41 protein-coding genes and 2 pseudogenes are annotated in these 45,625 nt (G+C 44.2%); 24 read left to right on the forward strand and 19 right to left on the reverse strand.

The annotated features are described in order from the left end of the window. Positions 1-263 precede the first annotated feature (263 nt). The 5 genes from torE (at position 264) to L4B77_RS09170 (ending at position 5,828) form a co-directional block, all read left to right on the forward strand. The gene (torE, locus tag L4B77_RS09150; RefSeq protein ID WP_261839368.1) at positions 264-446 is read left to right on the forward strand and encodes a trimethylamine N-oxide reductase system protein TorE; all 183 of its coding nucleotides are present in this window, start codon (positions 264-266) and stop codon (positions 444-446) included. Between the two features lie 52 nt (positions 447-498). Continuing rightward, positions 499-1,680: a pentaheme c-type cytochrome TorC gene (gene torC, locus L4B77_RS09155; RefSeq protein WP_429749947.1), complete on the forward strand. Its 1,182-nt coding sequence runs from the start codon at positions 499-501 to the stop codon at positions 1,678-1,680. 24 nt (positions 1,681-1,704) lie between these two features. Beyond that, a complete protein-coding gene (torA, locus tag L4B77_RS09160) occupies positions 1,705-4,167 on the forward strand; it encodes a trimethylamine-N-oxide reductase TorA (protein ID WP_429749949.1) in 2,463 nt (820 codons plus the stop codon). Positions 4,168-4,383: 216 nt separating this feature from the next. Continuing rightward, the gene (locus L4B77_RS09165; RefSeq protein WP_429749951.1) at positions 4,384-5,289 is read left to right on the forward strand and encodes a manganese-dependent inorganic pyrophosphatase; all 906 of its coding nucleotides are present in this window, start codon (positions 4,384-4,386) and stop codon (positions 5,287-5,289) included. Between the two features lie 149 nt (positions 5,290-5,438). Further along, positions 5,439-5,828: a DUF2750 domain-containing protein gene (locus L4B77_RS09170; protein ID WP_004734596.1), complete on the forward strand. Its 390-nt coding sequence runs from the start codon at positions 5,439-5,441 to the stop codon at positions 5,826-5,828. Between the two features lie 155 nt (positions 5,829-5,983). Here L4B77_RS09170 and L4B77_RS09175 read toward each other — a convergent pair whose 3' ends face one another. From L4B77_RS09175 to pspF, 6 genes are all read right to left on the reverse strand, one after another. Continuing rightward, the gene (locus tag L4B77_RS09175; protein WP_429749960.1) at positions 5,984-6,772 is read right to left on the reverse strand and encodes a peptide ABC transporter ATP-binding protein; all 789 of its coding nucleotides are present in this window, start codon (positions 6,770-6,772) and stop codon (positions 5,984-5,986) included. Continuing rightward, positions 6,772-7,770 (reverse strand): peptide ABC transporter ATP-binding protein, encoded by a 999-nt coding sequence (locus tag L4B77_RS09180; RefSeq protein WP_261839372.1) that lies wholly within the window; start codon positions 7,768-7,770, stop codon positions 6,772-6,774. The genes L4B77_RS09175 and L4B77_RS09180 overlap by 1 nt, the downstream gene beginning before the upstream one ends. Then, a complete protein-coding gene (sapC, locus tag L4B77_RS09185; protein ID WP_429749963.1) occupies positions 7,770-8,657 on the reverse strand; it encodes a putrescine export ABC transporter permease SapC in 888 nt (295 codons plus the stop codon). The genes L4B77_RS09180 and sapC overlap by 1 nt, the downstream gene beginning before the upstream one ends. Further along, positions 8,644-9,606, reverse strand: coding sequence for an ABC transporter permease (locus tag L4B77_RS09190; protein ID WP_429749965.1), 963 nt, complete (start codon positions 9,604-9,606; stop codon positions 8,644-8,646). Before L4B77_RS09190 ends, sapC begins: the two co-directional genes overlap by 14 nt. Further along, positions 9,606-11,228, reverse strand: a complete 1,623-nt coding sequence (gene sapA, locus L4B77_RS09195; protein ID WP_429749967.1) for an ABC transporter substrate-binding protein SapA — start codon at positions 11,226-11,228, stop codon at positions 9,606-9,608. Before sapA ends, L4B77_RS09190 begins: the two co-directional genes overlap by 1 nt. Before the next feature lie 102 nt (positions 11,229-11,330). Continuing rightward, positions 11,331-12,353 (reverse strand): phage shock protein operon transcriptional activator, encoded by a 1,023-nt coding sequence (gene pspF, locus L4B77_RS09200; protein WP_429749969.1) that lies wholly within the window; start codon positions 12,351-12,353, stop codon positions 11,331-11,333. A 297-nt stretch (positions 12,354-12,650) separates the two neighbouring features. On the opposite strand from pspF, the gene pspA reads away from it, so the two are divergent. The 7 genes from pspA to L4B77_RS09235 all read left to right on the forward strand — a co-directional run bounded on the left by pspA (position 12,651) and on the right by L4B77_RS09235 (position 19,964). Beyond that, positions 12,651-13,322: a phage shock protein PspA gene (gene pspA, locus L4B77_RS09205; protein WP_429749971.1), complete on the forward strand. Its 672-nt coding sequence runs from the start codon at positions 12,651-12,653 to the stop codon at positions 13,320-13,322. A 14-nt stretch (positions 13,323-13,336) separates the two neighbouring features. Then, positions 13,337-13,570 carry an envelope stress response membrane protein PspB gene (gene pspB / locus L4B77_RS09210; RefSeq protein WP_261839378.1) on the forward strand — a complete coding sequence of 78 codons (234 nt, stop codon included), beginning with the start codon at positions 13,337-13,339 and terminating at the stop codon, positions 13,568-13,570. Then, a complete protein-coding gene (pspC, locus tag L4B77_RS09215; protein WP_261839379.1) occupies positions 13,563-13,949 on the forward strand; it encodes an envelope stress response membrane protein PspC in 387 nt (128 codons plus the stop codon). The genes pspB and pspC overlap by 8 nt, the downstream gene beginning before the upstream one ends. 157 nt (positions 13,950-14,106) lie before the next feature. Further along, positions 14,107-15,141, forward strand: a complete 1,035-nt coding sequence (locus L4B77_RS09220) for an efflux RND transporter periplasmic adaptor subunit (protein ID WP_429749974.1) — start codon at positions 14,107-14,109, stop codon at positions 15,139-15,141. A gap of 1 nt (position 15,142) precedes the next feature. Further along, positions 15,143-16,228 (forward strand): efflux RND transporter periplasmic adaptor subunit, encoded by a 1,086-nt coding sequence (locus L4B77_RS09225; protein WP_261839381.1) that lies wholly within the window; start codon positions 15,143-15,145, stop codon positions 16,226-16,228. Continuing rightward, positions 16,221-19,331 carry an efflux RND transporter permease subunit gene (locus L4B77_RS09230; RefSeq protein WP_429749976.1) on the forward strand — a complete coding sequence of 1,037 codons (3,111 nt, stop codon included), beginning with the start codon at positions 16,221-16,223 and terminating at the stop codon, positions 19,329-19,331. The genes L4B77_RS09225 and L4B77_RS09230 overlap by 8 nt, the downstream gene beginning before the upstream one ends. Before the next feature lie 66 nt (positions 19,332-19,397). Further along, on the forward strand, positions 19,398-19,964 hold the full coding sequence (locus tag L4B77_RS09235; RefSeq protein WP_261839383.1) for a DNA-3-methyladenine glycosylase I: 567 nt from the start codon (positions 19,398-19,400) through the stop codon (positions 19,962-19,964). Positions 19,965-20,082: 118 nt separating this feature from the next. Here the strand turns inward: L4B77_RS09235 and L4B77_RS09240 are convergent, their stop codons facing one another. Together L4B77_RS09240 and cls are read right to left on the reverse strand one after the other, a co-directional pair. Then, complete coding sequence (locus tag L4B77_RS09240) at positions 20,083-21,267, reverse strand: cystathionine beta-lyase (RefSeq protein ID WP_372040628.1); 1,185 nt, start codon at positions 21,265-21,267, stop codon at positions 20,083-20,085. Positions 21,268-21,458: 191 nt separating this feature from the next. Further along, entirely contained in the window at positions 21,459-22,913 is a 1,455-nt protein-coding gene (cls, locus tag L4B77_RS09245; RefSeq protein ID WP_261839385.1) for a cardiolipin synthase, read from the reverse strand. A 365-nt stretch (positions 22,914-23,278) separates the two neighbouring features. Here cls and L4B77_RS09250 point away from each other — a divergent pair, with 365 nt between their 5' ends. The 4 genes and pseudogenes from L4B77_RS09250 to L4B77_RS09265 all read left to right on the forward strand — a co-directional run bounded on the left by L4B77_RS09250 (position 23,279) and on the right by L4B77_RS09265 (position 28,329). After that, a complete protein-coding gene (locus L4B77_RS09250) occupies positions 23,279-24,712 on the forward strand; it encodes a sodium-dependent transporter (protein ID WP_429749979.1) in 1,434 nt (477 codons plus the stop codon). A 178-nt stretch (positions 24,713-24,890) separates the two neighbouring features. Further along, a pseudogene (locus L4B77_RS09255) lies at positions 24,891-26,511 on the forward strand (methyl-accepting chemotaxis protein). A gap of 157 nt (positions 26,512-26,668) precedes the next feature. After that, complete coding sequence (locus tag L4B77_RS09260) at positions 26,669-27,367, forward strand: TIGR01621 family pseudouridine synthase (protein ID WP_261839388.1); 699 nt, start codon at positions 26,669-26,671, stop codon at positions 27,365-27,367. 8 nt (positions 27,368-27,375) lie between these two features. Next, positions 27,376-28,329, forward strand: coding sequence for a class I SAM-dependent methyltransferase (locus tag L4B77_RS09265; protein WP_429749982.1), 954 nt, complete (start codon positions 27,376-27,378; stop codon positions 28,327-28,329). An 82-nt stretch (positions 28,330-28,411) separates the two neighbouring features. Here the strand turns inward: L4B77_RS09265 and L4B77_RS09270 are convergent, their stop codons facing one another. The 5 genes from L4B77_RS09270 to L4B77_RS09290 form a co-directional block, all read right to left on the reverse strand. After that, positions 28,412-29,029, reverse strand: coding sequence for a CDP-alcohol phosphatidyltransferase family protein (locus L4B77_RS09270; protein WP_261839390.1), 618 nt, complete (start codon positions 29,027-29,029; stop codon positions 28,412-28,414). Then, positions 29,019-29,669, reverse strand: coding sequence for an ATP-binding cassette domain-containing protein (locus tag L4B77_RS09275; RefSeq protein WP_429749985.1), 651 nt, complete (start codon positions 29,667-29,669; stop codon positions 29,019-29,021). Before L4B77_RS09275 ends, L4B77_RS09270 begins: the two co-directional genes overlap by 11 nt. Beyond that, positions 29,635-31,335 carry an ABC transporter permease gene (locus L4B77_RS09280; RefSeq protein WP_429749987.1) on the reverse strand — a complete coding sequence of 567 codons (1,701 nt, stop codon included), beginning with the start codon at positions 31,333-31,335 and terminating at the stop codon, positions 29,635-29,637. Before L4B77_RS09280 ends, L4B77_RS09275 begins: the two co-directional genes overlap by 35 nt. Positions 31,336-31,340: 5 nt before the next feature. Then, a complete protein-coding gene (locus L4B77_RS09285) occupies positions 31,341-32,510 on the reverse strand; it encodes an ABC transporter substrate-binding protein (RefSeq protein ID WP_261839393.1) in 1,170 nt (389 codons plus the stop codon). Positions 32,511-32,826: 316 nt separating this feature from the next. After that, positions 32,827-33,273: an META domain-containing protein gene (locus L4B77_RS09290; RefSeq protein WP_372041721.1), complete on the reverse strand. Its 447-nt coding sequence runs from the start codon at positions 33,271-33,273 to the stop codon at positions 32,827-32,829. A 186-nt stretch (positions 33,274-33,459) separates the two neighbouring features. Here L4B77_RS09290 and L4B77_RS09295 point away from each other — a divergent pair, with 186 nt between their 5' ends. Both L4B77_RS09295 and L4B77_RS09300 read left to right on the forward strand, forming a co-directional pair. Further along, positions 33,460-33,723, forward strand: a complete 264-nt coding sequence (locus L4B77_RS09295) for a DUF1289 domain-containing protein (RefSeq protein ID WP_429749990.1) — start codon at positions 33,460-33,462, stop codon at positions 33,721-33,723. A gap of 109 nt (positions 33,724-33,832) precedes the next feature. Beyond that, entirely contained in the window at positions 33,833-34,000 is a 168-nt protein-coding gene (locus L4B77_RS09300) for a hypothetical protein (RefSeq protein WP_261839396.1), read from the forward strand. A 57-nt stretch (positions 34,001-34,057) separates the two neighbouring features. Here the strand turns inward: L4B77_RS09300 and L4B77_RS09305 are convergent, their stop codons facing one another. The 3 genes from L4B77_RS09305 to L4B77_RS09315 all read right to left on the reverse strand — a co-directional run bounded on the left by L4B77_RS09305 (position 34,058) and on the right by L4B77_RS09315 (position 36,190). Beyond that, positions 34,058-34,360, reverse strand: a complete 303-nt coding sequence (locus L4B77_RS09305) for a thiamine-binding protein (protein ID WP_261839689.1) — start codon at positions 34,358-34,360, stop codon at positions 34,058-34,060. Between the two features lie 137 nt (positions 34,361-34,497). Continuing rightward, entirely contained in the window at positions 34,498-34,719 is a 222-nt protein-coding gene (locus tag L4B77_RS09310; RefSeq protein ID WP_429749992.1) for a hypothetical protein, read from the reverse strand. Between the two features lie 232 nt (positions 34,720-34,951). Beyond that, positions 34,952-36,190, reverse strand: coding sequence for a DEAD/DEAH box helicase (locus tag L4B77_RS09315; RefSeq protein WP_429749994.1), 1,239 nt, complete (start codon positions 36,188-36,190; stop codon positions 34,952-34,954). 373 nt (positions 36,191-36,563) lie between these two features. Between L4B77_RS09315 and L4B77_RS09320 the strand changes: the two genes are divergently transcribed. Next, the gene (locus L4B77_RS09320) at positions 36,564-36,920 is read left to right on the forward strand and encodes a PilZ domain-containing protein (protein ID WP_261839399.1); all 357 of its coding nucleotides are present in this window, start codon (positions 36,564-36,566) and stop codon (positions 36,918-36,920) included. 139 nt (positions 36,921-37,059) lie between these two features. Here L4B77_RS09320 and L4B77_RS09325 read toward each other — a convergent pair whose 3' ends face one another. Next, entirely contained in the window at positions 37,060-38,184 is a 1,125-nt protein-coding gene (locus L4B77_RS09325) for a M14 family metallopeptidase (protein WP_429749996.1), read from the reverse strand. A 163-nt stretch (positions 38,185-38,347) separates the two neighbouring features. Between L4B77_RS09325 and L4B77_RS09330 the strand changes: the two genes are divergently transcribed. Then, complete coding sequence (locus L4B77_RS09330) at positions 38,348-38,560, forward strand: TIGR02450 family Trp-rich protein (protein ID WP_429749998.1); 213 nt, start codon at positions 38,348-38,350, stop codon at positions 38,558-38,560. 48 nt (positions 38,561-38,608) lie between these two features. On the opposite strand, the gene L4B77_RS09335 is transcribed toward L4B77_RS09330, so the two are convergent. Next, positions 38,609-39,346, reverse strand: coding sequence for an HAD-IIB family hydrolase (locus L4B77_RS09335; protein ID WP_429750000.1), 738 nt, complete (start codon positions 39,344-39,346; stop codon positions 38,609-38,611). Positions 39,347-39,999: 653 nt separating this feature from the next. On the opposite strand from L4B77_RS09335, the gene proV reads away from it, so the two are divergent. From proV to proX, 3 genes are read left to right on the forward strand one after another with little or no spacing between them, the layout of a single operon-like run. Further along, positions 40,000-41,187, forward strand: coding sequence for a glycine betaine/L-proline ABC transporter ATP-binding protein ProV (gene proV, locus L4B77_RS09340; protein WP_261839403.1), 1,188 nt, complete (start codon positions 40,000-40,002; stop codon positions 41,185-41,187). Between the two features lie 3 nt (positions 41,188-41,190). Beyond that, entirely contained in the window at positions 41,191-42,285 is a 1,095-nt protein-coding gene (proW, locus tag L4B77_RS09345; protein WP_261839404.1) for a glycine betaine/L-proline ABC transporter permease ProW, read from the forward strand. Next, complete coding sequence (proX, locus tag L4B77_RS09350) at positions 42,278-43,285, forward strand: glycine betaine/L-proline ABC transporter substrate-binding protein ProX (RefSeq protein WP_429750003.1); 1,008 nt, start codon at positions 42,278-42,280, stop codon at positions 43,283-43,285. Before proW ends, proX begins: the two co-directional genes overlap by 8 nt. A gap of 370 nt (positions 43,286-43,655) precedes the next feature. Here proX and L4B77_RS09355 read toward each other — a convergent pair whose 3' ends face one another. Next, positions 43,656-44,597, reverse strand: a complete 942-nt coding sequence (locus L4B77_RS09355; RefSeq protein WP_429750005.1) for a nuclease-related domain-containing protein — start codon at positions 44,595-44,597, stop codon at positions 43,656-43,658. 137 nt (positions 44,598-44,734) lie between these two features. On the opposite strand from L4B77_RS09355, the pseudogene L4B77_RS09360 reads away from it, so the two are divergent. Further along, a pseudogene (locus L4B77_RS09360) lies at positions 44,735-45,286 on the forward strand (phage integrase N-terminal domain-containing protein); the annotation flags it as partial. Positions 45,287-45,625 lie beyond the last annotated feature (339 nt).

Genomic DNA, 45,625 nt, shown 5'->3' on the forward strand with positions numbered 1-45,625 from the left:
CATCAATGTAGTCTCTTTGTTGTTTTTTAACAAATGTAAAGAACACTTAATTCTTCATATTTATTAATACTTTTTAATAAGTTTGTTTAACTGAAAACAACTCTGGATGACCTCAAAAAAGTGTTGATTAGCAAGGGCTATAAAGGGACATTTGATTGAACCCTTCTTTGAGTATGGTCTAAAATTCACTGTTAGATACTCAAGAACTTTAGCCCCTTAGAATGGGTTACTCGAAATTACTAAATACAAAATAGGCAAAATGTATGAGTGATGTTAATAAAATTGAAACTGGCGAAAAGTGTTCGTTGGAATGGAAGTCTTTCCTTTTCATTGCGGTGGTTCTCTTTCCAATCTTAAGTGTGGCTTTTGTTGGAGGTTACGGCTTCATTGTTTGGGCTCTACAAGTGTTTGTATTCGGTCCTCCAGGTGCACATGGTGGCATGTAGTGCCCTCTTGCTATCCCATTTTTAATAGAACTATTTTTTAAGAGAGCTAAACATGAAATCATTTTTAGTTAAATTATGGCGCACAATGACTCGCCCAGCGGTACACATCAGTCTTGGTGTACTCACTATGGGTGGCTTTATTGCCGGTGTTATTTTTTGGGGCGGTTTTAACACAGCTCTGGAACACACAAATACAGAAGAGTTCTGTGTAAGCTGTCACACCATGCGTGACAATGTATACGTAGAACTGCAAGAAACGGTTCACTGGAAAAACACTTCTGGTGTACGTGCTACTTGTCCGGACTGTCACGTTCCACACGAATGGACAGCAAAAATCGCTCGTAAGATGCAAGCATCTAAAGAAGTCTTCGCTCAAGTCTTTGGTGACCTAGATACACCTGAGAAATTTGAAGCTCGTCGTATCGAATTGGCTAAGCACGAATGGGATCGTTTCTCTTCGAACAAATCTCTAGAGTGTAAAAACTGCCACAACTACGATTCAATGGATTTCGACAACATGCGCCCAACAGCGCGTATCCAGATGAAGAATGCGGCAGAGCGTGACCAAAGCTGTGTTGATTGTCACAAAGGTATAGCACACAACCTTCCATTAGATATGGCAGCAGCAAGCGGTATTGTTGGTGAGCTAGAAAATGTAGCAAGTCACACATCTTACGCAAATGGTTCTGATGTGATCTCAATTCGTCACCTACCAATGTATACAGATGAGACGGCTGAAGTTGAAGCGGGTCTACTAAGCCCTGCAAGTAAAGTTGCGGTGATCGACGAAAAAGGCGACATGATCAAGGTTCAGATCGACGGTTGGCGTAAAGCGAAAGGCTTTGGTCGTGTAATCCAAGAAGACTTTGGTATGAACATCTCGACGGCAATCTTGACGAAAGAAGTCTCTCAAAGTGACGTCATCACTGTTGGTGAGAAGAAAGAAGATAAACTTACTGGCCTGCCATGGGAAGAAGTTAACCTAGCACTTTGGATGAAGAAAGAGTCTATGGTTGATAACTTCGATCCAATCTGGAACGCAGCGGGTCAAGCGTACCAATCTAACTGTTCAACGTGTCACTCACAGCCAGATGAAGCGCACTTCAGCGCTAACGGTTGGGTAGGCATGCTTGATGGTATGATTGTGTTCGTTAACTTCGATACAGATACAGAAGCTCTGGTTCTTAAGTATCTACAGAAGCACTCATCGGATTTTTCTGAAGGCCATCACTAATAAGACGTCAATTGGAGTAACACAATGGCAATTACAAGAAGAAGTTTTCTGAAAGGTGTCGCGACAACCAGTGCGGCATCGGTTATCGGTCCTAGCTTATTGGCGTCAGCATCGGCTTCAGCAGCAGAAACAGACGGCGTGTGGAAAGTCTCTGGTTCTCACTGGGGTGCATTCCGAGCTCGCGTTTATGCGGGTAAAGTACAAGAAATTAAACCGCTAGAAATCGATCAGCACCCAACAGAGATGCTGAAAGGTATTAAAGGTATTATCTACAGCCCATCACGTGTGCGTTACCCAATGGTTCGCCTCGATTGGTTGAAGAAGCATAAGTACAGCGCAGACACGCGTGGTAACAACCGCTTTATTCGTGTGACTTGGGATGAAGCGCTAGATCTTGTTTACCGCGAGTTAGAGCGCGTACAGAAAGATTACGGTCCATGGGCGCTTCACACCGGTCAAACAGGTTGGAGACAAACCGGTCAGTTCCACAGCTGTACGAACCACATGCAACGTGCAATGGCACTTCACGGTTACTCTGTGAAGAAAATCGGTGACTACTCAACCGGTGCCGGTCAAACGATCATGCCTTACGTGCTAGGTTCGACTGAAGTTTATGCACAAGGTACATCTTGGGAACTTATCCTCGAAAACAGTGACAACATTGTGCTTTGGGGTAACGATCCAGTTAAGAACCTGCAAGTAGGTTGGACATGTGAGACTCATGAGTCGTTCGCATACCTAGAACAGCTGAAAGAAAAAGTTGCTAACAAAGAGATCAACGTTGTTTCTGTTGACCCTGTTTATAACAAAACAGGCCGTTATTTAGAAAACGAGCAAATGTACATCAACCCACAAACTGATGTGGCGTTTATGCTGGGTGTTGCTCACGTTCTTTACAACGAAGGCCTATACGACAAGAAGTTCATCGAAACTTACTGTCTCGGTTTTGAAGATTTCATTAAGTACGTTCAAGGTGAAACGAAAGACAAAGTTGAGAAGACTCCAGAATGGGCTTCTGCTATCTGTGGCGCAAGCGCGGACTCTATCCGTGACTTCGCTAAGATGCTGGTTAATGGTCGTACGCAGATTCTTGTTGGTTGGAGTATCCAGCGTCAAGAGCACGGTGAACAGCCTTACTGGATGTGTGCAGTTATCGCAGCAATGGTTGGCCAAATTGGTCTACCTGGCGGTGGTATCTCTTACGGTCACCACTACTCTGGTATCGGTGTCTCTTCAACTGGCTTCGCTGCTCCGGGTTCATTCCCACTGAATATCGACCAAGGTCAATCGCCTAAGTATACCAACACAGATTATAACGGTTACAGCCGCGTAATCCCAGTTGCTCGTTGGGTTGATAGCTTGCTAGAGCCAGGTAAGAAGATCAAAGCAAACGGCGCAACAGTGACACTGCCTGACATCAAGATGATGGTCTTCAGTGGTAACAACCCGTGGCACCACCACCAAGATCGCAACAAGATGCGTAAAGCATTCAAGAGCCTACAAACGGTAGTGGCTGTTGATTTCGCTTGGACTGCAACTTGTCGTCACTCTGACATCGTGCTGCCAGCATGTACTCAGTGGGAACGTAACGATATTGATGGTTACGGCGCATACTCTGGCCGTGGTTTGATCGCAATGCACAAGCTAGTCGATCCTCTGTTCCAGTCTAAGACTGACTTCGAGATCATGTCTAGCCTGACTAAGCGTTGGGGTCGTTACGACGATTACACGCGTGGTATGGACGAAATGCAGTGGGTTAAATCTCTGTATGATGAATGTCGTGCGGAAAACCAAGGCAAGTTCGAAATGCCAGAGTTTGCTGAGTTCTGGGAGAAAGGTTTCCTAGATTTCGGTAAAGGTAAGCCATGGACTCGTCACGCTTCATTCCGTGAAGACCCAGAGATCAACGCACTAGGTACGCCTTCTGGTTTCATCGAAATCACAAGCCGTACTGTTGGCAATATGGGTTACGAGCACTGTCAAGAACACCCAATGTGGTTCGAGAAATCTGAACGTTCCCACGGTGGTCCAGGCTCTGATAAACACCCGTACTGGCTACAATCTTGTCACCCAGACAAGCGTCTTCATTCTCAGATGTGTGAATCTGAAGAGTGGCGAGCGACTTACGCGGTACAAGGCCGTGAGCCAATCTACATCAACCCAGTAGATGCCAAGAAGAAAGGCATCAAAGACGGCGACGTAGTACGTGTATTCAACGACCGAGGTCAACTACTAGCAGGTGCTGTTCTAATGGATAGCTACGCTCCTGGTGTTGTTCGTATCGAAGAAGGTGCTTGGTACGGCCCGATCAACGAGAAAGTGGGGGCGCTAGATACATACGGCGATCCAAACACACTGACTCAAGATATCGGTACGTCTGAACTGGCTCAAGCAACGTCAGCAAACACATGTTTGGTAGACTTCGAGAAGTTCCAAGGCAAACTGCCTCCAGTCACTTCATTCGGTGGTCCAATCGAAGTTTCTTAAGTCTTGCACCTAAGAACCAAGATTAGCGCTTGAATTAAAGCCCCTGTAAGTATCTTTACAGGGGCTTTTTGTTTTTGTGGTCCCGGCCTTTTTATCGATTGTTACTATTTGGGAAACTTACGAAACATGACCAATCTAAAAAAATAGGGTAAAATGTGGCTAATAAAGAGAGGCTCTATAGGTAGAGTCATAATTGTTAGTGTAATAGGAAGAAACATGATTTTAGTTGTTGGTCACAAAAACCCTGATAGTGACAGTATTTGTAGTGCGTTAGTTGCAACAGAGCTTCTTAAAGCTCGTGGCGAGGAAGCGACACCAATTCGCCAAGGCGAGATCAACCGCGAAACTCAACACATTCTAGAAGTCGCTGGTGCTGAAAAGCCAGAGCTTCGTACTTCTGTTGTTGGTGAGAAAATCTGGCTAGTAGACTACTCAGACCTAGCACAAGCACCCGATGATGTTGCTGATGCAGAGATCGTAGGTATTGTCGATCACCACCGTCTAGGCGACGTGATGACAGTCAACCCAATGGAAGCTTGGATCTGGCCTGTGGGTTGTACAAACACTGTACTTTTCAACATGTTCAAGATTGAAGGTCACGCAATCTCTCAACAAATCGCTAAACTAATGATGTCTGCAATTCTTTCAGACACTGTTGGCTTCGCTTCTCCAACTTGTACTCAAAAAGACAAAGACGCCGTTGCTGAGCTTGCTGAAATCGCTGGCGTAACTGACGTTGATGCATTCATTAAAGCGCTTCTAATCGCTAAGACAAACATCGAAGGTCTATCGGCTGCACAGCTAGTAGAAAAAGACCTGAAAGGCTACCCATTCAACGGTCGCGATGTTGTTGTTGGTCAAGTTGAACTTGCGACTCTTGAGCAAGTAGATGGCATGATCGAAGCGCTAGAAGCGGATCTTGAAGAGCGTTGTGAGAAAGATGGTCTAGCGTTCGCTGCGGTAATGTTAACAGACATCACGACTGCTCAAACTCGTCTTCTATACAAAGGTGAGTGGGCTGAGAAATTGGTTAAGCATGAGAAAGACGGCGTATTGATGATGGAAAATACATTAAGTCGTAAGAAGCAAGGCTGGCCTTGGCTACAAGGTGAGCTTGTTTAATCAAGTCGCTTAATAATAAACGCCTGCTACTTTAGCAGGCGTTTTTCTTTGAAGTAGACTTTCTTCTTCATCGATAGTGTTTGAAGTTAAAAACACTCGGCATAAAATAGCTTTAAGAACAAAGTTACTGACTAAAGTAGGAAATGAAGATGACTACACAGCTAGACGATAAAAAAATCGCTGAAATCAACAAGTATACCGGCGAGCAACGCCTGAAATACTGTGTGAAAGAGATCGTAGCAAACCGTGAAGTATGGATCTTAACCGATGAACACGGTTGTGTAATGCTGAATACAGAAGATGAAGATTGTGTACCAGTATGGCCAAATCAAGAGTTCGCAGAATCATGGGCAACGGGTGATTGGTCTGAGTGTAAAGCTGAGTCTATTTCGTTGAACAAATGGCACAGTCGCTGGACCAACGGTCTAGAAGACGACGAGCTTGCTGTTGTTGTATTCCCGAACGAGCAAGAAGAAGGCGTTATCTTATTCCCGGATGAGTTCGACTTCGAATTGAAAAAGCAGGCTGCTAAGCGTTAATACAGTCACATCGTGAGCCAGCGTTGCCTTTGTTAGGCAGCGCTATCTTTCCGTTATCTCATCTCGGTTGTTTCCAACGTATTTTCGTTAATACCCAATCCATTGATACAGTATAGATTCTTCCCCAAACTTTAATTGTTATGGTGATGGAGGGGCTATAGGTTATGGTTCGGTGCTTTGAAGAAATGGCTTTCCACTAGTCTTTGTGTGATCTGATGGTTCGGTTGAGACAACACCTGTTGAGTTTCACCTGCTTCCACGACGTGACCTTCGTGCATAACGATGATTTTATCGGTGATATGTTTAATAATCCCAATATGTTGAGATACATACACGAATGATACGCCCATCTCTTCTTGCAGTTCTAAGAAGAGATTGATTATCTGTGAGCGCATCGCCATATCCAACCCATTCAATGCTTCGTCAGCAACAATGATTGAGGGCTGAAGAATCAAAGCTCGCGCCAAACATACCCTTTGTTTCTGGCCTGCAGCAAGCATTTGAGGATAGAAATAAGCGTGTTCAGGTAACAGGCCAACGCGTAATAATGTATCTTTTACACGATGCATTCGGGCTTGCGAAGACATATTGGTGTTTCGCTTTAAGGGGCCTTCAAGAATGCGGCCAATTTGAATTCGTGGGTTCAATGATGTATTCGGATCCTGGAAGATCATACGAATGAGCTTACAACGAGTCGAGTTATCTTTGTGTTCAAGCTTTTCTCCATTCACGCGGATCTCGCCACCTGTCGGCTCAACCATCCCCGCCAGCATTCTTGCTAATGTTGACTTACCAGAACCATTTTGTCCGATAAAACCAATCGTCTGTCCGGCTTCCAAAGTAAAGCTTACCGGTTTTACTACCTGATGAATCTTTTTACGGAAAAGACCAGAGCGAGTTGTAAAGTTTTTAGATAAGTCACTGACTTCTAATAAGGCACTCATTATTTCTTTTTCTTCTCCATATTCAAAGGGAAGTGACAATTGAACTTATGATTTTTGATTCGTTGAGTATATGGGATCTCTACACACTGTCTCTGTGCGTATGGACAACGGGGTCCCAATCGACAGCCAATCGGCAAATGTTGCAGTGGCGGAATCGACCCTGGCAATGACTGAAGCTTTTCTTTGTGAGGGATCCAGTCATTAAAATCGGGCATCGCTTTTAGTAATGCGACAGTATAAGGGTGCTTTGGTGTCTCTAAGAGTTTCTGAGTATCAGCTGATTCGACCGATTGACCACAGTACATCACGGTAATGCGAGTTGCCCATTGAGTGATAGTCGTTAAATCATGGCCGATCAGTATGATGGTCGTGTTATTGACCTGGTTCATTCGGCTCAATAGACGCAATATTTGAGACTGGGTTATAGGGTCTAAATCGTTGGTAGGCTCATCGGCTATCAGTACTTTCGGTTTTGCGGCAATAGCCATTGCGATCATGACCTTTTGACACTCACCGTCTGTTAACTCATAAGGGTAACTGTCCATTAAACGTGAGTGATGCTTGATACCGACTTTATGCAGTAGCGCGATGGCCTGTTTTTTACGCCATTTAAATCGTTGCCACCAGCGCCCGTCAAACGCGTAAGATGGTATTGCTTCTATCAGTTGATGTCCCACTTTTTCTGAGGGGTCAAGACAAGAGGAAGGCTCTTGGAAGATCATCGCAATATCGCGCGCAATCACTCGACGTCGCTCTTTTGGAGTCAGTTGTAGCAGATCGATATTACCTAAGCGCATTCGGTCAGCAGAGACTTTCCAGCCCTCTTTACAAACCCCAACAATGGCTTTCGCGACCAAACTTTTACCTGAGCCAGATTCACCAACGAGACCGCGAATTTCACCTTCATTCAGAGTAATACTCATTCGGTCGACGGCTCGAACCATCCCCTGAGGGGTTTCAATCTCAATCGTCAGATGTCGAATGTCAAGTAACGGCATTATTCGATTCCTGCATTTAGTGCTTGGCGAACACCTTCACCGACAAGGTTGACCACAATCACTGTAAACATAATAGCGAGGCCAGGCAGAGTCACTGTCCATGGTGCAAGGTAAATCAGCTCCACCGAATCCCCCAAGATCGCTCCCCACTCAGCACTTGGAGCTTGGGCGCCAAGACCTAAGAAGCCTAAAGCCGTGATGTCGAGAATCGCCACTGACAGTGCCAGCGTAATTTCAAGGGCTATGACGGTGAGAATATTAGGAACGATAGAGTTCCATAGCAGATAGAAGTCGTTCGCACCATCGAGGCGAGAGGCCAGAATATAATCTTTCTCGACTTCTGCATGTACGGCAATGTAGACCGAACGAATAAATCGCGGTATCAATGCCAAACATATGGCAAGCAAAATATTAAATTCACCAAGGCCAAGAAACGCGACAAAAATAATCGCGAGTAACAGAGAGGGAATCGACATCACAGTATCAAGCAAGTGGTTGAGCGTGCTTGATACGAGGCCACGTGTCATACCGGCGAGGACACCAATCAAACATCCGATTACAGCTGCAATGAAAGTAATGATAACAGCAGCGCCAAAGGTTAACTGAGAACCGATAATCAACCGAGACAGTATATCTCTGCCCAAATCATCAGTGCCGAGAAAGTATTCAACTGTACCCGTTGGATCCCAAGATGGAGGGGTCAAAAGGTGCCCGGTTTGCTCTTGAGAATCATGGGGGGCTAACCAAGGCGAAGTGACCGTCACTAGGATTATGATGATTAAGCACCACAACCCAAACATGGCGAGATTGTTGGCACGGAAGCTGCGCCAGAAACGTTCAAACTGGGTAGGAACTTGTTCTTCTTGGTAGACGTTATTTGTTAGCATACCATTCCTTCCTTACCAGTGGGTTCACCATTGCGCCTAACAGATCTGAGAGAATGTTTGCAGTCAACACCAGGGTGCCTACCACAATGACACCGGCTTGAATCGAAACGTAATCTTGATTCGATAGCGCATCTAACAACCAGCGTCCAATCCCTGGCCAGTTAAAGATAGACTCGGTGATGATTGCGAGTGTTAACATACTCGATAGCTGAACACCGACCTTCGGAATGATAGGTGGGATCGCATTTCTTAATACGTGCTGCGTGACGATCTCTCTTGTTGAAAGACCTTTAATTCGTGCAGCGCGGATGTAGTTTTGTTTCATTACCTCGGCCACGGATGCACGCATCAGTCGAATAACCTGAGTCGTTGGCGCTAATGCTAACACGAGGCAAGGTAAGGCCATATGTTCGATAACACTTTGCAATGCTTGTGCTCGGTATCGACCCTCTGAGAAAAACGCATCAACAATTGCAAACCCTGTTACGTGTTCAATCTCATAAAGCAGATCGTACCGGCCACCAACGGGAAATATTTTATAATGGAGCGAAAATACCATGATCATTAGCAAGGCGACCCAAAATATAGGCGCAGAGTAGCCTGCCATAGAGGTAAACGAGATGGTTGTATCGACAAATTTTCCTTGTCTCATACCAGCAATAGTACCAAAAGGTATCCCGACGAAGAGTGCGAGCACAAAGGCAAAGAAGCACAGTTCTAGCGTTGCGGGGAAGACGACCGCGAGTTCATCGATAATTGGTACATTATGTTTACTGAGGCCAAAATTCAGTGTCGATAATTCCGTTATATAGCTAATCCAACCAGGCCAGAAATCTTGAATTGCCCAAGGTGATTGTTGGCCTAGTCTTAACAAAGAGAAGCCAACTAAAGTGAGGATCGCAAGAGTAATAATAAATAAATTGACTCGTCTTAATGTATACCAAAACATCAGTTCACCTCTCTTCTGACGTTATCAAAAGGTTGAGCATTGAACGGGCTCTGTTTGAAGCCAGTCAGTGAACTATCGTGTACACGAAATTGCACACCGTGAGCGAGGGGGATCACAGGAACTTCTTCATTCAATATATTTTGGGCTTGATAATATAAGTTTGCACGGTGCCTATGTTGATTGATCTCCAGCGCCAAATCTAGAAGGAAATCAAAGTCAGAATTACACCACATCGAGACATTGAGTCCGGCGCGTTCAGAACTGCATGAGAGCAGAGGGCGCAAGAAATTATCGGGGTCACCGGTATTACCGATCCAACCTGTGAGAAGTAGGTCTGTTGAACCAATAGAGGAAAGCTGGGTGCGATCGAAGCGATCGTCAGTGTAGAGCTTCAAGGTGATACCGATATCTGCCAAGTTCGCTTGGATCAACTCTGCCGTTTTTCTCGGACTAGGGTTGTAAGCTCTAGGCTCTAGAGGCACCCACATTGAAAGTTCTAATCCGGGTTTAACTCCCGCGTCTTTAAGCAGTGCTACTGCGTAGTTTCGGTCATAGCGAACTTGTACGCTGTCTTTTTGATATGCCCAAGAGGTAGGAGGCAGTAATGAATATGCTTTAGTGCCCGTACCGTAGTAAACCGAGTCAAGAATATTTTGACGGTTGATGGCCAAGTTTAGTGCTTTACGGACTCGAGAATCCCGCAGTGCTGGGCGTTCGGTATTAAGCGCAATAAAAGAGACATTAACAGCAGGCGTCACCGATATTTGTAACTCTTTATTCGCTTGAATAATGGGGATCTGGCTAGAAATGGGTGAATTTAATACATCACATTCATGGCGAAGAAGCTTAGCCAGCGTGCCCGTTCCACGTTGTGACGTGTCGAATACAACTTGGTCCATTTTCACGTCACCCTTCCAATAATTCTTGTTCTTTTTCAGGCGCACTAAGTCATTGATTTTGTATTCATCTAAGTAGAAAGGACCGGTGCCGACAGGCTTGGAATCGATCTCATTTTTCTCGTCCGCAACGATCAGTTTATCAGCGTATTCTTTAGAGTGAATGACCGCGTAGCTGGTGGCTATATTGTTGAGAAATGAGTTGTCTGGATGGCTTAGTTGAAATTTTACGGTTAAATCGTCAAGCGCTGTGACATCGACAACTAGATTTTGGAAGTCGATTCCTGCAAACCAAGGGTACAAACCTCCACCCACATAATGGAATGGATTTGAGTTATCAATGATGCGTTTAAAACTAAAAACAACATCTTGAGCGTTCATACTGCGGGTAGGGGTAAACCATTCCGTGGTTTGGAACGCAACATTAGGGCGAAGAGTGAAGGTGTACTCTGTACCTGATTCATCAACAGACCAACGGGTTGCCAAGTTCTCTTTTGGTCGGTAGGTTATCGGGTCAAGGGTGAGCAAGGTATCGAAGATTTGAGGGCTTAATGACTCTGAAGTGATACCACTATCAACCAATTGCGGATTGAAGGTACTAGGATCGCCTTGACCGCAATAAATAAACCCTTTTTCACGAATTTTACCGTGATCCACGCTCTCACCACATCCGGCTAACAAGCTCAGCGTCAAGATACTTAGTGATAGTCTTATTAGTGCTTTCATAAAAAGAAATACTTTTCGAAACGAGGCACAAGAGAAGCCTCAAGATCCGGATAATTTAACATTATATTTATTCGGCTCCAAATAATAATCCCGTGTGGGTTGCTATTTATCGTTTGCTTGTCCAACAATCGCGTATTTCCTCACCATTCCCCTTAATTGGTTGTAGGTTAACCCAAGTAATTCGGCGGCTTGTTTCTGGTTATACTTACTTTGCGCTAAAGCTTGATTGAGCAGTTGGATATCTTGTTGTTCTTGCCAAGCTTTATAGTCGAGAGGCAAAGAAAAAGAGTTCTCTAATGAAGTATGACTGTTGGTTGGCCCATTGCCAATTGTCTGAACGAAATCTTGGTTATGCTTCCATGCTGGCTGAAATGGGTTAAATACCAAGTATTCAATAGGATAGGGGTTCTTACCATGTTGGTAGATAGCTCGCTCTACCACGTTTTTGAGTTCTCGAACGTTTCCGGGCCATGAGTAATCGAGTAGTGCGCTCACTGCCGATGGGGCAAAGCCAACAAAGAGGTCCAGTTCGAGTTCTCTACACATTTTGATGGCGTAATATTCGGCAAGCAAGGTGATATCTTCTTTTCTTTCACGAAGAGGCGGTATGGTAATGACATCAAAAGCAAGCCTGTCTAAAAGGTCAGGCCTAAATTCTCCTTTGAGTGCCATTGCTGGTAAGTCAGCATTGGTGGCACAGACTAGTCTTACATTGGCACTTAACACTTTTTGGCCTCCAACACGCTCGTACTGACCATATTCAATCACGCGCAATAGTTTCTCTTGGACGGCAAGCGGCGTTGTTGCTAATTCATCCAAAAATAGGGTTCCGTTTTCTGCTCTTTCGAAACGCCCCTGATGGCGACCTTTTGAACCCGTAAATGCCCCTGATTCGTGGCCAAACAATTCAGAATCAATCAAGCCTTCGCTAAGCGTTGAACAGTTTAAGGCGATCAAGGGGTGATCCCAGCGCCTCGAAAGGTAATGCAACCTTTGAGCAATCAGCTCTTTACCTGTCCCGCGCTCTCCAATAATCAAAACGGGCCTTTCTATGGGGGCGAGTTGAGACACTTTATCTAAAACAGAGAGAAAGCTAGGGGATTCACCGATAAGATTCTGCTGCATAGTGGGTCCTTGTGAGACTTGAGCGCGAATGAATGTGTTGAGCGTGCTTTATTTGAACCACTTGTATAAGAGAGTAGTGGTGAAAAAAACCAATACTTGGCTAAATTCATCATAGCATGGTTCGAGCTTATTACCATTTGATTGTAACTTTATGATAATACGAGGTTTAAAGTTTGGCGCACTATTTGCTTTACTTAAAGTAGCTTTAAACAACAGCTTAAATTATGGGCGAGTGAGTGGATCTGTTGAATCACGATTTTAAACACATTTGTCATTATGGTCATTAAGGAGTTCCCCATGGGTATTTTTTCTCGCTTTGCAGACATAGTAAATTCAAACATCAGTGCATTATTAGATAAGGCTGAAGATCCTGAAAAGATGATTCGCCTGATTATCCAAGAGATGGAAGACACACTGGTTGAGGTTCGAACGAATTCGGCAAAAGCCATCGCCGATAAGAAAGAGCTTGCGCGCAAAGTCGACGCTATCGAAACTCAGATTCTCGATTGGCAAAACAAAGCGACCCTAGCGCTAACCAAGCAACGTGAAGATCTGGCAAGAGCAGCTTTAATCGAAAAACAGAAACTGGAAGAGATCATCAAAAGCTTTCACACAGAGCAAACTTTGGTTCATGAAACCATCGAAAAGCTCACCAGTGAGATTGGCAAGCTTGAAACAAAAATCGCAGAAACTCGTGCGAAACAGCAAGCATTAATGATCCGTAATCATGCTGCGAGCAATCGTCGTGATGTTCAAAAACATCTGCATTCAAGCAAAACCCAAGAAGCAATGACCAAATTTGAGCAATTCTCGCGTAAAGTGGATGAATTAGAAGCGGAAGCGGACGTTTACGCCAAAACGGGTAATGCCAAATCTTTAGATCAAGAGTTTGCTGAGCTACAAGCTCAAGATGAAATCGAAAAAGAGTTGGCGAAATTGAAGCAACAAGTTGAAAAACGCGATCAATAATTTAGGAGTTTTCTATGTCAACATTTCTAATTGCAGGTCCATTAATAGTCTTCTTGATCTTTGTGGCTCCGCTATGGCTATTCTTACATTACCGCAGCAAGAAAAAATCCAGTAACGGTCTGTCAGAGAAAGATCTTCAGCGCTTGCATAAGCTTTCTGCGCAAGCTGAATCGATGCAAGAACGCGTGAAAACACTAGAAAAAATATTGGATGCGGAGTCGCCTAACTGGAGACGAAACTATGAATAGAGAACTGTATCGGGATCCCATTAACGGCAAATTGTCTGGCGTATGTGCGGGTTTAGCGAACTACTTTGGCCTTGAAGTTTGGTTGGTTCGAATTTTAGTTATTTCAGCCGCGCTCTTGGGCGGCAGTTTCCTTGTCTTGCTCGCGTATTTAGCTTTGACATTGATGATTGAAAAACAGCCTGCTCGTTACGTCGATAAAATGAAAGCGAAACAAGAGCACACGCTCAAGCAAAAACCGTGGGAGAAAGGCCAGACAGCAGAATCATTATTGGATACGTTAGAGAGTGACTTTCAACAGTTAGAGACTCGTACGCGTAATATAGAAGCTTACGTAACCTCAGATACTTTCAACGTTGAACGCGCATTTAAAGACATGTAGCGAAACATCTTAAAATGAATTGATAATGGTTTAGGAAAATTTATCCCAAGCCGTTATTTTTTTTAATAATTTTGTCTAAATAAACATTGTGATAACTGGTAACTTACATTTGATTAATCTATGTTGTAATAATACGTATTAATATGGATCAACATCAATGTATAGAGCCTACGCTGTCCTATTGGCAACCTTATTGGGGTTGTCTGGGTGTGGTAAGAAGCTTCCTCCCGTACCTGACCCCGATTCTAGACCCGCTAAACTTTTCACTGTCTCAGTGGGCAACAATGCCTTTGAGCGTTCCTTTCCTGCGACCACTGAAGCCGGTGATAAGGCAGTGCTTGCATTTCGTGTCCCAGGGTTATTACAAACCATTGACGTCACTTCTGGGCAAAGGGTTAGCAAGGGCGATAGACTTGCAACGCTTAATCCTGATGAATACCAACTATTAGAGAAGCAAGCGAGAGCCAACTTTAAGCTTGCTGATGTTCAATATCAACGTTCCATCAAGTTACGTAAAGATCGTGTGGTGTCGGAGCAAGATTTTGATCAAGCGAAAGCCAATCACAATTCGGCAAGAGCCCTGCTTAACCAAGCAAAAGCCAATGTACGTTATACCACCTTGGTCGCGCCATACGATGGCACCATCTCTATTATTCCAGCTGAAAATCATGAATACATTGCAGCCAAACAAGGTGTAATGAATATTCAAACCAATCAAATACTCAAAGTCGTCTTCTTATTGCCCGACCAACTTATTACACGCTTTTCTTCAGGGTTTGAGACGGATGCTACGATGGTATTTGATGCGTTCCCTGACAATTCTTACGTTCTAACATTCCAAGAAATCGATACTGAAGCTGATCCGAAAACGGGCTCATACAAAGTCACCATGGTCATGGAAAGACCCAATGATGTCGGTATTTTGCCGGGCATGTCTGGCACGGTTAATTTGGTTTCAGCACTAACAGCGGCGACGAAAATTCCAACGTCGGCAATGATGACCAATGGAGATGAGGTGTCAGTATGGCGCGTGAATAGTGACGGCATTGTTGAAAACGTGCCCATTGTGATTGATGACAAGCGTCATATTGTGTCAGGTCTAAACGATGGCGATCGTGTTGTAGTTTCGGGTGTTAATGGTCTTGAAGCGGGTGTCAAAGTTCGTGAGTGGATCAAGGAGAGGGGGCTATAACATGAAAACGCTAAAAGTAGTCGTAGGACTGTCATGCTTGGCTTTAGTGACGGCTTGTGAAGATAAACAAGTGGTGGTCGTCGATAGCACTCCCTTGGTCAAAGCGATTGAGATCTCGGTCATCGATTTTAGCGATAAGCTCTATTTTCCGGCCGTCGCTAATGCCGCAGAGAAAGCGCACCTCAGTTTTCGAGTTGCAGGTGAAATAAATAAGTTGGATGTGAAAGAGGGTGAACGCGTATCTAAAGGAGACATAATTGCAGAGCTAGATCCAACCGATTATCAATTAGATGTGGACAATGCTCAGGCGAGATACACCGTAATAAATAGTCAATACCAACGTTCAAGCCCATTGGTAAAAAAAGGTTTATTAGCCAAGTCTCAGTTTGATGAAATTGCAGCTCAACGTCAAATTGCGTATGCCGAACTTGAATTGGCAACATTGCGTTTGTCGTTCACGAAACTTCGAGCTCCTGTCGATGGGATTATTTCTAGAGTCAGTGTCGATCAGTATGAAAATATTCAGGTTGGCCAACAGGTTGTCAATATCCACAGTGTGGAAGATGTCGAAGTGGTGATACAACTTCCCGATCAAATTTATGTCAATCAACCTAATGAAACACTGCACTCGAATGTTGAAGCCGTGGTGAGAGTGCCAAGCGGTAATGAGTACACCGCGAGTATTAAAGAGTTCACGACCGAGCCAGATCCCAGTACCGGTACCTTTACCGTGACACTTGCGTTACCTATGCCAGCCGATGATTTGATTCTTGACGGTATGGCGGTTGAAGTGACGTCAAGCGGACGCGACATCGGCTTGGATTTGAAAGCAGGAGTATTGGTTCCCATTGAGGCGGTGTTTAATGGCGATGGCGATGAGTTAACGCGCCAGAACTCTTATGTGTGGGTGGTTAATGGCGACAATACCGTCTCGAAGCAGCAAGTGGTGTTAGGAAAAGCAAATCAGAAAACATTGCAGATAATGAAAGGATTAGAAACGGGGCAGCATGTCGTTGTTGCAGGCGTATCGCGATTGCGAGATGGGATGACAGTGGAAGTATTGTCTCAGGAGACGAACAATGAGTGAAGTAAATAACAAGCCTCAAAATGACGATCAACAGGGTGATGATCAGATCACAGGTGTGGCTTCTTACTTTATACGTAACAAAGTCATTAGTTGGATGCTATCTCTGATCTTTCTTATTGGTGGTGTTTCTGCGTTCTTCGGTCTGGGTCGTTTAGAAGATCCTGCCTTTACCATCAAAGATGCAATGGTTGTCACCTCGTATCCCGGAGCAACGCCTCAGCAGGTGGAAGAGGAAGTGACTTACCCACTAGAGAAAGCGATTCAACAGCTTACCTATGTCGACGAAGTGAACTCTATCTCTAGCCGTGGCCTGTCTCAGGTAACGGTGACGATGAAGAATAACTATGGCCCGGATGATCTTCCGCAAATTTGGGATGAACTTCGCCGAAAAGTGAATGATCTTAAGGTTGAACTGCCACCCGGCGTCAATGATCCTCAAGTCATCGATGACTTCGGTGACGTTTACGGGATTTTGCTGGCGGTGACGGGTGATGGTTATAGCTACAAAGAGCTGCTCGATTACATTGATTACCTAAGGCGAGAGCTTGAGTTGGTCGATGGAGTCAGTAAGGTCTCCGTTTCTGGCCAACAGCAAGAGCAAGTGTTCATTGAGATATCGATGAAACGAATAAGCTCTCTAGGTCTCTCTCCAAGCACAGTATTCAACCTTTTATCGACTCAAAACATTGTATCAAGTGCTGGTGCGGTCAGAATTGGCGACGAATACATTCGAATCCATCCAACGGGTGAGTTCCAGAATGTTGAACAGCTTGGAGATTTGATTCTGACAGAAGGTGGCGCTCAAGGTCTCATCTATCTCAAAGATGTGGCAAATGTCACCCGTGGTTATGTTGAAGTTCCCAGTAACATTATCGGCTATAACGGCAAGCTCGCACTCAACCTTGGTGTCTCTTTTGCGCAAGGGGTCAACGTGGTTGCAGTTGGCGAAGCCTTTGATCGAAGACTGGCCGAGCTAAAATATCAACAGCCTGTCGGCATCGACATTTCTGAGGTTTATAACCAGCCCAAAGAGGTGGATAAATCGGTCAGTGGATTTGTGGTGAGTTTAGGACAGGCGGTTGCGATCGTCATCATAGTGTTACTGTTCTTTATGGGGCTAAGATCGGGATTGCTGATCGGATTGATATTGCTGTTGACCGTTTTCGGCACCTTTATTTTCATGCAGTATTTCAAAATCGACCTTCAACGTATTTCACTGGGCGCATTGGTTATTGCCTTGGGGATGCTGGTGGATAACGCCATTGTGGTGGTGGAAGGGATATTGATCGGCACGCAGAAGGGGCGGACCCGAATGCAGGCTGCCACCGATATCGTAACCCAAACTAAATGGCCGCTGTTGGGGGCGACTGTTATTGCGGTAACGGCTTTTGCTCCAATTGGTTTGTCTGAAGATGCAACGGGCGAATACTGTGGCACCTTGTTTACGGTTCTACTTATCTCCTTGATGCTGAGTTGGTTTACTGCCATCTCGCTCACGCCGTTCTTTGCAGACCTCTTCTTCAGAGGCCAGAAGGTTGACCCAGATAGCGAAGGGAAAGATCCATACAACGGGATGGTTTTTGTTATCTACAAAAATTTCCTTGAGTTTTGTATGAAGCGTGCATGGCTCACTATGTTCGTTTTGGTCATTGGTTTAGGTGCAAGTGTTTACGGTTTTGGTTTTGTGAAACAAGCCTTCTTCCCCTCTTCAACAACACCTATGTTCCAAGTGGATGTTTGGATGCCAGAAGGTACCGATATTCGTGCGACCAATACCAAGCTTAAAGTGCTTGAGAGTTGGTTAGCTAAGCAGGGTGAAGTTGAACATATCACGACAACCGCGGGTAAAGGTCTACAACGTTTCATGCTCACTTATGCGCCAGAGAAAAGTTACAGTGCATACGGTGAGATAACGGTTCGAGTGAAAGGTTATGAAGTGCTTGAAGGGTTGATGCGGCGTTTTCGTGAGCATGTAGACGGTCAGTTTCCGGAAATCGATTACAAACTGAAGCAAATCGAATTAGGTCCTGGTGGTGGCGCGAAAATTGAAGCACGAATCGTGGGCTCTGACCCGACAGTATTGCGTTCAATTGCTGCTCAAGTGATGGATATTATGCGAGCCGACGACGGTGCATTTAACGTCCGTCACGATTGGCGTGAAAGAACGAAGGTATTAGCGCCGCAATTCAACGAAAGCCAAGCGCGTCGTTATGGTATTACCAAATCTGACGTTGATGATTTCTTAGCGATGTCTTTTTCGGGTAAGTCGATTGGTGTGTACCGTGATGGTACGACGCTAATGCCTATTGTGGCGCGTTTACCTGAAGATGAACGTGTCGATATCCGTAATATTGAAGGTATGAAGATCTGGAGCCCAGCATTAAATGAATACATTCCCCTGCAACAAGTCACGTTAGGTTATGAGCTAGAATGGGAAGATCCACTGATCATCCGTAAAAACCGTAAGCGTATGCTGACAGTGATGGCGGACCCGGATCTACTGGGTGAAGAAACAGCGTCGACTCTACAGAAACGTTTACAACCCCAAATTGAAGCGATTGAGATGCCACCAGGTTACTCACTGGAATGGGGAGGGGAATATGAGTCGTCAGCCGATGCTCAGGCCTCATTATTTACCACTATGCCTTTGGGTTATTTGTTTATGTTCTTGATTACCGTGTTCTTGTTTAACTCGGTAAAAGAACCACTGATTGTTTGGCTAACGGTGCCATTGGCGTTGATAGGGGTTACAACGGGATTACTGGCCTTAAATACCCCATTTGGTTTCATGGCACTGTTGGGCTTCTTGAGCTTATCTGGCATGCTACTCAAAAATGGTATCGTACTGCTTGATCAAATTGAAATCGAAATGAAATTAGGTAAAGATCCCTATATCGCGATTGTTGATGCTGCGTTAAGCCGTGTTCGTCCAGTGTGCATGGCGGCGATCACCACCATTCTTGGTATGATCCCTTTATTGCCAGATATCTTCTTCAAACCAATGGCGGTTACCATCATGTTTGGTTTGGGGTTTGCAACAGTGTTGACGCTGATCGTAGTACCTGTACTGTATCGCTTATTTCACAAAATCGAAGTCAATTAACCTTTGAAAGAAAGCCCTAATTTAGGGCTTTCTTTTTATCTGTAACGATGGGAAGGGACCATAGATATGGAAACAAGTTCAGCCGATAAAACATGTGCATGGGCGCTTAAACACGAACTTGAAAGGGAGTATCACGATAAGGAGTGGGGCGTACCTGTTTACGATGACCAAATATTGTTTGAGTTCATTACCTTAGAGGGAGCACAAGCGGGTCTTAGCTGGATTACGATCCTCAAAAAGCGTGAAGGCTATCGTGCCGCATTTGATGATTACGACCTCAACAAGTTAGCTGAGTTCAATGAAGACAACGTGCCACACATCATTGAACACTTCGATGTGGTTAAACACAAGGGTAAGATTGCGTCGGTATACAATAATGCACGAGCGACGCTTGAATTACAGAGAGAGTTCGGTTCTCTATCAAATGCCTTATGGCAATTTGTCGACAACAAGGTGGTTGATAATCCGTGGACTGAGATGTCTCAAGTTCCGGCTTCTACTGAGCAATCTAAAGCAATGAGCAAGTTTTTGAAGAAAAGAGGTTTTAAGTTTGTGGGGGAAACCATCTGTTACGCGTTTATGCAAGCAACCGGTATGGTGAATGACCATGTGCAAGGCTGCCCTCGAAAATAAACGTATCGTCCATTTTATGGTGAGAAATGATGCCGTAGGAGCGAAGGTTTTAATGGCTCCGTTTTACAGAAAAGGCAGGATATCCCTGCCTTTTTTAACGATTGATTTTACATTTAGGCTAAATCAAAGCGCTGTAGCGCTCTAAACCGGCTTTGAGATCGGCAATCAGGTCATCGACATCCTCTAAGCCAATATGAACGCGGATTAAGGTACCTTCGAAATTAGGATTGGCTACAGTTCTCAAACTGTCAAAGCTGTTGGGTTCATTAGCGAGGATCAAACTCTCAAACCCCCCCCAAGAATACCCCATGCTAAAATGTGTCATCCCATCAAGCAGTGCCGTGGTAGCTTGAGTATTTGAGCTTTTTAACACAAAAGAGAACAAGCCATTGCCACCCGTGAAATCGCGTTTAAAGAATTCATGACCAGGACAAGATTCAAGAGCTGGGTGACGTACATGGTCGACTTCTGGACGAGTTTCTAACCATTTCGCTACTTTCAAGCTATTCTCTGCGTGTTGGCGTAGTCGAACATCAAGTGTACGAATGCCACGAAGTGCAAGGTAAGCATCATCAGGTGAGACACATTGCCCCATCAAGTAACTCTGCTCTCTTAACTGGTCCCAACATTTCTCATTGGCGACAGCAGTACCTAACATCACATCAGAGTGACCAACAATGTATTTGGTTGCGGCTTGGATTGAAATATCAACGCCAAAATCAAACGCTGAGAAGTTAACACCTGCAGCCCAAGTGTTATCAAGCATAACGATAATCTCATGCTCGTGGGCAATACGTGCGAGAGTTGGAATGTCTTGAACTTCCATAGTGACTGAGCCTGGGGACTCGGTAAACAACACTTTGGTGTTTGGTTGGATGAGGTCTTGAATACCTTCACCAATAGTCGGTGGGTAGTAGGTGGTCTCTACCCCCATCTTCTTCATGATGGTGTCACAAAAATCACGAGTAGGTTCGTAACAAGTGTCGACCATCAAAATATGATCACCGGTTTCTACAAAAGAGAGGAGGGCATTCGAAATAGCAGCGGTCCCACAAGGGTACAGTGCGCACCCTGCCCCGCCCTCTATTTCAACCATTGCATCTTGAAAAGCAAAGTGTGTATTTGTTCCACGACGTCCGTAAAAAAGTGTTTTGTTAGCACGATTTATCGTAGCTTTGCGTTTTTCTTCTACTGAGTTAAACACAACAGTTGAAGCGCGTTGCACTGGTGGGTTAACAACACCATTCGTCCACTTCTTATCACGACCTGCGGTGATGAGCTTAGTGGTTTTGTTCTCGGACATACTGTGAATTCCTTATCAATCGGTTATGCCCTATTTAAAACATGCGAGTAGCCATTAAAGCAAGAGGATAACGTGAGTTTTTACTGTTTTTATTCCGCATTTTAATATTTTCCGCCTTTGAGAGGGAAACGTTAAAAAGCGAACGGTAGGAGGGGAGCCGGAATCATCGTCAGTCGGCGAACTTACGAATTTTAAAGCAATGGGTTAAATAAATAGAACAATCTTTCAAAAAAGCGATTGCGTAAGTTTCGTTGCTCCCAAATATCTAATTCCACTGGATGAGACGATTCAATATAGGATTGTTGTAGATCAAATAATTGTTTGGTGAAATGCACATCATCAACAGCAAGCGTCACTTCAAAGTTAAGCCATAGGCTACGCATGTCGATGTTGACGGTACCAATTAAGCAAAACTCCTCATCGATCACTACCGATTTTGTGTGAAGAAGGCCACCGTAAAACTCATAGACTTTTACGCCAGCTTCAAGCAGTTCAGTATAGAAGGCACGAGATGCCCATTTGACCATCAATGAGTCATTATTATGGGGGATGATAAGCTCTACTTTGACCCCACGCTGAGCGGTCATCTTAAGCGTCTCAAGCAAGTCGGCACTTGGAACAAAATAGGGGGTGGTGATCCGAACAGAACGATTCGCCTGATTGATGGCAATGGTCAACACTTGTAAGATCAAATATTCGGGCATGCCCGGCCCGGACGGAACCACCTGAACAGGGTGGTGTGTCATTATTTCTTCAATCGGACATTCAGGCAAATCGGGAAGAATTCGCTCGCCTGTTTCAACTTCCCAATCCCAACCATGGATGGCCGACAGCACGTTAACGGTCGGACCGGTCACTCGAACCATGACGTCGATCCATTGACCAACCCCTGAACTCTGTTTGAAATGCGCGGGATCGACCATATTCATTGAACCGGTATAGGCGATGGATTCGTCGATCACGATGATCTTACGATGCTGTCTTAAATCTAAGCGTCGTAAAAAAATACGCCATGGGCTGACTTCCAGAGCTTGTACGACTTGGACTCCCGCGTTCTCCATCATTGATCGCCAATGACTTTTGAAAAAACGAGGGCTGCCGGCTGAATCCAGTAAAACCTTAACATCGACGCCGCGTTTAGCCGCGCGAATAAGGGCGGACGCTACAGAGTCGGTTAGGCCTCCGGGATGCCAAATATAGAAAACCATCTTGATACTGGTTTGTGCATTTTCTATGTCTTCAATGATTGAGTGTAGGATCTCGTTGGGTGACGCTTGTAATGATAGCGTGTTACCACTAAGTGCCGGTATCCCCATTCTATTGTTACAGAGTTCATCAATTTTGTGGATTGGAGAACCGACTTCGCCGGGAAGGTGAACTTGGCAATCATTTAATTGGCGAAACCAAGCCTCGAAAGGAGCAAACATGTGATGTGCGCGCTCAGCTCTTTTTCGGCCTAGATTTAGCTCGCCGAATAGGAAATAACAAGCGACGCCAACAATTGGGATAATGTAGATCACCATTAGCCACGCAAGCGAAACGCTAACAGAGCGTCGTTTTAGTACGACACGAAACGTTACACCGGCTACGAGAACCCAGTACAAGCCAACAGAAGCTAAAGTTAAAAAATGGTAGAGCTTTTCCACATCGAATACTCGAAAAAAGGGATAGCTAGATAGTAATGCTATTTCATGGATATGGGAATTTAACGAATCAACTATTTACAAAATGGAGTGAGGATGTAGCTCAAGTTTTAGTTGTTAGGTTTAGGTTAACAAAACAGGAAAACGATTGCTTTGTGCGAAAGTTAGCCGTTCGGTCATAAATTTTTACATAGGTAACGAAATATGTACGGTTCGGACTTCCAATTTTATTCTTAAACTGGTTTACTTGTAAAATAATGAGCGTCAACCAAATTTTTAGGTGTGTAAACCGTTTTTACACCTTATCTTTTAAAGACGCCACTCAAAGCAATACATAACATCATATAACACAAAAGTTTGGAGTACACGTGGCTACGAGTAATACACCCACAACACCCCGCGATACCTGGGGTTCGAAGTTAGGATTCGTAATGGCTGCAGCAGGTTCTGCTGTTGGTCTTGGTAATATTTGGAAATTTCCATACACAGCTGGCGAAAGTGGTGGCGGTGCCTTCGTTGCGATTTACCTGTTTTTTGTAATATTTATCGGTTTTAGCGTCATGCTAACTGAATTTGCGATTGGTCGTCATACGCAAAAATCAGCAGTAGGAGCATTTAAATCGACAGACCGTCGTTGGACATTCGCTGGTGTTATTGGTGTGATCAGTGGCTTGCTTATCATGGGTTTCTACCCAGTCGTTGGCGGGTGGTCAATTGCTTACATTGGTAAAATTGCGAGCGGTCTTCTGGATACGCCTGAAGTGATCGGTGATAGCTTTGGTGGCTTTATCTCAGATCCAGTGCAACCTCTAATGTGGATGGGCTTATACTTACTACTGAATATCGTTATCGTGATAAAAGGTGTCTCTGGTGGTATTGAGAAGGCCGGTAAGGTCTTGATGCCACTTCTTTTTGTCATCCTTATTATTGTGTCTATTAAAGGCATCATGCTCCCAGGCGCGATGGCTGGTATCAACTTCCTGTTTAGCCCAGACTTCTCTAAAGTTGATAGCAACGTTATCTTAGCGGCACTAGGTCAAGCGTTCTTCTCTTTAAGCCTTGGTATGGGTTGTATGATGACATACGGTTCTTACCTTAAGAAGAAAGAGAACTTAATTCAGACTACGGCAATGGTAACAGCAATGGATACCGTGGTTGCGATTCTTGCTGGTATCGCGATGTTCCCTGCTATGTTCGCATTTGGCATGGAGCCTGCTGCGGGCCCTGGTTTGGTTTTCGTTGTTGTCCCACAGCTATTCGCTGAAATGGGTGGTGTAATTGGTCTTGTATTTGCTTTGATGTTCTTCGTGGCTTTAAGTGTTGCTGCACTCACTTCTTCAGTCTCTTTGCTGGAAGTTGTGGTAGCTTACTTAATCGATGAGAAAGGCATGAAGCGTGTAACGGCTGTGCTGTCTGCAAGTATCGTTATGGCAATTCTATGTATCTTCGCTTCTCTGTCTCTAGGTGGTTTTGGTCCAACGCTGTTTGATACAGGTGCATTTGATATCTTCGATCTACTAACGGATAAGATTTTCCTTGCTGTTGGCGGTATGTTGGTATGTATCTTCGCTGGTTGGAGACTTAACCGTGCCGATTTAGAGAAAGAAATCACTAACGATGGTGAGATCTCTTTCCCTCTATTCGGTTTATGGTACACGCTTGTTAAGTTTATCATCCCTGTGGCTATCGCAATTGTTGCGTTCATGGGTATCTCTTCTGGCTTCGAAAGCGGTAAGGGTGCAATCATGTTACTGGGTATTGGTATCATCGCTGTCGCTGCATTATTTTCTAAAAAGTTTTAATTGCAGTCAGTTAAGTCAATAAAAAACGGAAGCGAAAGGCTTCCGTTTTTTTTATGCCTAATACTTAATTATCAGCGAAAAATAAAAAGCGAGGCTCGCTAAAGTTATCCGTCATCTAGCCGATATAATGAGTATTGAGGACTGTTTGAGTCGGTGTTTTTATTTAAGAAGGTTTAGTGTGAAATTATCTGTAAGAAAGAAACTTTATTTAGGGTTTGGGGCAATATTAGCGGTGCTAATAGCGTTGGCTAGCGTTGTGTGGTTAGAAGTAAGTAACGCGTATAAGAGCGCCGATGAAGTTAGAACGGATGATGTTCCCGGTACCATCACTTACCTTCTATTGATTGATGACGCTGGAGATGTATACCGTGATGCGTTGGCAGCGCTCACACATGCTGATAATGCATTGAACGATTATCGTTCGAGTAAGCTCGATTTTGCTCAATCTATTGAACAAATAAAGCTTCTAGAAAGCCGAGGCTCTGATGATTATCGTCGAATCCAGAAAATCGAAGACTTGATGGCGAATTTTACTCAAGTATTTGAAAATAAGCTTATGCCGATGATTCACGATGACGTGGCGATGTTGTCCAATATTAAGCAGCTGAGAACCCTGTACGAACAAAACCTGATTCCAATTGAGACTATGCTAAGTCAAGCTTCTGCGAGTGAGAGAAAGGACACCGGTCTATCTTTGTCAACTTTAACCGATTCACTTAAAGCTATTGAGCGATCCATCATGACATTGTCGGCGATCGCTATTTTGTTTGGTTGTGGTATCGCATTTCTATTGTCTCGTTCTATTACTAACCGTTTAACTCGTGTTGAACAAGTTGCGCGACGAGTAGCAAATGGTGACCTGACAGCCGAGGATATCGTTGATGATTCCGGTGATGAGTTAGCGGATCTGGCGATGTCTGTTAATCAGATGCAAAAATCACTAGTCAGTCTTTTGAAGTCGATCTCTTCTGTCACTCATCAAGTTCAATCGGTGACCGGTGAGCTATCATCCATCAGTCACGACATTGTTTCTGGTGCTTCCGCTCAAGCGGATAAGGCTCACTTGATTGCAACGGCAGCTGAAGAGCTAAGTTTGACTATATCTGAAGTCGCGCAACAAGGCACTTCTACTTATGAAGAAGCTCGTCGATCTGAAACGTCTGCAGAAGATGGCCGCAACGTGATTGTTGAGATGGTGGCGAGTATCCAGCAAGCAAGTGTCGACTCAAATGAGCGATATGTCTCTGCAAATGAATACACTGGGTTCACACGGTGAGCAGATTGGCAGCGTGATTAAAGTCATTGAAGATATTGCTGAGCAAACCAACCTATTAGCTTTGAATGCAGCCATTGAAGCGGCGCGTGCGGGTGAGTTTGGACGTGGTTTTGCGGTTGTAGCGGATGAAGTTCGAGCGCTAGCTGAGAGAACCACGAAAGCAACACAAGAAGTGTCTGGCATTATTCAGTCGATTCAATCCGGAACACAAGAAGCGGTCACCTTTACTCAAAATAACTGCCGCTTGGTTGAGATTGGGGTCGAGCAAAGTTCCGGAGCGGTTTCAGCATTGGAAGCAATTGTCAGCGGTGCAGGTAACGTGCAAAGTATGATTAACTCTATCGCGACAGCAGCCGAAGAACAGACAGCGGTAACGAAAGAAATTGCAGCCGATATTACCGCGATCAGTGACATCTCTGAACAGTCATTACAGCTGGCTACCCGCAGCTCTGAAAACACTTTAGGTTTGAATGCAAAGGTTGCTGAGCTAGAAGCCTTGGTTAATAAGTTCAAACTTGCTTAATTCGCATTGGAAGGGATAGAGACCTAACCGTGTAAGTGGACGATGAAAAGAGAAGCCCAATGATTCAATATTTATTGAGTGAGTTGGGCTTTTTCGTTGCTGGAATCTGGGTTCAGACGCGGTATACTCCACGCTCTACAATGGAGCTAGCCTTGACATGTTCGATATTCTTCTGAACCACTCTGATTTTTTACTTATCAATAAGCATCCTGGAGTCAGCGTCCACAAAGACGATGGCGATACCATGTTGCTTCAAGAAGTTGCTAATGCAATCAATGAGCCTAAGCTGTATCTGGTTCATCGACTTGATAAAATGACCTCAGGTATTCTGCTGCTGGCAAAAAATGCGTCGGCGGCGAGCGAGCTTTCACAGCTATTTGCAAAGCGTGAAGTAGAAAAATACTACCTTGCGATTGGTTCTAAGAAGCCAAAGAAAAAGCAAGGTTTGATCTCAGGAGACATGGAGCGTTCACGACGCTCAAGTTGGAAACTTCTGACATCCAAAGAGAACCCTGCGATCACGCAGTTTTTATCCGCAACAGCTGACCCCGGTGAGCGTCTACTTTTATGTAAACCCTATACAGGGCGAACTCACCAGATCCGTGTCGCGATGAAGTCGATCGGCTCAGCCATTGTTGGTGACCCTATTTATAATCCATCGAGTGAGGCTGACAGAGGTTATCTGCATGCCTTCGCGATTCGATTTACCTATCAATCACAAGCCTACGAATATGTCTGCGATCCAAGAAGCCTAAACTCCTTGGGTGAGAAGTGGCATCAGGAAACCGTGTCGTACGGTTTGGACCGTTGGCTTGAACCTTGGTCATTAACGTGGCCAAAGCTAAACACTAAGTGAGTGAAATAATGGAAGCATCAGCTTTACCTCTGTTTTTTAGTCATATTGAACAGCAACTGAATGAAGTACCAAACGAACTACGTCGTATTTTTCACGGCCGCGGTAAGTTTTGGTCTGGGCTCGAACAACTGACATGTGACTGGGTTGATGGACAGCTACTGGTTAACGTGTTTAAAGAGGTAGACGACGAATTCTTGTCATCTCTAAAAGCGGGGTTGGTTGAACTCACTAACAAAGATATATGGCAATCAAAGCCGGGCACAAGCATTGTTCTGCAACACCGTTATGCCGATGGTGCACCTTCAGAGGTTCTATGGGGTGAACTCAATGACTCTCCGGTTGTGGTTGAGCATGGTCTTAAATACCAATTAGACATTGGCCGTAATCAGAACTTCGGTTTGTTTCTAGACATGCGTCATGGTCGCCAATGGGTACAAGATAATGCTAAGGATAAGAACGTTCTTAACCTGTTCGCATACACTTGTGGCTTCTCAGTAGCGGCTATCGCTGGTGGTGCTCGTCAATGCATGAACGTGGATATGTCTCGTGGCTCGCTAAACAAAGGCCGCGATAACCACCGTCTGAATGATCACGATATGCGCTCGGTTAATTTCCTTGGCTACGATATCTTTAAGTCGTGGGGGAAAATCAAGAAAGGCGGCCCTTACGAGCTCGTTATCATCGATCCGCCGTCGTTCCAAAAAGGCAGCTTTGCTTTAACTAAAGACTACAAAAAAATCTTACGTCGTTTACCTGAGCTTTTAACAGAAGGTGGAGAAGTGATTGCTTGTGTGAACTCACCGGCAGTATCACCAAACTTCCTGATTGAGACGATGGCAGAAGAAGCACCAAGCGTTGAATTCGTTGAGCGTCTCGACAACCCGCCTGAGTTTGTCGATGTCGACCTTGATTCAAGCTTGAAGGTGTTGAGATTTAAAATTAGCGCTTCTGCAGATGCCTAATTAGGTTTAAGTATTAGCTAGAATATAACAACGCCGCTCATCTGAGCGGCGTTTTTGTCTATGAGGAATCACGACTCTAGTATTAGGTGGTTTGATTCTTGAGTGTCTGGAACCCAAAATAGATACGCATAAATGTGGTTAGCCAACACGCCGCACCAAAGGTGTAAGCGATGACCGCAAAGTGCTCGGGCCAAATACAGAACGCGATGAAACAGGCGATGGTTTCTGTGCCTTCGGTTAACCCTGACATGTAGTAGAGAGACTTATGTTTATAGACGGGGTTTTCGATGCCTCGTTTGCCCGCCATAACGGCAAACGCTAAAAAGCTACTGCCTGTGCCAATAAAAGAGAAGATCAAAAATGCACCGGCAATGGCGTTGTGTTCAGGGTTGGCAATCACAAAACCAAATGGGATTAATGAGTAGAAAAGGAAATCGAGACTGATGTCAAGAAACCCCCCCGCGTCGCTAATGCCTTGGATTCGAGCTAACGCCCCATCCAGCCCATCACACACTCTGTTAAAGACGATAAAGCCTAAAGCCCACTCGTATTGCTCAAATGCCAATGCCGGAAACGCTAAGCACCCGACCAGAAAGCCAAATAGGGTAGTTTGATTAGCTTTGATACCAAATTGATTCAATAATTTTGCTGATTGGTTCAATGGCCACTTAATGACCTTGATGGCGTACTTATCCAGCATTGTTACTCCTCCATGGCCAAGACAGTACTTCTGCCCCTTGAGGCACGTCAGCTTCGTCGTGCGTGACCATTAGTGTTGGGATATTCGCTTTGGTCAGTTGTTCAAACACCCAATCGCGAAATTGCGCTCTTAATTCTTGGTCCAGTTTACTGAACGGTTCGTCAAGCAGGGCGAGTTTCGGCTTGGCTAGTAACATACGAGTTAAGCTGATTCTGGCGCGTTGACCACCAGATATTTGATCGGGGAAAGACTCAGCCAAGTGAGTCAGTTCAATGTCTTTTAATGCGTCCATTGCCTGCTGTTGGCGAGCGGAACCTTTAACAGAGTTAGGTAACGAAAAAGCCAAGTTTTCCCATACTTTGAGGTGCGGAAACAACAAGTCATCTTGAAATAAAATACCGACTTCACGTTGATGTGAAGGCTGGTTATCCAACGGAATGTCGTTTAACACAATGGTGCCTGAATATGAAAACTCTTCACTTAAGTGACCCGCAATCGCATCCAGTAAGGTCGACTTTCCGCAACCACTCGGCCCCATCAAAGCCAGTATTTGGCCAGATTCCAATGTTACGTTTAGCGCTGAGAACAGCGAATCCCCATCGGTTTTACGGATGGTGAGGTCGTTGAGGTACAGACTCATTACTTAGTAAACCTTTAAAAGTAAGACGGCGATATCTAAGTTGAAGTCGGTTGACTCCTATCGCTAGAGAGAAAAAGAATAGGGGTAATAAAGCCTGCCAGAGCGCATAGATTGCGGTTACTCTGCGGTCGAAGCCACTCGAAAGGGCGACCGCTTCTGTCGTGATAGTACTGACGCGCCCGGCACCGAGTATTAACGTTGGTAGGTACTGAGCGAAACTGACACTAATCCCAACGGCCCAGGCAAAAGCGATAGCGGGCAGCAAAATAGGCAGCTTAATCGAACACCAACTTTGAAACGGTGATTTACCTAAGCTTAGTGAGGCTTTAATCAGACCATTGTTGAAGCTTTTCCATGGGCCGTCCAAAGACAGATATACAAATGGGAAAGCAAAGAAAACATGCGCCCAAATCACCCAAAACTGATAGGCACTGCTGCCGATGTATAGCGTAGTGATTTGCAGACCAAACAATACCGAGAGTTGAGGTATTAACATAGGGATAGCGATAATAAAGCCCGGAACTTGCCATTTGTATTTCATTTGGTATTCGTGAGCAATTAGTGCAAGTAACAAAGCAACGGATGCGGCAATAAGACCGATCCACAAGCTTTGGCCAATGGTACCTAGGATGCTGTCCCACTCATACTCCCAAAATTGTATTGTGTATTGGCTCGGTAATAAGTCCGGAAAACGCCAACGTTGGGCGATGCTCCAGATCATCATCAATGGAAAAATGAAGAGTGACAATGCCGTCAGAGCTGAGAAGATCGTTTTCCCGGGTAAACGCCCCCCAGTTCTACCTGAATACTGCCAAGTTCTGCAGTGCTTGATAATGACCCATTCAATGAAACGAGCAAAGACGATGGTAAGCGATGCCAAGCCAAACAAAACAATAGCACCAGCAGCTGCTCGTGGTAATAAATTAAGGTTTGAGTCGTTAAACCATTGCCATACTAAGGTGGCAAAAGTCGGCGGGTTGGTCGGGCCAATAATCAATGCAATATCGACAACCGATACGCTATAAGCGAGCACAGCCAGCATTGGGAAACGAAGCTTAGTAAACCATTGTGGAAAAATACATTTCCACCAGATCTGAGCACGGTTATAACCCAGCGATGCACTGACCTTAGTGATACGTTCTACATCAATTTGCTGCAGTATCGATATGCTCATCAGCAATAAGAAGGGGACTTCCTTGAGTGCGAGCATAATGATTAAGCCGAACGCGTATGGGTCTTTTACCAATAACGCCAGTTCAGAGCTGGTAGCAGACTCGCCGAGCAAGTGATGTACGGCTCTTGCGCCAAGCCCCGTTGGGCTAAACAGAAAAGCAAAGCCGATAGCAAAAGCCACATGTGGGATGGCAAGCATTGGTGATAGCGTTAACTCAATCTTTCTCCAAAACTTGTTTCCCCAAGAGGCTTGAAGAATGCAAAAGGTTAGGAAGCAGGCAATATAGCTGCTTGCAATCGCTGAACCTAGGCTTAAGCCAATAGAGTGCCAAGCTCCTTCCCATTGAAAGACTTGGCTAAAACCGTTGAGTGTTGGCTTCTCTAAACCTAGTGGCGGGATAAAACTCAACGAAGAAGCGATCACTCCCGCTATCCCAGGGATTGTTGGGATAATGCACACTGCTATAACGACTAAATATAGGGCGCGTAACATTAAATTTAGTTACCGTATCGCTTTAGCCATTCGTTTTCGAGCGCGGTTTGCCAACTTGGGTGAGGTTCATCAACCGACTTGAATTGCTGAGTGTGTTTAGCGCTACCTGTTAGGTACTGACTACTTAATACTGAAGGGTCGCCCCAAATATTCAGGTCACCTTTGCGCGATTGAGCTTGAGGGCTAAGTAAAAAGTTGATTGTGACCAATGCGCCTGCAGAAGAGTGAGCATTCCAAGGAATGGCTAAGAAGTGAATGTTAGAAAGCGCTCCACTTTCTAGCGCATAAGCTTTGGTGCTTTTTGCCAGTTTACCACTCGCTTGAGCAGAAAAAACCGCATTGGGGTTGAATGTGATCGCGAGATCGATTTGCCCGTCATCAAGAAGTTGAATACTCTCAGAGGTGCCCGCTGGGAACTGTTTACCACCACGCCAAGCGACTTTATGGAATTTATCTAAGTACGCCCATAGTGGAGCGGTAATAGTTTGGAAATCGTCATTTGAAACTGGCTTAGACAGCGCAGGGCTATTGTTGGTCAGCTCAATGAGTAGTGATTTGATGAAGCTAGTACCGTGGAATTCAGGTGGTCGAGGATAGCTTAGGCGATTGGGAAAAGCTTGTGCGTAACTTAACATCTCTGAAAATGATTGTGGTGGGTTGTGTAATGTTTTTTGATCATGAATGAATACCAGTTGCCCCACGCCCCAAGGTGCTTCTAAACCTTCGGTTGGTTCTGAGAAGTCGACATCTATCGGCAGAGACTTATCGACGTATTGCCAGTTTGGAAGTGATTGAGTAAATGGACCGAATAGCAGGTGATTGTTTTTCAATGAACGGAAGTTTTCACCGTTAATCCATACAATATCAACGCTGCCTTCACTGTCCTTTCCTGCGGCTTTCTCAGCAATCAAACGAGTGGTTGTTTCCGCGATGTCTGTGACTTTTACGTGCTTTAAAGTCACGCCATATTCACTTTTTAACTGCTTGCCCGCCCACTGAATGTAACGGTTGATCTCTTGGCTACCGCCCCAGGCATGAAAGTAAACCGTTTGCCCTTTGGCCCGCTGTTCGATTTGGTTCCAGTTGTCGGTTGCTGACATTATTTCATCAGCATATACCGTCGTGCTGTATGCAACGGTTGCCATGACTCCTAACGTACTTACTATTTTGTTCATAAACTTTTCCATTTGGTCGTGAACGGGCAAGGGCATTGTGTTTCTGAATTCCCTAACAGTTATTCTATCTGTTTCTGAAATAATTTCTAATTCAGCAGTAAATTCAATCAATTACTTGAGGAACTTTTGCCATCCTATCAACAGACCGAGAAACCCGTGAATTTATTGCATCGAAATGAGAGGTTTTTGAGGTTTATTGAAAGTTGGTAAGAAAAGTAGGCGATGCGTGTCAATTTTTGAGGGAGAGTGAAGGCAAGCTGGCAATAAAAAAGGAGCGATAGGGCTCCTTTAATCAATATTGGTATTCGATGACGAGTTAGTTTACCCAGTCACGAATGATGTACGTTAGCGTATGTACATCGTTTTTCAGTACTAGCGTATCGTTTGTTAGTGTTACGTCGCTCCACTTGCTTAGAGTCGCAGAAACCGACTGTTCCATTTCCATCGTAGAGCCATGGCACATTTTCATTGTCATACCCATCTGCTTGATACGGAATTGACCGTCTTTCAGTTCGCCTTGACCGAAGAAGTTGTTACAACCAGCCATGCCGTTTGCCGTCAGCTTCTCGCCGATCTCTAGACGAGGGGCGGCTTGATCTTTGCTTTTCTCAATGTCCTTGCCATCAATTTGCGCCAATTCCCAATTATGGTGTTGGAGAGCGGTTGGTGTTACTTGAGTCGCGTTGCTACCTGTGGTTGTACATGCTGCTAACATCATAGGTAAAGCGGCTACTGCTAGTAATTTTTTTGAACTAAACTTCATGTGAAAAGGCTCCAAAGGAAAAACGAAGTTACTGGAAAAGGGTAACTTGATAGGGTGAAATTATAGTTAACCACACACTGTATGTGTCAGTATAAGGTTATAGTTTAGTATGAATTCTATAAGTTCGATGACTCATTTATTGCTGATTACTGAATGAGTGGGCCTGGTTTCGATTGATAAGGAGGCATGGTGGAGCAGTTAGAGTTTTTCAAAGTTCCAAACCCTTGTGTTGGGGTGTGTTCAAGTGATGACAAAGGTTATTGCCACGGTTGTATGCGTAAAAGAAATGAGCGTTTCAATTGGATGTCAATGACGCCATCTGAGCAACTGCATGTCATTAAGCTATGTCGCCAGCGCTACAGAAGAAAAATAATGAAGCAAAAAAGCGTGGTTGATCATTCGGTTGACGAAGAGGGCAATACCAGTCCCCAAAGAGATCTTTTTGGCTAGAGAGGTAGTATTAAGGTTTTATTTAACTCCGAAGTAACTATTACTTTACATAATGGTTGGGGTGTAATATTAAGGTAGATACCTTTGTATCTGAGGGAGTGGTGTCGGTATGAATAAAAAGAACGCAAAACTCAAAAAAGCGCCAGTCAAAGCACTGGACAGAAAACCGATTGGGGCGAAAGATGACCCTGAAGAGGCCCCGCGTGATTGGCATTCGATGTCAGAAGAAGAACGAATGGAAATCCTTTCTCACCTTTCAGACATGCCTTTCCAATAACATCACTGGTTCTTCAGAGTCTTTCTTAACGCTCGATTCTCAGAAATAAAAATGCGACTAAACAAACATGTGATTCGCTTTTGTTACACCACGATGGTATGTACAAAATGTATCATTGGCCTCGGTGGTTTTACTGTGAATTTTAATGTTGGTTATCACTTCTACAGCCCCAGCATCGTAACAAGCTTGTTCCGCCTTTTTAACGATATCGAGTAGTTGGTTGAGTTCACCTTTCATTGTGGTTTCCATCGCGCCAATTTGAAAAGGCACATCGGCTGCTTTCACAACTTCAATCGCTTTATCAACCACTTCGAAGTTGTTGCCTTCTTTAACTCGAGGGATCACTTGAAAGGCAACCATTACTTCTGTTTCTCTTTTTAACTCAGACACTTTCTGCTTACTCAATGATAGGAAATTGTTGCAGATGATAGGTTAATGCGGAGACAAATTCCGCAGCCAACTAAGCAACTTTCATGGCAATGAAGCGCGATGTAGGTTTACTTGCTACCCCAGTGGTCGCTCACCCAACCACCAATGTGCTCATCAAAATGACAGCCACTGAACCGTTGGTTACGTTCCACCGAGTTGTCAGAGTCACCTTTGTTGTCTATTAGGTTTTGTATGTGGTTTGCCATCGGATCATTGGAACGTTGACGATCTCGGCGGGTTGCCACTTCCTTGATCAGTTGTAATCGATATGTAGAGCTAGCACGTTTCATTTCAATGACCTCCTGTTGTAGACACTAATAGAAAAATTTAGTTGTCGGACATTGAGGCGTCAATGTGAATTTATAGTATTTTTTTTGAGCAACCAAGAATCAATACGTTGGCATCATAGTTCATAACAGAGTCATTTAAGTTGGCATCTTTACGGAAGCTTTTTTGAGGTTGGAGAGGTTTGTTGCATATAAATAAGCCCAGTGCACACTGAGCTGATTGTTCTTTTTCTGATTATTTTGAGCTATTTGGTTTGCTTTTAAATTGCTTAATGCTCTTCTTTTTAGCTGTTCTTCGGTTGGCCATTTTATCTTTAGGTGGACGCTTGCGAGTTATCGCATCAGATGCAGGTTGGTCTGTTACAGGAAAACCTTCTAATGGTTGCAGCACTAGCGGCTTATTGGTTAGGGTGCGAATCGCATTCAGGTAATCAGTTTCGCTGTGGCTAACCAGAGAGATCGCGCAGCCAGTACTTCCTGCTCTTGCTGTGCGACCAACTCGGTGTACGTAAGTTGCTGAGTGAGAGGGCAATTCGAAGTTAATCACGACAGGTAACTGATCAATATGGATGCCTCTAGCCATGACGTCGGTCGCGATAAGCACACGAGTCTCGCCATTTTTGAAACTGTCTAATGCTTGCTCTCTTTCTTCTTGGCTCTTATTTCCATGTAACGCACTGACACTGATTTTGGCTTTATTTAATCGCTTGGTTAATGTATCGGCATTGTCTTTTGCGCCAATAAATACCAACACTTGTGGCCATGTGTGTTGATTGAGTAGGGCAATGAGTGCTTGAGCTTTACTGCCTTTGTTCACTAAGTACAGGGTTTCTTCGATAGTCGCGACCACGCTGTTTTCTTGATGTGTCGTGACTTTAATTGGATTTGAAAGAAGCGCTTCCGCTTGCCCCACTAATTCGGGAGGAAGTGTTGCAGAGAACAACAGTGACTGGCGTTTGCTAGGCAGTGCTGCGGTAATCGCTTGAATATCGGGCCAAAAGCCCATGTCGATCAGGCGATCGGCTTCATCAAGAACCAATGATAGACACTGAGCTAATTCCAGTTCACCACTTTTAATTAAAGCAAGTAGGCGGCCTGGTGTCGCGATGGCTAATTGTGGTTTAGGCGTTAATTGTTGCTGTTGATCATCCGTATTCACGCCTCCCGTTAGCGTTACCAATTTGATATCGAGTGCTGTTGCGATCGGTTCTAAAGATTCGGTCACTTGAGATGCAAGCTCACGCGTTGGAACAATGATAAGCGCTTGCAGTTCATGTACATCTTGGTTGATGTTATTCAGTAAAGGTAAGCCGAACGCCAATGTTTTTCCGCTGCCTGTCTGCGCTAATGCGAGAATGTCTTTTTTCGCAATAATGACAGGAATGGCTGCTTGTTGTATCTCTGTCGGTTTACGGAATTGAGAAGAGATGGTAGCCACAATTTTTGAGCTAAGAGTGAGTGTATCAAATGACATAACTGAACCCAGTATCAAAATAGATGTGGAGTTTAACAGGAGGATAAAAGTTAGAGAATGAGTTTTGTTCCCTGACTGAACAAACTTATCTGATTTCTACAAGACGACGTATTGATGAGGCTACATTGGCAAGATTTCAGGGCAACATCTTCAGAATAAGTCGAAAGTCGTGACTTATATGATTCATCTCTCATTTTTTTTATAATTTGAGGCGATATTGTGTTTTTCTGCTTTATTGCTTAAAATATCCGCTTGTGAATTGGATATAATCAATAGCCATTAATGATTAATTTGCTGAATGTGTCCTTTTTTGACCAACGTATTCAACAACCGATATTGATTAAGAGTTTTAGAAAGAGACGGAGAGTCACTGATGTGTGAAGATTCATTCACCCAAAAACGCCAATTTTATCGCTTAAAGTACCCCAAAAGGGCACGTCCGGTGATGCGAATTAAGGATGAACTTTTTCATGTCAGTGAAGTTTCTGAAAAAGGTATACGTCTGATTATGAGCAAGCTGAATCCTGTTTATCGTGGCCTCTCTATGGTGGGTTCCTTGAGGCTGCATAGTAATTATAATATTGATATTTCAGGATCTGTGTTGCGACAAGAAGGTGACGAAGTGATCATTAAACTGTCAAAAGGTCCAAGCTTTAAAGATATGGTGTCTGAGCAAAGACGCATCAGGCAACGATACCCTGTGTTTTTTGCAAGCTTAAGAGTGGCTTAAAAGCGACTGACGTTAGATTCCTTAAGGCGCAAATCGCTCATTCTAAGCAGAGATTAAAAAGCCCAGCACTTTCACAAGTGCTGGGCTTTGTTCTATCAATCAAACTAGATACAGGGACAAACTATAGAGCTTAGTGACTTTATAGCTCGTCTACTGTTGCCCAAACCGCGGCTAGCATGTCGTGACCAAATGCGACACTGCGCTCTGGAGACCAGCCGTAAAGCTCGTCAGCATGGCTGATGTGATCTTTGAATGGCATCTCGACAGTATAAGCCAAACACTTAAACTGCTCACCAATCCAGTTTGTGCCAACTGTCATATTCGCTTTACCAGGTTCGTCTTTATCGTAACCAAATTCATCTTGGAACTCTGGTGTAATCGTTAGCAGTGCCTGCTTGAAGTGGTTCTCTAGCTTCGCGATGCGCTCGTTGTAAGAAGGTGTGCCTTCGCTACCCGCGACAAAGTTATATGGAATCGCTTCGTCGCCGTGAATGTCTAAGCACATATCAACGCCCGTTTCTAACATGCGTTCGCGAACAAGGAATACCTCTGGGCTGCGCTCCATCGATGGTGACTGCCATTCACGGTTCAGGTTTACACCAATCGCGTTAGTGCGTAAGTGACCGCGGATGCTGCCATCTGGGTTCATGTTTGGTACAACGCGGAACACAACGCTGTCTAGAAGAGAGCGACCGACGGTATCTGTTTCATCAAGCAGGCGTTGCAGCAGACCTTCGATCAGCCATTCAGCCATCGTCTCGCCTGGGTGTTGGCGACCAATAACCCAAATGTTTTTCTTCTCTTTACTTGGCTCACCGATGGTTAGCAAAGTGATGTCGTTGTTGTCTAGTGTGTGACCTAGAGTTTCTAGCTTACAAGCCGGGTGCGTTTGCGCGCTGTGCAGAAGATCTTGATGACGATCGTATGAGTACGGCGCGAAGTACGCGAAATACATTGAATCGTGCTCAGGGATGATATCAAAGCTTAAGATATCGCCATCGAACTGAGACGGAATACGGAACCACTCTTCACGGTCATATGATGCAACGACATCGTAATCTTTCCAACCTTCAGGGTAGGCAGATGTTGCTAATTGACCGATTTCAAAATGGTGATCTTGTAGAGCTTCGCTTTCTAAACGAAAGTGAAACCATTGAGAGATTTCAGTCTGGTTGTCTGCTGGGATAGTCAGTTGAATGTTTTGTGGTGAATCTGCTGAAACGACGTGAATGTTGCCGCTTTCAAAATTGCTGAAAATTTTCATTGTAGTTCTTATCTCGTAGTTGAGTTGCCGTAAGATTAGCACACTTTTTTTTCGAGAAAACCACTAACTAAATCGTCACCAGATGTTATTTGAACTTGAAGTGATCTTTTTAACTCTTTGAGGCTTATAGATAAAATATCAATAAACTGTTCAGGAAATTATCATGAATCGAATTAATCCAAAAAAATTACTTCACAGTAAATGGACAGCGGTTAGCCCGGTAAAGAAAGAAAAGCACTTTATGGTCACAGAAGTCGAATTCGAAGAAGGGGAGGTTATTCGTTGTTTCATCGAGGCGGTGATGACCAAGCGACAAGAAGCCATCAATTGGCGGGATTTGACTGATAATGGTCATTGGCTTCCAGGTTGGAAGTAAGAGCCTGAAGTAAAGAGGGGTAAAGAGGAGTAAAGCGCCGCTCCACGTTTAACGGCTCGCCCCCGTTCGTAATTGCCAGTATTTGAGCCCTTCTAATACACCTTCAGCGTGTGTGGCTCTGCTGGTGTACACATTGTCTCGATCAGACAAGTGAGCGACCTCAGGGTAATGGTTCGCCACCAATATTGAGTTTACGCCTTCTATAGTCAGCATAGCGGTATCGTTGGCAGAATCGCCGGCCACGCACACTTCCTCAACGCTCAACTTGTGTTGTTTAAGTAGATGATGAATTGCTGTGGCCTTATTAACACCTCTAGGCGTGATATCTAAGTACCAATCGTGAGAGTAGGTGAGGTGTACATCTACCCCGTGCAATTTTAAGCTCGATTCGATCTGCTCGTACTGAGGGTCTGAAAGTTTCCCTTTAAAGGTCATTTTATAATCACCCTGATGGTTCTCTATACGTTCACCCATGAAATCGAGTGGGGCAAGTGCTGACTCAACCTTTGATTTGTTCCAAGAAGATTCTAATTGGTTATGCCAAATATGATCAGGTTTTTGGGAGTAATTGTGATGAATTCTGGTGCCTACATCGCTGATAATACTGTGTGGCTTCGGGTAGTTGTTAGAGGCTAAGCCAACTCGGATTGAGGGCAGCGTTCTACCCGTCGCGATGATAAAGCGGATATCGGGTTGTTTTGTTAAGTAGTCAAATAGCCGATTAACACCATGAGAAGAGCCGCCATCAAGCGTACCGTCAAAGTCACATACCAGCATTTTTATCATTAGAATTCCTTGTCCTTTTCTTTCATTTATTTCAGAAAGAGTGTCCATTTACGCTTTAAAGGATGGCTCAGTAATGAGCACTCTACAAGGTGTGTTTCAGCTCAGAGAGCCTACATTTGATAGTTTGTAGCAAGTATCACAGTTGGTGCTGTGTTTTGATCTTCTGGATAGTGAAATCAAATGAGCATTCGTTGACTTTAGGCGATTCGCCTTTGATTCATAGGCAGAGGAAAGTGCGAACTTTATCTTGTTACAGAGCGTGCTGCCTGATTTTTAATGACCTTCTAATGGTAAAAAATGGTTAGTATTGAAATTATTTGTGCACAAATGACTTATGCTTGTTTTTAACCTGTCTGGCCGATTGTTGGCTAGAATGTAAAACAAATATTCAACAACACATTTGTCAGCGGTATGTAATCGCGATTAGAGCTTATACCTTTATTTTTCAGTGTATTGCTGTATGTTTTGTGGTTGTTAAACCATGTTCCTCTTGGTTTTCTTGATGCTGATATCTGTTATTTACGGTACGGCACCTCTTGATTTGGTCTGGCCAATTAATTAGAGTGCTAAGTGTTTTTTCGAGTTTAAATGAACTATTTTTAAGTTTAAGTAACCGTTTTTAAGTTTAAAAAACTAAGAAAGGATTAGATTTTATGGATCCCATACTGGAAGTTAAGGGACTGTACAAGGTGTTTGGTGAAGACACCGACCGTGCTTTTACGATGATTGATAAAGGCGCAAACAAAGACAAAATTTTTGAAGAAACCGGTCTAACGATCGGCGTTAATGATGTTTCTCTTACTATTCAAGAAGGTGAGATTTTCGTCATAATGGGCTTGTCAGGATCGGGCAAATCAACCTTAGTTCGCCTTCTGAATCGCCTAATCGAACCTACCAAAGGTCATGTGCACCTTCGAGGCAAAGACATTGCCCATATCTCAGAAGATGAACTGCGCGAAGTTCGTCGTAATAACATCTCCATGGTTTTCCAAAATTTTGCACTGATGCCTCATATGACAGTGATTGAAAACGCCGCGTTCGGTCTCGAGTTGGCGGGTATCGAAGTCGACAAACGTAAACAGTCTGCATTTGAAGCGCTCGAGCGAGTCGGTCTCGGACCTTATTCAGAATCGTATCCAGATGAATTATCCGGTGGTATGAAACAGCGTGTTGGTTTGGCACGTGCTCTAGCATGTGACCCCGATATCTTGTTAATGGATGAAGCGTTCTCTGCACTCGACCCTTTGATTCGTACGGAAATGCAAGACGAGTTAATTCGACTTCAAAATGACGATAAAAGAACCATTGTTTTTATCTCGCACGATTTGGATGAAGCGATGCGCATTGGTGACCGAATTGCGATTATGCAAAATGGCGAAGTGGTTCAAGTGGGGACGCCTGACGAGATCTTAACTAGCCCTGCGAATGACTACGTTGAAGCCTTCTTCCGTGGTGTCAATATCGCGAGTACTCTTACGGTGAAAGATATTGCGCGCAAGAAGCCAGCAGCAGTATTTAAGAAATCTGAGCACGACGGTCCTGCTTCTGCTCTACAAATTTTGATGGATAACGACCGTGAATACGGCATCGTTGTTGAGAAAAACAGTCTTTACTCAGGCATTGTGTCTATTGACTCCCTTCGAAAAGCCCAAAAAGAGAGAAGCTCTTTAGTTAGCGCGCAGCTTGCTGATGGATTAACGCTCAATCCGGATTTACCAATCAATGATGTGCTCGGCCTTGTTGGTGGGGTGCCTTATTCCGTACCTGTTGTGGATGATAACGGCAATTACTTTGGCGTGGTGACTAAATCACGACTGTTACAAACATTGGATAAGGGGTAGATCATGTCATCGGAACAAACAAATAATGACCCATGGTCTCAGTCTGCTCCCGTCGCTCAAACCGCAAGTGACCCTTGGGGCCAAGCGGCTGATACTTCACCCTCAGCCGATTGGCTCAGTAGTGAAACGGTAGACGTTACTCCTTTTGATCCACTGAACCCTTTTGCTGACGCTGTACTGCCCGTCGATACCTGGGTTGAGTCTGGGCTAAATTGGCTCGTTGATCACGGACGCCCATTGTTTCAGACAATACGTGTGCCTATCGATTTTATTTTAAGCTCATTTGAAACAGCCTTGACCTCTACGCCGGCGCCATTCATGCTCATCATTTTGTTTTTAGTCGCATGGCAGTTTTCAAACCTGAAGTTGGGTGTAGCGACAGCTGTATCTTTGACTTTCATTGGTTTGATTGGCGCTTGGTCTGAAGCGATGACGACATTGTCATTGGTTATGACGTCGGTCTTTTTCTGTTTGTTGATTGGCTTACCCATGGGGATATGGCTCGCCCGCAGCAATACCGCGGCCAAATTTGTACGCCCAATTCTGGATGCGATGCAAACGACGCCTGCCTTCGTTTATCTCGTACCCATTGTGATGTTGTTTGGTATCGGCAATGTGCCGGGCGTGGTGGTGACCATCATATTCGCACTTCCTCCTGTTGTACGTTTGACTATCTTGGGTATTCAGCAAGTACCTGAAGAATTGATCGAAGCGGGTCACTCATTCGGTGCCAGCAAAAAGCAGATGCTTTACCGAATTCAACTACCACTTGCACTGCCAACCATCATGGCGGGCGTGAACCAAACACTGATGTTATCGTTATCGATGGTGGTTATAGCCTCAATGATCGCAGTCGGGGGTTTAGGTCAAATGGTACTGAGAGGTATTGGTCGTTTAGATATGGGATTGGCTGCTGTTGGTGGCTTGGGCATCGTTATTCTTGCCATCTTACTTGACCGCATCACCCAAGTACTGGGCGCAAATGCAGGCAATACAAAATTACGCTGGTATCACATGGGGCCTGTCTCCATGGTACTTAAAGCGCTAAATCGCGGAAAACAATCAGAATTACAATTAAGGAAAAACATCAATGGATAATTCATGGAAGAGCATACTTACTGCTAGCATCGTTTCTACATTAGCGGTATCAACGAACGTGTGGGCGGCAAGCTTACCCGGTGAGGGGGTTTCGGTTCAGCCTGTTCAATCTTCTGTCGCTGAAGAAACATTTCAAACGTTGATCGTTAACCGTGCTCTAGAAGAATTGGGTTACGATGTAAAAGCAACACAAGAAGTCGACTACAACGTCGCTTACACCTCTATCGCAAAGGGTGATGCAACGTTCCTAGCTGTCGGTTGGTTCCCGCTTCATGCTGATAAATACAAAATGGCGGGTGGTGATGATAAATTCTACCGTAAAGGTCAGTACGTTAGTGGTGCAGCGCAAGGGTACCTAATTGATAAAAAAACGGCTGAAAAGTACAACATCACTAACATTGGTCAGTTGGCTGATCCTAAAATTGCAAAATTGTTTGATGCAAACGGTGATGGTAAAGCAGACCTTACGGGCTGCAACCCAGGTTGGGGTTGTGAAATGGTTATCGAGCATCAACTTTCAGCATTTAAACTGAACGACACCGTCACTCATAATCAAGGTAACTATGCCGCTATCATTGCTGACACCATTTCACGTTACCAAAAGGGTGAGCCCATCCTTTACTACACTTGGACACCATACTGGGTGAGTGGTGTATTGGTTCCAAATAAGGATGTTGTATGGTTAGAAGTTCCATTCTCCTCTCTTCCTGGCGATCGTGCTAATGTGGATACCACTTTATCTAATGGCAAAAACTACGGCTTTGAAATGAACTCAATGCGTATTATTGCTAACAAAGAGTTTGCAAAAAACAACCCGGCAGCAGCGAAGCTTTTTGAAATCATGAAGCTGAATATCAACGATGTCAGTGCTCAGAATATGATGATGAGTAAAGGTAAAAACAGCTCTGCTGATATCGAAGCGCACGTCGATGGTTGGATTAAAGCAAACCAGAAAACGTTTGATGCTTGGATTGCAGAATCAAAAAAAGCGGCGCTTTAATTCGATAGTCAGATCGTGTTTAGTGTCTGTGTAGAGTCATTGAACCGCTTTCAAATGAAGTAAAAAGACGAAAAGAATAATGATTTCAAAGCCAGTCTTCCTATTTGGAAGACTGGCTTTTTTTGGGTCTGATGTAGGACTCGCGTGTAAGCATCGCTAAATTTGCGACCTTGGCTTTCTGTCATTTGCTAAGCTAAGCGTCAAACTTCGTCATCAACACGAAATTGAATTTCAGTGTCCATGAGTAACTCTTAACTTGACGTGTGTACAAATGTTAGCGCTGGAGTTGAGCGAGGGCAGTTAACAAACGACTAAGGCGGATTCACAACGCTTGGCGCCATAATTTCAATTCAGTAAGGGTTCAATTGCCTTACCGAAATACCACTTGCGTTCCTTCGCCACAATCACAAGAAATACTATAAGTATCCTTCTTCTTGGTGACTTTTAAACCACTGGAGTTGCAGGAGTGGCAGCGAATGCGCATTGCAGTATTGGTTTTACACTGAGGGCAGAAAACGTAGTATCCGTACTTGCCATACTTTGGTTCTGTTTCTTTACTCTGGCATTTTTTGCAAGAAAAACCATATTCAATGCTCGGTTTGGTCGTCTTATCTTCGGCTGAGTCGCGACTTGTAGAGCTAGGAACTATCTCGATGTCTGCTGCAGAACTTGTTGCTGTAGGGGTGTGTTGGTCAATGAGAAAGTTGATGATTCGATAAAGTTCATCACGGCTAAAATTAGGATTAGCGTTTAGAATAGTACCTGAACGATGTTGTTTGATTAGTTTTTTAACAGCGCTCCCAATAGACTCTGCCTTAGTGAGTTTCTTGGATATACTTTTGGGTGCTGAGTTACGGTCTATTAAGGCATCATTTGAAGCTGCACATAGTTGATCCCAGCAACGTCCACCAAAGTACCCTTGAAGAAAGGCTACCTTTTCTAGCAGTGATTGAGCGTTCTCATTTAATAATGCTTTTAAGAGTTGGCTCTGGAGTTTAGCTTGTTCGATTGGAGACGGCATTCCCGTCCACTTTCCCCTAACAGTTCGGCTCCACTCTAATTGTTCATTGATTTTCACTTCACCTCGAATTGATTTTGATTCGATAATAATGAATCCCTTGTTATAGATAACGAGGTGGTCAATTTGTGCGGTTTCATTTTTTAGTTGCACCCGCAGATCGTTGATAATGAAAACATCACTTGTTTCTCCAAACTCTCGGCGTAAATAGAAGGCGACATCCCGCTCAACTTGAGCTCCTGCTTTTTGTCGAGGATCAGTATCTGGCTTTGAGTCTCTATCCTTGGTAATCATTTGAGCGTCCTAACGTTTTCATCTCTAAAGATTATCAAATGCACTATAATTCATATTGATTTTGATTCGAATTATGCGACATAAGTGCTCCTTCAAAAGAAAGTAACAGCACTTTTGTCCCCTTAATCCACCCAAGCAAGTTAAACGTTCGAAAATTAGAGTTACGGAACCTTGGCCGTAAGCATATCGAAAAGCTTGTACACCATTGGCAATCTCAAGGCTTAGCCGCTGGCACAATTAAAACCAGAATGACTCACTTACGATGGCTATCGGAGAAAATTGGCAAACCTGGACTCTTACCAAAAAGTAACCTGTTACTTGGCATAGAAAACTGCACATATGTCACCAATCAAAATAAGGCGCGTCACCTTTACAATGCGCAATTATCTAGAATCAATGATCGCAAGCTTTCGGTTGCAAGCAGCTTTTGGCTTACGTAGAGAAGAGAGCATGAAAATCCAAATTAACCTTGCGGATAGAGGTGAAAAATGGGTAGGAGAGGGTTCTTTGATCCCTAAGAACGCCAAATACGCGAATCAAATGAAACGCTATGAGAGAGCATGTATCAAGATGGGGTTAGACCGAGCGCACGGCTTAAGGCATGCGTATGCTTTGAGGTAAGAATGGTCATTACTGAAGAATTAGGGCATGGAAGGGAAGAGGTTACCGCCGTTTACCTAGGGTGCTAAATTAACGGTTAGATTCCAACAACCGAGCTTAAAAGTGTTCTAGGTTAGAACACTTTTTGTCATTTTTCGGAGGAGCAAAATATTCAAAATCAGAACATTTTTAGCTGTTTATCTGTACTAATTCTAACTTGTTCTTGCCCCATTTTGTGTTAGATCTTTTACTCATTCATATCTTGTTTATCTGAGTTTGACCTACTCAAACTTATCCACTTGAGTTGAGAACTTAGCGTTCCCGTTTTTAGGCGACATTTTGTAGCTTAGTATCCCTTGTCTTACTTTAACTTATTGATTGTTAATTGAATTAATATGATTAAGAGTGCATCATATAGAAGAAAAAGA

It is taken from the genome of Vibrio minamisatsumaniensis (genome assembly GCF_050337445.1).
Taxonomy (GTDB): domain Bacteria; phylum Pseudomonadota; class Gammaproteobacteria; order Enterobacterales; family Vibrionaceae; genus Vibrio; species Vibrio artabrorum.

Bases quoted from the DNA above. Each gene is read 5' to 3' on its own strand.
- torE (WP_261839368.1), top strand. From the start codon at position 264: ATGAGTGATGTTAATAAAATTGAAACTGGCGAAAAGTGTTCGTTGGAA.
- torC (WP_429749947.1), top strand. From the start codon at position 499: ATGAAATCATTTTTAGTTAAATTATGGCGCACAATGACTCGCCCAGCG.
- torA (WP_429749949.1), top strand. From the start codon at position 1,705: ATGGCAATTACAAGAAGAAGTTTTCTGAAAGGTGTCGCGACAACCAGT.
- L4B77_RS09165 (WP_429749951.1), top strand. From the start codon at position 4,384: ATGATTTTAGTTGTTGGTCACAAAAACCCTGATAGTGACAGTATTTGT.
- L4B77_RS09170 (WP_004734596.1), top strand. From the start codon at position 5,439: ATGACTACACAGCTAGACGATAAAAAAATCGCTGAAATCAACAAGTAT.
- L4B77_RS09175 (WP_429749960.1), bottom strand. From the start codon at position 6,772: ATGAGTGCCTTATTAGAAGTCAGTGACTTATCTAAAAACTTTACAACT.
- L4B77_RS09180 (WP_261839372.1), bottom strand. From the start codon at position 7,770: ATGCCGTTACTTGACATTCGACATCTGACGATTGAGATTGAAACCCCT.
- sapC (WP_429749963.1), bottom strand. From the start codon at position 8,657: ATGCTAACAAATAACGTCTACCAAGAAGAACAAGTTCCTACCCAGTTT.
- L4B77_RS09190 (WP_429749965.1), bottom strand. From the start codon at position 9,606: ATGTTTTGGTATACATTAAGACGAGTCAATTTATTTATTATTACTCTT.
- sapA (WP_429749967.1), bottom strand. From the start codon at position 11,228: ATGAAAGCACTAATAAGACTATCACTAAGTATCTTGACGCTGAGCTTG.
- pspF (WP_429749969.1), bottom strand. From the start codon at position 12,353: ATGCAGCAGAATCTTATCGGTGAATCCCCTAGCTTTCTCTCTGTTTTA.
- pspA (WP_429749971.1), top strand. From the start codon at position 12,651: ATGGGTATTTTTTCTCGCTTTGCAGACATAGTAAATTCAAACATCAGT.
- pspB (WP_261839378.1), top strand. From the start codon at position 13,337: ATGTCAACATTTCTAATTGCAGGTCCATTAATAGTCTTCTTGATCTTT.
- pspC (WP_261839379.1), top strand. From the start codon at position 13,563: ATGAATAGAGAACTGTATCGGGATCCCATTAACGGCAAATTGTCTGGC.
- L4B77_RS09220 (WP_429749974.1), top strand. From the start codon at position 14,107: ATGTATAGAGCCTACGCTGTCCTATTGGCAACCTTATTGGGGTTGTCT.
- L4B77_RS09225 (WP_261839381.1), top strand. From the start codon at position 15,143: ATGAAAACGCTAAAAGTAGTCGTAGGACTGTCATGCTTGGCTTTAGTG.
- L4B77_RS09230 (WP_429749976.1), top strand. From the start codon at position 16,221: ATGAGTGAAGTAAATAACAAGCCTCAAAATGACGATCAACAGGGTGAT.
- L4B77_RS09235 (WP_261839383.1), top strand. From the start codon at position 19,398: ATGGAAACAAGTTCAGCCGATAAAACATGTGCATGGGCGCTTAAACAC.
- L4B77_RS09240 (WP_372040628.1), bottom strand. From the start codon at position 21,267: ATGTCCGAGAACAAAACCACTAAGCTCATCACCGCAGGTCGTGATAAG.
- L4B77_RS09260 (WP_261839388.1), top strand. From the start codon at position 26,669: ATGTTCGATATTCTTCTGAACCACTCTGATTTTTTACTTATCAATAAG.
- L4B77_RS09265 (WP_429749982.1), top strand. From the start codon at position 27,376: ATGGAAGCATCAGCTTTACCTCTGTTTTTTAGTCATATTGAACAGCAA.
- L4B77_RS09270 (WP_261839390.1), bottom strand. From the start codon at position 29,029: ATGCTGGATAAGTACGCCATCAAGGTCATTAAGTGGCCATTGAACCAA.
- L4B77_RS09275 (WP_429749985.1), bottom strand. From the start codon at position 29,669: ATGAGTCTGTACCTCAACGACCTCACCATCCGTAAAACCGATGGGGAT.
- L4B77_RS09280 (WP_429749987.1), bottom strand. From the start codon at position 31,335: ATGTTACGCGCCCTATATTTAGTCGTTATAGCAGTGTGCATTATCCCA.
- L4B77_RS09285 (WP_261839393.1), bottom strand. From the start codon at position 32,510: ATGAACAAAATAGTAAGTACGTTAGGAGTCATGGCAACCGTTGCATAC.
- L4B77_RS09290 (WP_372041721.1), bottom strand. From the start codon at position 33,273: ATGAAGTTTAGTTCAAAAAAATTACTAGCAGTAGCCGCTTTACCTATG.
- L4B77_RS09295 (WP_429749990.1), top strand. From the start codon at position 33,460: ATGGTGGAGCAGTTAGAGTTTTTCAAAGTTCCAAACCCTTGTGTTGGG.
- L4B77_RS09300 (WP_261839396.1), top strand. From the start codon at position 33,833: ATGAATAAAAAGAACGCAAAACTCAAAAAAGCGCCAGTCAAAGCACTG.
- L4B77_RS09305 (WP_261839689.1), bottom strand. From the start codon at position 34,360: ATGGTTGCCTTTCAAGTGATCCCTCGAGTTAAAGAAGGCAACAACTTC.
- L4B77_RS09310 (WP_429749992.1), bottom strand. From the start codon at position 34,719: ATGAAACGTGCTAGCTCTACATATCGATTACAACTGATCAAGGAAGTG.
- L4B77_RS09315 (WP_429749994.1), bottom strand. From the start codon at position 36,190: ATGTCATTTGATACACTCACTCTTAGCTCAAAAATTGTGGCTACCATC.
- L4B77_RS09320 (WP_261839399.1), top strand. From the start codon at position 36,564: ATGTGTGAAGATTCATTCACCCAAAAACGCCAATTTTATCGCTTAAAG.
- L4B77_RS09325 (WP_429749996.1), bottom strand. From the start codon at position 38,184: ATGAAAATTTTCAGCAATTTTGAAAGCGGCAACATTCACGTCGTTTCA.
- L4B77_RS09330 (WP_429749998.1), top strand. From the start codon at position 38,348: ATGAATCGAATTAATCCAAAAAAATTACTTCACAGTAAATGGACAGCG.
- L4B77_RS09335 (WP_429750000.1), bottom strand. From the start codon at position 39,346: ATGATAAAAATGCTGGTATGTGACTTTGACGGTACGCTTGATGGCGGC.
- proV (WP_261839403.1), top strand. From the start codon at position 40,000: ATGGATCCCATACTGGAAGTTAAGGGACTGTACAAGGTGTTTGGTGAA.
- proW (WP_261839404.1), top strand. From the start codon at position 41,191: ATGTCATCGGAACAAACAAATAATGACCCATGGTCTCAGTCTGCTCCC.
- proX (WP_429750003.1), top strand. From the start codon at position 42,278: ATGGATAATTCATGGAAGAGCATACTTACTGCTAGCATCGTTTCTACA.
- L4B77_RS09355 (WP_429750005.1), bottom strand. From the start codon at position 44,597: ATGATTACCAAGGATAGAGACTCAAAGCCAGATACTGATCCTCGACAA.